This window comes from Pseudomonas sp. PS02303, from assembly GCF_029959925.1.
Lineage (GTDB): Bacteria > Pseudomonadota > Gammaproteobacteria > Pseudomonadales > Pseudomonadaceae > Aquipseudomonas > Aquipseudomonas mandelii.
In genome coordinates this window covers 1-41,832 of the sequence record NZ_JASCOM010000035.1, presented here as the reverse complement: position 1 = coordinate 41,832, position 41,832 = coordinate 1, and the positions used below count along the sequence as shown (strand labels likewise).

At 59.3% G+C, this 41,832-nt stretch carries 32 protein-coding genes; 12 read left to right on the top strand and 20 right to left on the bottom strand.

Going from position 1 to position 41,832, the window contains the following annotated elements:
• Nucleotides 1-90: 90 nt before the first annotated feature.
• The 3 genes from QMX98_RS11635 to QMX98_RS11625 all read right to left on the bottom strand — a co-directional run bounded on the left by QMX98_RS11635 (nucleotide 91) and on the right by QMX98_RS11625 (nucleotide 3,342).
• Nucleotides 91-1,335: a lipoprotein-releasing ABC transporter permease subunit gene (locus QMX98_RS11635; protein WP_010456313.1), complete on the bottom strand. Its 1,245-nt coding sequence runs from the start codon at nucleotides 1,333-1,335 to the stop codon at nucleotides 91-93.
• Between the two features lie 65 nt (nucleotides 1,336-1,400).
• Nucleotides 1,401-2,084: a lipoprotein-releasing ABC transporter ATP-binding protein LolD gene (gene lolD, locus QMX98_RS11630; protein ID WP_167360488.1), complete on the bottom strand. Its 684-nt coding sequence runs from the start codon at nucleotides 2,082-2,084 to the stop codon at nucleotides 1,401-1,403.
• A gap of 7 nt (nucleotides 2,085-2,091) precedes the next feature.
• A complete protein-coding gene (locus tag QMX98_RS11625) occupies nucleotides 2,092-3,342 on the bottom strand; it encodes a lipoprotein-releasing ABC transporter permease subunit (protein ID WP_010456317.1) in 1,251 nt (416 codons plus the stop codon).
• Nucleotides 3,343-3,436: 94 nt separating this feature from the next.
• On the opposite strand from QMX98_RS11625, the gene QMX98_RS11620 reads away from it, so the two are divergent.
• Both QMX98_RS11620 and QMX98_RS11615 read left to right on the top strand, forming a co-directional pair.
• Complete coding sequence (locus QMX98_RS11620) at nucleotides 3,437-4,015, top strand: PilZ domain-containing protein (RefSeq protein WP_010456319.1); 579 nt, start codon at nucleotides 3,437-3,439, stop codon at nucleotides 4,013-4,015.
• Nucleotides 4,016-4,029: 14 nt separating this feature from the next.
• Complete coding sequence (locus QMX98_RS11615) at nucleotides 4,030-4,752, top strand: glycerophosphodiester phosphodiesterase family protein (RefSeq protein WP_010456321.1); 723 nt, start codon at nucleotides 4,030-4,032, stop codon at nucleotides 4,750-4,752.
• Nucleotides 4,753-4,794: 42 nt separating this feature from the next.
• On the opposite strand, the gene sthA is transcribed toward QMX98_RS11615, so the two are convergent.
• Together sthA and QMX98_RS11605 are read right to left on the bottom strand one after the other, a co-directional pair.
• Nucleotides 4,795-6,189 carry a Si-specific NAD(P)(+) transhydrogenase gene (sthA, locus tag QMX98_RS11610; RefSeq protein ID WP_010456323.1) on the bottom strand — a complete coding sequence of 465 codons (1,395 nt, stop codon included), beginning with the start codon at nucleotides 6,187-6,189 and terminating at the stop codon, nucleotides 4,795-4,797.
• Between the two features lie 207 nt (nucleotides 6,190-6,396).
• Entirely contained in the window at nucleotides 6,397-7,383 is a 987-nt protein-coding gene (locus QMX98_RS11605) for an FAD:protein FMN transferase (RefSeq protein WP_010456325.1), read from the bottom strand.
• 203 nt (nucleotides 7,384-7,586) lie between these two features.
• Between QMX98_RS11605 and QMX98_RS11600 the strand changes: the two genes are divergently transcribed.
• Nucleotides 7,587-8,885, top strand: coding sequence for an MFS transporter (locus QMX98_RS11600; protein ID WP_010456327.1), 1,299 nt, complete (start codon nucleotides 7,587-7,589; stop codon nucleotides 8,883-8,885).
• Nucleotides 8,886-9,050: 165 nt separating this feature from the next.
• Here QMX98_RS11600 and QMX98_RS11595 read toward each other — a convergent pair whose 3' ends face one another.
• Nucleotides 9,051-10,514, bottom strand: coding sequence for a glyceraldehyde-3-phosphate dehydrogenase (locus QMX98_RS11595; RefSeq protein ID WP_282410779.1), 1,464 nt, complete (start codon nucleotides 10,512-10,514; stop codon nucleotides 9,051-9,053).
• Between the two features lie 363 nt (nucleotides 10,515-10,877).
• Here QMX98_RS11595 and mfd point away from each other — a divergent pair, with 363 nt between their 5' ends.
• From mfd to QMX98_RS11580, 3 genes are read left to right on the top strand one after another with little or no spacing between them, the layout of a single operon-like run.
• The gene (mfd, locus tag QMX98_RS11590) at nucleotides 10,878-14,327 is read left to right on the top strand and encodes a transcription-repair coupling factor (protein WP_282410778.1); all 3,450 of its coding nucleotides are present in this window, start codon (nucleotides 10,878-10,880) and stop codon (nucleotides 14,325-14,327) included.
• A 10-nt stretch (nucleotides 14,328-14,337) separates the two neighbouring features.
• Nucleotides 14,338-14,904, top strand: a complete 567-nt coding sequence (locus tag QMX98_RS11585; RefSeq protein ID WP_010456333.1) for a CsiV family protein — start codon at nucleotides 14,338-14,340, stop codon at nucleotides 14,902-14,904.
• A gap of 10 nt (nucleotides 14,905-14,914) precedes the next feature.
• Nucleotides 14,915-17,608, top strand: a complete 2,694-nt coding sequence (locus QMX98_RS11580) for a DEAD/DEAH box helicase (protein WP_010456335.1) — start codon at nucleotides 14,915-14,917, stop codon at nucleotides 17,606-17,608.
• A 125-nt stretch (nucleotides 17,609-17,733) separates the two neighbouring features.
• Here the strand turns inward: QMX98_RS11580 and QMX98_RS11575 are convergent, their stop codons facing one another.
• Nucleotides 17,734-20,790, bottom strand: coding sequence for a DEAD/DEAH box helicase (locus QMX98_RS11575; protein WP_282410777.1), 3,057 nt, complete (start codon nucleotides 20,788-20,790; stop codon nucleotides 17,734-17,736).
• A gap of 21 nt (nucleotides 20,791-20,811) precedes the next feature.
• Here QMX98_RS11575 and QMX98_RS11570 point away from each other — a divergent pair, with 21 nt between their 5' ends.
• Nucleotides 20,812-21,048 (top strand): hypothetical protein, encoded by a 237-nt coding sequence (locus QMX98_RS11570; protein WP_282410776.1) that lies wholly within the window; start codon nucleotides 20,812-20,814, stop codon nucleotides 21,046-21,048.
• A 49-nt stretch (nucleotides 21,049-21,097) separates the two neighbouring features.
• On the opposite strand, the gene QMX98_RS11565 is transcribed toward QMX98_RS11570, so the two are convergent.
• From QMX98_RS11565 to QMX98_RS11555, 3 genes are all read right to left on the bottom strand, one after another.
• Entirely contained in the window at nucleotides 21,098-21,835 is a 738-nt protein-coding gene (locus tag QMX98_RS11565; RefSeq protein ID WP_083376188.1) for an S-methyl-5'-thioinosine phosphorylase, read from the bottom strand.
• Between the two features lie 12 nt (nucleotides 21,836-21,847).
• A complete protein-coding gene (nagZ, locus tag QMX98_RS11560; protein WP_169857079.1) occupies nucleotides 21,848-22,846 on the bottom strand; it encodes a beta-N-acetylhexosaminidase in 999 nt (332 codons plus the stop codon).
• Between the two features lie 170 nt (nucleotides 22,847-23,016).
• Nucleotides 23,017-23,724 (bottom strand): TetR/AcrR family transcriptional regulator, encoded by a 708-nt coding sequence (locus tag QMX98_RS11555; RefSeq protein ID WP_010456345.1) that lies wholly within the window; start codon nucleotides 23,722-23,724, stop codon nucleotides 23,017-23,019.
• A 229-nt stretch (nucleotides 23,725-23,953) separates the two neighbouring features.
• On the opposite strand from QMX98_RS11555, the gene lexA reads away from it, so the two are divergent.
• On the top strand, nucleotides 23,954-24,562 hold the full coding sequence (lexA, locus tag QMX98_RS11550; protein WP_007944149.1) for a transcriptional repressor LexA: 609 nt from the start codon (nucleotides 23,954-23,956) through the stop codon (nucleotides 24,560-24,562).
• 10 nt (nucleotides 24,563-24,572) lie between these two features.
• Nucleotides 24,573-25,046, top strand: a complete 474-nt coding sequence (gene sulA, locus QMX98_RS11545; protein ID WP_083376186.1) for an SOS-induced cell division inhibitor SulA — start codon at nucleotides 24,573-24,575, stop codon at nucleotides 25,044-25,046.
• Between the two features lie 93 nt (nucleotides 25,047-25,139).
• On the opposite strand, the gene QMX98_RS11540 is transcribed toward sulA, so the two are convergent.
• From QMX98_RS11540 to QMX98_RS11510, 7 genes are all read right to left on the bottom strand, one after another.
• On the bottom strand, nucleotides 25,140-25,373 hold the full coding sequence (locus QMX98_RS11540) for a hypothetical protein (protein WP_010456352.1): 234 nt from the start codon (nucleotides 25,371-25,373) through the stop codon (nucleotides 25,140-25,142).
• Between the two features lie 106 nt (nucleotides 25,374-25,479).
• On the bottom strand, nucleotides 25,480-26,004 hold the full coding sequence (locus QMX98_RS11535) for a DUF6586 family protein (RefSeq protein WP_010456354.1): 525 nt from the start codon (nucleotides 26,002-26,004) through the stop codon (nucleotides 25,480-25,482).
• Nucleotides 26,005-26,145: 141 nt separating this feature from the next.
• Nucleotides 26,146-28,779, bottom strand: a complete 2,634-nt coding sequence (gene topA, locus QMX98_RS11530; RefSeq protein ID WP_282410775.1) for a type I DNA topoisomerase — start codon at nucleotides 28,777-28,779, stop codon at nucleotides 26,146-26,148.
• Between the two features lie 114 nt (nucleotides 28,780-28,893).
• Nucleotides 28,894-29,130, bottom strand: a complete 237-nt coding sequence (locus tag QMX98_RS11525) for a DUF1653 domain-containing protein (RefSeq protein ID WP_017337558.1) — start codon at nucleotides 29,128-29,130, stop codon at nucleotides 28,894-28,896.
• Between the two features lie 100 nt (nucleotides 29,131-29,230).
• Entirely contained in the window at nucleotides 29,231-30,406 is a 1,176-nt protein-coding gene (gene fadA, locus QMX98_RS11520; RefSeq protein WP_010456360.1) for an acetyl-CoA C-acyltransferase FadA, read from the bottom strand.
• A 32-nt stretch (nucleotides 30,407-30,438) separates the two neighbouring features.
• Complete coding sequence (fadB, locus tag QMX98_RS11515) at nucleotides 30,439-32,586, bottom strand: fatty acid oxidation complex subunit alpha FadB (RefSeq protein WP_083376184.1); 2,148 nt, start codon at nucleotides 32,584-32,586, stop codon at nucleotides 30,439-30,441.
• Between the two features lie 539 nt (nucleotides 32,587-33,125).
• Nucleotides 33,126-33,563 carry a hypothetical protein gene (locus QMX98_RS11510; RefSeq protein ID WP_010456364.1) on the bottom strand — a complete coding sequence of 146 codons (438 nt, stop codon included), beginning with the start codon at nucleotides 33,561-33,563 and terminating at the stop codon, nucleotides 33,126-33,128.
• 104 nt (nucleotides 33,564-33,667) lie between these two features.
• Between QMX98_RS11510 and QMX98_RS11505 the strand changes: the two genes are divergently transcribed.
• Nucleotides 33,668-34,105, top strand: coding sequence for a universal stress protein (locus QMX98_RS11505; protein WP_010456367.1), 438 nt, complete (start codon nucleotides 33,668-33,670; stop codon nucleotides 34,103-34,105).
• A 127-nt stretch (nucleotides 34,106-34,232) separates the two neighbouring features.
• Here the strand turns inward: QMX98_RS11505 and QMX98_RS11500 are convergent, their stop codons facing one another.
• Nucleotides 34,233-36,152 (bottom strand): ATP-binding cassette domain-containing protein, encoded by a 1,920-nt coding sequence (locus QMX98_RS11500; protein WP_109628971.1) that lies wholly within the window; start codon nucleotides 36,150-36,152, stop codon nucleotides 34,233-34,235.
• 213 nt (nucleotides 36,153-36,365) lie between these two features.
• On the opposite strand from QMX98_RS11500, the gene QMX98_RS11495 reads away from it, so the two are divergent.
• Nucleotides 36,366-38,294, top strand: a complete 1,929-nt coding sequence (locus tag QMX98_RS11495) for a transglycosylase SLT domain-containing protein (RefSeq protein WP_282410774.1) — start codon at nucleotides 36,366-36,368, stop codon at nucleotides 38,292-38,294.
• A gap of 74 nt (nucleotides 38,295-38,368) precedes the next feature.
• Here the strand turns inward: QMX98_RS11495 and QMX98_RS11490 are convergent, their stop codons facing one another.
• Entirely contained in the window at nucleotides 38,369-39,403 is a 1,035-nt protein-coding gene (locus QMX98_RS11490) for a Fic family protein (protein WP_282410773.1), read from the bottom strand.
• A 68-nt stretch (nucleotides 39,404-39,471) separates the two neighbouring features.
• Nucleotides 39,472-41,238, bottom strand: coding sequence for an ABC transporter transmembrane domain-containing protein (locus tag QMX98_RS11485; protein WP_282410772.1), 1,767 nt, complete (start codon nucleotides 41,236-41,238; stop codon nucleotides 39,472-39,474).
• Nucleotides 41,239-41,494: 256 nt separating this feature from the next.
• Between QMX98_RS11485 and QMX98_RS11480 the strand changes: the two genes are divergently transcribed.
• Nucleotides 41,495-41,674, top strand: a complete 180-nt coding sequence (locus QMX98_RS11480) for a PA1571 family protein (protein WP_010456379.1) — start codon at nucleotides 41,495-41,497, stop codon at nucleotides 41,672-41,674.
• Nucleotides 41,675-41,832 lie beyond the last annotated feature (158 nt).

Below are 41,832 nucleotides of genomic sequence, written 5' to 3'. Positions count from 1 at the left end.
GGCCCCATCGCGAGCAGGCTCGCTCCCACCGTGACCGAGTTGAATCAGATCCAATGGGAGCGAGCCTGCTCGTGACGGCGGTGTAACGACTTACGAATACCGCAACGCGTGTGCTGGCTCGATCTTCGCCGCACGCCAGGCCGGGTAGACCGTCGCCAGGAAGCTCAGGACGAACCCCGCCGAGCAGATCAACAACACATCCCCACCCTGCAACTCCGACGGCAAGTTACTGACGAAATACACGTCAGAACTGAAGATGTGCTGGCCACTGACCCGCTCCATCCACCCCACCAGCTCGCTGACGTTCAGCGCCGCTATCACGCCCAGAACGCCACCGATCAAGGTGCCGACAACCCCGATCACCGTGCCCTGCACCATGAAGATCGCCATGATCTGCCGCGGTGTGGCGCCAATGGTGCGCAGGATCGCGATGTCCGCGCCCTTGTCGTTCACCACCATGATCAACGTTGCGATGATGTTGAACGCCGCCACGGCGACGATCATCAGCAACAGCAGGCCGATCATGGTTTTTTCCATCTTCATCGCACTGAACAGACTGCCCTGGGTGTGGGTCCAGTCATCAGCCTTGTAAGCGGTGCCCAGCCCGCCAGCGATATCGCTGGAGACCTTCGGCGCCGCGTACAAATCCTTCACCGCCAATCGCACGCTCTGCACCTGGTTCGGTTCCCAGTGCTGCATCTGCGCGGCATCGGCGACGTGGATCAGCGCCATCGAGCCATCCAGCTCGGCACCGACCTTGAACACGCCCACTACGTTCAGCCGCTGCATGCGCGGGGTAATGCCGCCCGGTGCGTTGCTGACTTCCGGCACGATCAGGGTGATCTTGTCGCCGACATTCAAGCGGAAACGCCGCGCGGTGATTTCACCGATCACCACGCCGAACTCGCCCGGTTTCAACGCATCGAGACGGCCCTGAACGATGTGCTGGGCAACGATCGACACCTTGCCTTCCAGTGCGGGATCTACACCGCTGACCTGAATTGGCTGCATCGTGCCTTTATAGGAGAGCATGCCTTCCATCTCGGTGAACGGCACGGCGGCAGTGACTTCCGGGTTTTTCATCGCGGCGGCGGCCACGGGCTGCCAATCGTCGATCGGCTTCACGCCGACGATGGTCGCGTGCGGCACCATACCGAGGATGCGCGAGCTCATTTCGCGCTGGAAGCCGTTCATCACCGACAGCACCACGATCATCGCCAGCACGCCGAGGGCGAGGCCGATCATCGAGGTCATCGAGATGAAGGAAACAAAGCGATTGCGGCGCTTGGCGCGGGTATAGCGCGTGCCGATAAAGATCGATAACGGTCTGAACATTCGCTGGGGCACCGTATAAAAATAAAAGACCCGACGTACTGTTCAGCACGCCGGGTTTCGGCCAATCAGATGGGCGTCAGGCAACCTTCCTGCAAATGCAGGACGCGATCCATCTGGCGAGCCAGGTTCATGTCGTGAGTCACCACCAGGAACGCCGTGCGCATCGAGGTGCTGAGTTCCAGCATCAAATCCTGAATGCCCTGGGCTGTGTGGGAGTCGAGGTTGCCGGTCGGCTCGTCGAGCATCACCAGGCCTGGCTTGTTCACCAAGGCGCGGGCGATGGCAACGCGCTGACGTTCGCCGCCGGACAGTTCAGACGGTTTGTGCTCCAGGCGATGGCCAAGCCCTACCCGCTCCAGCAACGCAGTCGCACGCTGGCGCGCTTCCGGAATCGCAGTCTTGCCGATTAGCAGCGGCATGCAGACGTTTTCCAGCGCGGTGAACTCAGGCAGCAAATGGTGGAACTGGTAGACGAAACCCAGCGACCGGTTGCGCAGCAGGCCGCGATTCTTCTCGCTCAGGGCCGACAGCTCTTCGCCATCGAGCCAGACGCTGCCCTTGGTCGGCGTGTCGAGACCGCCCAACAGGTTGAGCAAGGTACTTTTGCCCGAACCCGAGGTGCCGACAATCGCCACGCGCTCACCCGGATGCAACTCCAGTTGCAGACCGGCCAGCACTTCTACCGACTCCGGGCCTTCCTCATAGGACTTGCCCAGGTTGCGGCAGCTCAAGATTGCTTTATCACTCATACCCAACTCACTCATAACGTAGCGCCTCCGCAGGCTGGGTGCGCGCGGCACGCCAGGCTGGATACAGGGTGGCGAGGAAACTCAGGACCAACGCGGCGGCGCAGACCATCAACACGTCCTGGCTCTGCACTTGCGACGGCAGGTAATCGATGAAATACACGTCGGCGTTCAGGAATTTGTGGCCGATCAACCCTTCGAGGGCCGAGATCGCAGCGCTGACGTTCAACGCGGCGAAGATCCCGACCACGGCGCCGATCAGCGTGCCGATCACGCCAATGACCGTGCCCTGGACCATGAAGATCGCCATGATCTGCCCCGGCGTGGAGCCCAGGGTTCGCAGAATCGCGATGTCACCCTTCTTGTCGTTCACCACCATCACCAGCGTGGAAATGATGTTGAAGGCCGCAACGGCGACGATCAGCAGCAACAGCAGGCCGATCATGGCTTTTTCCATGCGGATCGCCTGATACAGATTGCCGTGGGTACGGGTCCAGTCGCGGGCGTAGAAATGGTCCTCACCGAGTTGCTGGGCGATATTCCACGCCGTGCGCGGGGCCTGGAACAGGTCATCGAACTTCAGGCGGATGCCCTGGACCTGATCCGGCTTCCAGCGATGCATTTTCGCCAGATCCTGCAGGTTGGTGACACCCAGGTACCCGTCGATCTCACCGGCGCCGACATGGAAAATGCCGACCACGGTAAAGCGTTTCATGCGCGGGAACATCCCGGCCGGGGTCACCGTGACTTCCGGTGCCACGAATGTCAGCTTGTCGCCAACCGCGGCGCCAAGCTTGGCGGCCGCCTTGTCACCGATGACAATGCCGAAGCTGCCCGGCGTGAGGTCGTCGAGTTTGCCCTGCTGCATGAAGTTATCAATGATCGAGACCTGGCGTTCCAGCGCAGGGTCGATGGCATTGAGCAGGACTTTGGAGACCTTGCCGTTGTTGGTCAGCAAACCCTGCATCTGGGTGAACGGCGCAACGGCCGTCACCTGCGGGTTCTGCTTGACCTTGGCGGCCAGGCTTTGCCAGTCGCTGATCGGTTCACCGGACTCGATGGTCGCGTGGGGCACCATGCCCAGCACGCGGGTGCGCATCTCATGATCGAAGCCGTTCATGACCGAAAGCACGACGATCATCACGACCACGCCGAGGGCGAGTCCGATCATCGAGGTCAGGGAAATGAATGACACAAAATGATTGCGGCGCTTTGCACGGGTATAACGCGTGCCAATAAATACGAAGAGAGGTCTGAACATGTCGGGGCTTGTTCGGAGGGAAAAGGAACGTCCTTGTGGCGGGGGTCGATAACCAGCTTTACACTCAGACCACCGCCGCTACCATGGGTTCGCCATGTCGACATTAGATGAAGAAGATCGCCGCGAATACTACCGTATCGAGGACACGATCGCACTGGAAATTCGGCCCCTGTCCGCTCCCGAAGCCGCAGGCCAGGAAGTGTTGCAGGATGCTTCCCCACTGTTCAACTTGCTCAGCGAACTGCACCTGAGCGAATTCGAGTCGCAACACCTGCTGCGCCAGATCAGTGAGCGCGACCGCAACCTCGCTGCGTTCCTGAAATCCCAGAACAAACGCATCGATCTGCTGAGCCAGGTGATCGCCATCACCGTACTCGGGCAGATCGGCGAGCCGCAGCCGGTGATCATTTCCGAAGGCGGTATCGACTTCCAGCATCCGACGCCCATCGCCGTGGGCGCGCACCTGTCGGTCAAACTGGTGCTGATGCCACAAGCCCTCGGCCTGTTGCTGCGGGCCAAGGTCACGCATTGCGATCGCAAGGCTGGCGCCTACGACGTTGGCACCGAGTTCGAATACCCGACCGACGCCCAGCGCCAATTGCTGGCCCGCTACATTTTGCAGAAGCAGGCCCAGGAACGACGTCTGGCCCGCGAAAACGAATCAGGCATTTAATTTAAGGAAGAACCGTGACCCTCATCTACGGCCATCGCGGCGCCAAGGGCGAAGCACCGGAAAACACGCTGACCAGTTTCCAGCAATGCCTCAAGCATGGCGTGCGCCGCTGTGAACTGGACCTGCACCTGTCCATGGACAACGAGTTGATGGTCATCCACGACCCGACACTCAAGCGCACCACCGACCGACGCGGCAAGGTCGTCGAGCACACGGCGGCCGAGCTGGTGACCTACGACGCACGCAAGGGCGGGCCGGGCTGGATCAAGCCTTGCCCGATCCCCACGCTGGAAGAGTTGTTCGAGAAATGCGATTTCGAGCATTGGCAGCTGGAAGTCAAAAGCGCATCTCGCACCCGTGCCGCAACGACCGTGCTGGCGATACGCGAAATGGCTCAGCGTTTCGGCCTGCTCGACAAGGTCACGATCACATCGAGTTCACGCGAAGTGCTGAAAGCCGCGCTGGACCTGGTGCCGGACGTGTCTCGTGGATTGGTGGCTGAATATGCATGGCTCGACCCGTTGAAAGTCGCCCAGAGTTACGGCTGTGAGATTCTGGCGCTGAACTGGACCCTGTGTACGCCGGAACGCCTGCAGAAGGCGCAGCGTCAGGGGCTGCATGTGTCGGTATGGACAGTCAACGAGCCCGCGCTGATGCGCAGACTCGCCGACTTCGGCGTTGACAGCCTGATTACAGACTTTCCCGGTTTGGCCAGCGCCACCCTCGAGAATTGCTGAAATCGGTCTCCCCGGCCGGCTCAGGCCACCGGCCGGAGCCACTCAAAAAAGCCGGTTGAGGCCATCGTAAGCCGCTACCCGATAGGCTTCGGCCATGGTCGGGTAGTTGAACGTCGTGTTGACGAAGTACTTCAGGGTGTTCAGTTCGCCCGGCTGGCTCATGATCGCCTGACCGATGTGAACGATCTCCGAGGCCTGATAACCGAAGCAGTGAACGCCCAGCACTTCCAGGGTCTCGCGGTGGAACAGGATTTTCAGCATGCCCTGGGGCTCGCCGGCAATCTGTGCACGCGCCATGCCCTTGAAGAACGCCTTGCCCACTTCGTAGGGCACCTTGGCCTGAGTCAGCTCCTGCTCGTTCTTGCCGATCGAGCTGATCTCCGGAATGGTGTAGATACCGGTCGGCACGTCGTTGACGAAGCGCCAGCTGTTGTTATCGACGATGCTGCCAGCGGCCGAACGACCCTGGTCGTGGGCGGCACTGGCCAGGCTCGGCCAGCCGATCACGTCACCGGCACCGTAAATGTTCGGTACGCAGGTGCGATAGGCTTCGTCGACTTCGATCTGGCCACGGCTGTTGACCTTCACGCCGATGTTTTCCAGACCCAGCTGGTCGGTGTTGCCGGTACGACCGTTGCACCAGAGCAAGGCATCGGCCTTGATCTTCTTGCCGGACTTGAGGTGCAGGATCACGCCGCTGTCCACGCCTTCGACGCGGTCGTAGTCTTCGTTGTGGCGAACCGTGATGTTGTTGTTGCTGAAGTGGTAGCTCAGGGCCTGGGAAATTTCCGAGTCCAGGAAACTCAGCAACTGACCGCGGTTGTCCACCAGTTCAACCAGCACACCCAGGCCACTGAAGATCGACGCGTATTCGCAACCGATCACGCCGGCGCCGTAAACGATGAGTTTGCGCGGGGTGTGGCCGAGGCTGAGGATGGTGTCGCTATCGTAGATGCGCGGGTGATGGAAATCGATGTCCGCCGGGCGATAGGGACGCGAGCCGGTGGCGATGATGATGTGCTTGGCCACCAGTTTTTCGACCACACCGTTGGCGCAGACCACTTCGATGGTTTGCTCGTCGGCGAAGCTGCCGGTGCCGAAGAACACGTCGACGCGATTACGGGCGTAGTAGCCGGTGCGCGAGGCGACTTGTTTGGAAATGACTTTTTCGGCGCTTTTCAGCACGTCCGGAAACGAGAACCAGCGCGGCTCACCAATGGCCCGGAACATCGGGTTGGTGTTGAACTGCATGATCTGCCGGACCGAGTGACGCAGTGCCTTGGACGGGATGGTACCCAGGTGGGTGCAGTTGCCGCCGACCTGGCGACGACTATCGACCATCGCCACCTTGCGCCCTGCTTTGGCGGCGTTCATTGCCGCGCCTTCTCCCGCCGGGCCGGAACCCAGTACCACCACGTCGTAGTTGTAGACAGCCATGCGTACTCCTCAGAACAGGCCGCAGTGCCCTCGGCACCTGCGGCTAAATCACGCCGATCTGTGGCGTGAAGGAACAATTTGGGGCCAATGCAGAACCCGGACACAGTCTATAGAAGCGTCAACGCCGGGCACATTAACCCTTGGTCGCGTCGTAGGCTAGTTTTGCCTGCACTACAACGCCAGTCTTCGATGCGCGAACCGTCGCAATCATTCAGTTTTGCCGCCACTGAGGCGCTCAAAAGCCTGATTGGTTCGTGTGACGAAACCTGTATCGGCACGGATCACAAAAAATGCGCCGATATCGTGTTTTTCTGCGTAGTCCCAACCGCGCTCCGGTCCGAGAATCAGCAACAGCGTCGATAAGCCATCGGCCATTAACGCTGAAGGATTAATCACTGTGACCGACGCCAGGGTGTGTGAGACCGGCGCACCGGTGCGGGCATCGAAGGTGTGGGAATAGCGCCGACCGTCCTGCTCGAAATAGTTACGGTAGTCGCCGGAAGTGGACACTCCGTAGCCGTCGACAACAATCACACGCTCGGCCACTTGCCGATCATCCCGAGGCTCTTCCAGAGCGATGCGCCATGGCGAGCCGTCGTGTTTCTTGCCGGCCGCCTTGAGTTCGCCGGTGACCTCGACCAGGTAGCTGCGGATGCCCATCGCTTCGAGTTTTTCGGCAATGGTATCGACGGCGTAACCGGCGGCGATGCTGTTGAAGTCGACTTCGACGGCGGCGTCCTTGCACAGCTGATCGCGATCGATGCGCAGGTGTTGGTAGCCAACCCTCTGCCTTACTTCGGCGAGCGACTGGGCGGTGGGGACTTTTTCCTCACGGGCTTGCGGGCCGAACCCCCAGAGATTGAGCAGCGGTTCCACAGTCAGGTCGTAGGAACCTTCGCTTTGTTCCGACAGCAGCTGAGCAACGCGGATCAGTTTGAGGATCGGCGTGGGCATTTTCTGACAGCGATTGGCGGGGAGATCGTTGAAGCGCTCGATGTCCGAATCGCTGCGGTAGGTCGAGAATTGTCGATCCACTTCAGCGAGGATATTTTCTACTTCAGCCTGCACCGCTTTCGGCCCAAGCGTGTAGGAGTGCCTCACGTATTGAATGGAATAACGACTGCCCATGGCTGGGCCGTCGAAGCGTTCCAGACTGTCGCCGTTGCCACAACCGGACAAAACACCGACCAGCATCACAATCCCAGTCCACCGTCCAGTTAACAAATCTTCATCTCCCCCCAAAACCGCGCCCGCCATTATGGGCTTCAGAGCGCATGGGAGCCAGACCTGCCTCATCTGCCTGTCAGACGCAAAACCTGTGGGAGCCTCACTTCGCCACACAGGCTCGTGCAGGTGCAGTGCGTTCAAACAAGACTTACCAGAGTGAGTATCTACAAATGTCCTCCAACACGAGCAAAGGCAAGGCGATTTTTCGCGTTGTCAGCGGTAACTTTCTCGAAATGTTCGACTTTATGGTCTACGGCTTTTACGCCACGGCCATCGCGAAAACGTTCTTTCCTGCCGACAGCGCTTTCGCCTCCCTGATGTTGTCGCTGGCCACTTTCGGTGCTGGATTCCTCATGCGCCCGCTGGGCGCGATTTTCCTCGGCGCCTACATCGACCGTCATGGCCGCCGCAAAGGCTTGATCATCACCCTGGCGATGATGGCTGCCGGCACGGTGCTGATTGCCTGCGTGCCGGGTTACGCCACCCTCGGCGTGGCCGCGCCGCTGCTCGTGCTGTTCGGCCGCCTGCTGCAAGGCTTCTCGGCCGGCGTGGAACTGGGCGGCGTGTCGGTGTACCTGGCAGAGATTTCCACGCCGGGTCGCAAGGGCTTCTTTGTCAGTTGGCAATCCGCCAGTCAGCAAGCCGCGGTGGTGTTCGCCGGTCTGCTGGGAGTCGGTTTGAACCATTGGCTCAGCCCCGAAGAAATGGGTGACTGGGGCTGGCGTGTTCCATTCCTGATCGGCTGCATGATTGTGCCGGTGATTTTCGTGATTCGTCGTTCGCTTGAAGAAACTCCGGAATTCCAGGCGCGCAAACACCGCCCAACCCTGCGGGACGTCGTCCGCTCGATCAGTCAGAACTTTGGCATCGTCATCGCCGGCATGGCATTGGTGGTGATGACCACCGTGTCGTTCTACCTGATCACCGCCTACACCCCGACCTTCGGCAAAGCCGAATTGCATCTGTCGGATCTGGATGCTTTGCTGGTGACGGTCTGTATCGGTCTGTCGAATTTTTTCTGGCTGCCGGTCATGGGTGCCGTGTCCGACAAGATCGGGCGCAAACCCCTACTCCTGGCGGCGACCATTCTGGCGATCCTTACGGCCTACCCTGCCCTGTCATGGCTGGTGGCGAACCCGAGCTTCAGCCATTTGCTGATCGTCGAGTTGTGGCTGTCGTTCCTGTACGGCTCGTACAACGGCGCCATGGTGGTGGCGCTGACCGAGATCATGCCGGTGGAAGTTCGTACCACCGGCTTCTCCCTGGCCTACAGCCTGGCGACTGCAACGTTCGGCGGGTTTACACCCGCGGCGTGTACGTACTTGATCCATGTGCTGGACAACAAGGCAGCGCCGGGGATCTGGCTCACTGGCGCGGCGGTGCTGGGGTTGATTGCGACGCTGGTGTTGTTCAAAGGCAATCGGCATGAACTGCGGACTGCGCAAGCCGCGGTGGTCGGCGGCGCCTGACAAATCGCTTTCGCGGGCAAGCCTCGCTCCTACAGGTCATTTGCCAGTTTTGAGCGGGCGCATGCCCGCGTAAAGGCCGGCACAAACCACACCTCTGAAAACTGACAAATTGCACAAACAAAAACGCCCCGACCAAAGTCGGGGCGTTTCATGTGCAGCTAAGGCTTAGCGCGGGAATGCTGGCGGGTTTACACAGGCCATGTCTTCCATCACGCGAACCACCTGGCAGCTGTAACCGAACTCGTTGTCGTACCAGACGTACAGAACAACGCGGTTGTCTTGGGTGATGGTCGCTTCAGCGTCCACAACGCCTGCGTGGCGCGAGCCAACGAAGTCGGTGGAAACCACTTCCTGCGAATTGACGTAGTCGATTTGCTTATGCAGATCGGAGTGCATGGCCATCTGGCGCAGGTACTCGTTGATCTCTTCACGAGTGGTGGCTTTCTCAAGGTTCAGGTTGAGAATGGCCATCGACACGTTTGGCGTCGGAACGCGGATCGCGTTACCGGTCAGCTTGCCAGCCAGCTCAGGCAGTGCCTTGGCAGCAGCAGTGGCAGCACCGGTCTCGGTGATCACCATGTTCAGCGCGGCACTACGGCCACGGCGATCACCTTTGTGGAAGTTGTCGATCAGGTTCTGGTCGTTGGTGTACGAGTGAACGGTTTCAACGTGACCATTTACGATGCCGAACTTGTCGTTCACAGCTTTGAGCACCGGCACGATGGCGTTGGTGGTGCAGGAAGCGGCGGAAACGATCTTGTCGTCAGCAGTGATATCACCGTGGTTGATGCCGTGAACGATGTTCTTCAGCTTGCCTTTACCCGGCGCGGTCAGAACAACGCGGTCGATACCTGGGCAAGCCAGGTGTTGACCCAGGCCCTCGGCGTCACGCCAAACACCGGTGTTGTCCACCAGCAGCGCGTCTTTGATGCCGTACTGGGTGTAATCCACTTCAGTCGGGTTCTTCGCGTAGATCACCTGGATCAGGTTGCCGTTGGCGGTGATGGTGTTGTTGGCTTCATCAATAGTGATGGTGCCATCGAACGGACCATGAACCGAGTCACGACGCAGCAGGCTTGCACGCTTGACCAGATCGTTCTCGGCGCCCTTGCGGACAACGATGGCGCGCAGACGCAGGCCGTCGCCACCACCGGTTTTCTCGATCAGGATGCGCGCCAGCAGACGGCCGATACGACCGAAGCCGTACAGGACAACGTCGGTGCCTTTGCGAGCGGAAACGTTCTGCTGACCAACGACGTCAGCCAGTTCTTCGCGGACGAACTGCTCGGCAGTGCGGCCATTGCCTTCGGCTTTGAACTTGACCGCAAGCTTGCCCAGGTCAACCGAAGCGGCGCCGAGCTTGAGCTCGCTCATCGCCTTGAGCAGCGGGAATGTTTCGTGGACGGACAATTCGCTGTCATCGGACTGACGATGACGAGCAAAGCGGTGAGCTTTGAGAATCGCAATGACTGAACGATTGATCAGGCTGCGGCCATAGATCGAGCTCACCACGTTGTTATTGCGGTAGAGCTGACCGATAAGCGGAATCATCGCTTCTGCGAGTGCTTCACGGTCGATCCATTCACCAAGACACTGGTCGGGCTTCTGAGTCACGGGAACCTTCCACATGTAGGGGCAGAAAAAAGGGGCTACATTATGCCGCCGAGTGCCTCCCGTAGCAATGCGCGCCTGTCGTGCGATCCGTAACAAAATCAGGTTCAAAAAAATCACGCAGCGATGCAGCCCAGTAAAACCGGGGCTTTCAGCGCAGTCAATTTTTTGGAGATACCGCTGTCTTATCCGTAACCCTCCGTAACACTCGGTCGTTTTGCCACTACATAATCATCAATTTCCGGTAAAAAACCGGCGAATTTTGTCTTTACCACTACATTTCGCCAAACCTGCGTAATAGACACAGTCTGCAACTGACAGGCGGCACCCGGGGCCGCTACAATTACCGACTTTGTCGCAACGCTTGGAGCTCAACCTTCCGTGCCCGTTCTGCGTCTACCGCTTCTCCCTGCCGCGGCAGGTAAACAGCACTGGGGCAACCTGCCCGGTGCCGCCCTTAGCCTGGCCATCGCCGAGGCTGCCAGCGCTGCCAAGCGCTTTACCCTGCTGCTGACCGCCGACAGCCAAAGTGCCGAACGGCTGGAACAGGAGCTGAGTTTCTTCGCCCCGGATTTGCCTGTGCTGCATTTCCCGGACTGGGAAACCCTGCCTTACGATCTGTTTTCACCCCACCAGGACATCATTTCCCAGCGCATCGCGGCCTTATATAGGTTGCCGGAGCTGAGCCATGGCGTATTGGTCGTGCCGATCACCACCGCGCTGCACCGCCTCGCGCCGACCAAATTCCTGCTCGGCAGCAGCCTGGTGCTGGACGTTGGCCAGAAGCTCGACGTCGAGCAAATGCGCACCCGACTTGAAGCCAGTGGCTATCGCTACGTCGACACGGTGTACGAGCACGGCGAGTTCACGGTGCGCGGCTCGCTGATCGACCTGTTCCCGATGGGCAGCAAACTGCCCTTCCGTATCGACTTGTTCGACGACGAAATCGAAACGCTGCGTACCTTCGACCCGGAAAACCAGCGCTCCATCGATAAAGTCGACACCGTTCGCCTGCTGCCCGCGCGGGAATTCCCGCTGCAGAAAGATGCGGTCACCCGCTTCAAGGCACGCTTTCGCGAGCGTTTCGATGTCGACTTCCGTCGCTGCCCGATCTTTCAAGACCTGAGCAGCGGGATTACACCGGCCGGTATCGAGTACTACCTGCCGCTGTTCTTCGACGAAACCTCGACGCTGTTCGATTACCTGCCCCAGGACACACAAGTGTTTTCCCTGCCGGGCATCGAGCAGGCGGCGGAAAACTTCTGGAACGACGTGCGCAATCGCTACGAAGAACGCCGCGTCGATCCGTCCCGTCCGTTATTACCTCCGGCCGAACTGTTCCTGCCGGTGGAAGACTGCTTTGCGCGCCTGAAGAACTGGCCGCGGGTAGTGGCCAGTCAACAGGACGTGGAAACCGGCGTCGGTCGCGAGCGCTTCCCGGCGCGCGAACTGCCGAACCTGGCCATCGAAGCCAAGGCCACCCAGCCGTTGGCGGCGCTGGCCGGCTTCCTCGACGAGTTTCCCGGGCGCGTGCTGTTTACCGCCGAGTCCGCGGGTCGTCGTGAAGTGCTGCTGGAATTGCTCGAACGCCTGAAGCTGCGACCGAAAACCGTCGACAGCTGGCCGGACTTTGTCGCAAGCAAGGAGCGGCTGGCGATCACCATCGCGCCGCTCGACGAAGGCCTGGTACTCGACGACCCGGCCCTGGCGCTGGTGGCCGAAAGCCCGTTGTTCGGTCAGCGGGTGATGCAACGTCGTCGCCGCGAAAAACGCGCCGATGCCAACAACGATGCAGTCATCAAGAACCTTACCGAGTTGCGCGAAGGCGCGCCGGTGGTGCATATCGATCACGGCGTCGGTCGCTACCTGGGTCTGGCGACCCTGGAAATCGACGATCAGGCTGCCGAGTTCTTGACCCTGCAATACGCAGAGGGCGCCAAGCTCTATGTGCCAGTGGCCAACCTGCACCTGATTGCTCGCTACACCGGTAGCGACGATGCCCTGGCCCCGCTGCACCGCCTCGGCTCGGAAACCTGGCAGAAAGCCAAACGCAAAGCCGCCGAGCAAGTGCGCGACGTCGCGGCCGAGCTGCTAGACATCTATGCCCGTCGCGCCGCTCGCGAGGGTTATGCCTTCGAAGACCCGAAAGCCGACTACGCAACCTTCAGTGCCGGTTTCCCGTTCGAAGAAACCCCGGATCAGCAAACCACCATCGACGCCGTCCGCGCCGACATGCTGGCACCGAAGCCGATGGACCGCCTGGTCTGCGGCGACGTGGGCTTCGGCAAGACCGAAGTGGCGATGCGCGCGGCGTTCATTGCGGTGCATGGCGGTCGCCAGGTGGCGATCCTGGTGCCGACTACCCTGCTCGCCCAGCAGCATTACAACAGCTTCCGCGACCGCTTCGCCGACTGGCCGGTGAGCGTGGAAGTGATGAGCCGCTTCAAGTCGACCAAGGAAGTCAACGCTGCAGTGGCGGACCTCGCCGAAGGCAAGATCGACATCGTCATCGGCACGCACAAGTTGCTGCAGGACGACGTGAAAATCAAAAACCTCGGGTTGGTCATCATCGACGAAGAGCATCGTTTTGGTGTCCGTCAAAAAGAGCAGCTCAAGGCCCTGCGCAGTGAAGTCGACATTCTTACCCTGACCGCCACGCCGATTCCGCGCACGCTGAACATGGCGGTGTCGGGCATGCGCGACCTGTCGATCATTGCCACGCCGCCAGCCCGTCGCCTGTCGGTGCGGACTTTCGTCATGGAGCAGAACAAGAACACGGTCAAAGAGGCCCTGCTACGTGAGTTGCTGCGCGGCGGTCAGGTCTATTACCTGCACAACGACGTCAAGACCATCGAGAAGTGTGCCGCCGACCTCGCCGAACTGGTGCCGGAAGCGCGGATCGGCATCGGCCATGGGCAGATGCGCGAACGCGATCTCGAACAGGTGATGAGCGACTTTTATCACAAGCGCTTCAACGTGCTGATTGCCTCGACCATCATCGAGACCGGCATCGACGTGCCGAGCGCCAACACCATCATCATCGAGCGTGCCGACAAATTTGGCCTGGCGCAGCTGCACCAATTGCGCGGCCGCGTCGGTCGCAGTCACCACCAGGCTTACGCTTATTTGCTGACCCCGCCACGCCAGCAGATCACTCCCGACGCCGAAAAACGTCTGGAAGCGATCGCCAACACCCAGGACCTCGGCGCAGGCTTCGTGCTCGCCACCAACGACCTGGAGATCCGTGGCGCCGGCGAACTGCTGGGCGACGGTCAGAGCGGTCAGATCCAGGCGGTCGGTTTCACCCTGTACATGGAAATGCTCGAACGCGCGGTGAAGTCGATCCGCAAGGGCGAACAACCGAACCTTGATCAACCGCTGGGCGGTGGTCCGGAAGTCAATCTGCGCGTCCCGGCGTTGATTCCCGAAGCCTACTTGCCGGACGTGCATGCCCGACTGATTCTCTACAAACGCATTGCCTCGGCCACCGATGAGGAAGGCCTCAAAGACCTGCAAGTGGAGATGATCGACCGTTTCGGCCTGCTGCCGGAACCGACGAAGAACCTGATGCGCATCACGGCATTGAAGCTGCAAGCCGAACTGCTGGGCATCAAGAAAGTCGACGGTGGCCCGCAAGGCGGCCGGATCGAGTTCGCCGCGCAGACGCCGGTCGACCCGCTGACCCTGATCAAACTGATCCAGGGCCAGCCCAAACGCTACAAATTCGAAGGTGCCACGATGTTTAAATTCATGGTCCCGATGGAGCGCCCGGAAGAGCGCTTTAATACTGTAGAGGCGCTGCTTGAGTGCCTCATTCCGAAAACTGCTTGAAGGACGCCGCATGCGCCTGTTTTGTTTACTGACCTTGCTGACCACCCTGGTCGCTCCTACGGCGTTTGCCGATGACCTGTACCAGGTTGAAATGATCCTGGTGCGGCAAAACGCCGTGCCAGCCATTGTCAGCAAAGCCGCACCGGAAGACTGGGCTGCCGGTGCAAAAAGTATCAGCAAGGACAACCTGCGCACGCCGAGCCTGAATAACGAAGTGCAAAAACTCAGCGCCAGCAGCGATTACACGGTGTTACTGCACAAGGCCTGGCAACAGAACCTGGGCGAAGATGCCCGCAAGATCGCCATCAGTGAGGGCAAGGAACAGTTCGGCCAGTTCCCGATCGAGGGCACGTTGAGCTTGAAACTGGGACGTTTTACCGACGTCGACGCGGATTTCTGGGTCAACCAGATCGACGCCAATGGTTTGGTCACCGCCAGCGAACGCCTGAAGCAGGAAAGCCACACCAAGAACGGCCAGCTGAACTTCCTCGACAACGGCCACCTCGGCCTGCTGATCAAGATCACCTCGCTCACCGCCCCTGCGCCTCGGCCAGTCCCCGATGAAATTCCGGACTGATTGAGTCCCTATGTCAGCGACCCTGAGCAAACCCCTGGCACCTTCCTGGGTCAGCCGATTCAAGGAACAGAGCCTGGAGCGTGGCCGTCGCTACGCGCTGGAGAACCGCGTCAGGATCGTCGAGGCTGGCGATGCCACGATCGTCGCCGCTTGCGAAGGCTCTGGCGGTAACGTGTACCGCCAGACCATTCGCCTGCGGGAGTCGGCCAAAGCGACCTTGCTGATGGTCGACGCCACGTGCACATGCCCGGTTCACGTCAACTGCAAACATTGCGCGGCGGTGCTGCTGAAGGTGCAGGAAACCCTCGCCTACCCCGCCGCCGCACAAGACGCCGAACTGCTGGAAAAACTTCAGGCGGTATTGGAAAACCGCAGCCCAAAGGCGCCACCCCAAGTCCTTGTGGACAACGTGCAACCGATACCGCGCCTGTGGCTGGCGAGCATCGAGTTCAGCGCCTTCGAACCACGCAACGGCAAGATGCAGCGCTACATCCAGCATCGGGCGGCGCTGTCGTTCAGCTATCTGGATGAGTACGTTTCCGGGCAGAAGAACGCCGATGTACTGATTCGCCAGGAAACCCAGACGCTACGGATAAAACGCCACCCGGAAGTCGAACAGGCCTACCGGGAGCAGCTGCGAATTCTCGGTTTCAAGATCGCCACCCGACAAAGCAAGGCCTTGCCGGAAAGCGCTGGCGAACTCTATGAAATGGTCAACGACAGCGCCTGGCTGACCTTCACCCTCAATGAATTGCCGAAACTGCGCACTCAAGGTTGGGAGCTGCAGATCGACGAAGATTTCGGCTTCGACCTGACCGCCGTGGACGATTGGTACGCCACCGTCGAGCAGGCACCGGAGCGCGACTGGTTTGATCTGGAGCTGGGGATCATCGTCAACGGCGAGCGCTTGAGCTTGCTGCCGATCCTGCTGAACCTGATGCGCTCCCACACCGAAATCCTCAATCCGGAACGCCTCGCCCGCCGACGCGACGACGAACTGATTCTGGTGAACATTCCCAACCGCCCGAATTCCCAGCACGGCCCCTTGCAGGTCGCCCTGCCCTTCGGCCGCTTGAAACCGGTGCTGGCGACGCTTGGCGAGTTCTACCTGCAAGAGCCCGGCGAAACCACGCTACGCCTGAGCAAGGCCGACGCCACGCGCCTGAATCCGCTGGAAGGCATGCCGCTGCTTTGGGAAGGTGGCGAGCAGATCCGCACGTTTGCCCAGCGCCTTCGGGACATCAAGGATTACACCGCAACAGCCCCCGAAGGCTTGAACGCGACCTTGCGCCCATATCAGCTGGAAGGCTTGAGCTGGATGCAGTCGCTGCGGCAACTGGAAGTCGGCGGAATTCTCGCGGACGACATGGGCCTGGGTAAAACCCTACAGACGCTGGCGCATATTCTTAGTGAGAAGAACGCCGGACGCCTCGACCGGCCGTGCATGGTGGTGATGCCCACCAGCCTGATCCCGAACTGGCTCGATGAAGCCGCGCACTTCACGCCACAGCTCAAAGTGCTGGCGCTGTACGGCGCCAGTCGCAAAAAACACTTTGATCACCTGGTCGATTACGACCTGATCCTCACCACCTATGCACTGCTGCCAAAGGACGTCGAACGCCTGGCCGCGCAGCCGCTGCACGTGCTGGTACTGGACGAAGCGCAATACATCAAGAACCCCAACAGCAAGGCCGCCCACGCCGCCCGCGAGCTGAATGCGCGCCAGCGCCTGTGCCTGAGTGGCACGCCGCTGGAAAACCACCTCGGCGAGCTGTGGTCGCTGTTCCACTTCCTCTTGCCTGGCTGGCTTGGCGACGTGAAAAGCTTCAACCGCGATTACCGCGTACCGATTGAAAAACGCGCCAGTGAAGTCAGACTTCAGCACCTCAACGGTCGGATCAAACCGTTCCTGCTGCGCAGGACCAAGGAGCAGGTCGCGACGGAATTGCCGCCGAAGACCGAGATCATCCATTGGGTCGAGCTCAACGAAGCCCAGCGCGATGTGTATGAAACCATGCGCCTGGCGATGGACAAGAAAGTCCGCGACGAGATCACTCGCAAAGGCGTGGCGCGCAGCCAAATCATCATTCTTGAAGCGCTGCTGAAACTGCGCCAGGTGTGCTGCGACTTGCGCCTGGTCAACGATGCCGTGCCGCCGACTCGCGGCAGTACCTCGGGCAAGCTCGACAGCCTGATGGAAATGCTGGATGAGCTGTTTGAGGAAGGTCGGCGAATTTTGCTGTTCTCGCAATTCACCTCGATGCTGGCGTTGATCGAGGTCGAACTGAAGAAACGCGGTGTTGAATACGCGTTGCTGACGGGACAGACCCGTGACCGCCGCGCCCCCGTGAAGGACTTTCAGAGCGGCAAGCGTCAGATCTTTCTGATCAGCTTGAAGGCAGGCGGTGTCGGTTTGAACCTGACGGAAGCGGATACGGTGATCCACTACGATCCTTGGTGGAACCCGGCGACGGAAAATCAGGCGACAGATCGGGCGTATCGCATCGGCCAGGAGAAGCCGGTGTTCGTCTACAAGATGATTGCCCGAGGCACGGTGGAAGAGAAGATTCAGCACCTGCAAAAGGAAAAATCCGACCTGGCGGCCGGTGTGCTGGATGGGCGCAAGACTGGCGACTGGAAGTTGCAGAGCGATGATATTGAAGCGTTGTTTGCGCCGTTGCCGGATAAGCTCGAGAAGCGCTGAGGTCTGCGGCGCCCGGCAGATCGATTTCGCGGGCAAGCCACGCGCCCACAGGTTCAGCGATCATCCTGTGGAAGCGTGTCTTGCCCGCGATAGGGTCAATTCGTTTTCAGTCAAGAGATCGGAAATCAGGACTTGAGATTTGGCAACGGCGCAAACAGCGCTTCAATGTCACTCTGCTCAAGCTTCCAGCCACCCGTCGCTCCACCTTCAAGCACCGCCCCGGCCAGCGCGGCCTTCTCCAACTGCAATGCCTGAATTTTTTCTTCTACGGTGCCACGGGCTATCAGCTTGTAGACGAACACAGGTTTGTTTTGCCCGATCCTGTAGGCCCGATCAGTCGCCTGGTTTTCGACCGCAGGGTTCCACCAGGGATCAAAATGGATGACTGTATCCGCAGCTGTCAGGTTCAGACCTGTGCCGCCAGCCTTCAAACTGATCAGAAACAGCGGCACTTTACCGCTCTGAAAGTCCTTGACCGGTGTGCGCCGATCCGTTGTCTCACCCGTCAACAACGAGTAACCCTGACCACGTTGCTGCAACTCGTCCTCAATCAAGGCGAGCATCGAAGTGAACTGTGAAAACAGCAGCACCTTGCGGCCTTCGCTGAGCAACTCTTCCAGCATCTCCATCAGGCTGACCAGTTTCCCGCTGCCAGAACGAAGGGCTTTGGCGGTGAGCGGCGTTTTGATCAACCGCAGATCGCAACACACCTGACGCAGCTTGAGCAATGCATCGAGGATGATGATTTGACTGCGCCCGACACCACTGCGGGCAATTTCGTCACGCACCTTCTTATCCATTGCTACGCGCACGGTTTCATACACATCCCGCTGCCCATCGCTGAGATCAACCCAATGCACAATCTCGGTTTTCGGTGGTAATTCGGTTGCCACCTGATCTTTCTTGCGACGTAGCAAAAAGGGCTTTATCCGGGCCGTCAGATGTTGCATCCGTTCGTTATTGCCATGCTTCTCGATCGGCGTGCGGTAGTCGCGATTGAAGGTTTTGCTGTCGCCAAGCCAGCCAGGCAGCAAAAAGTGAAATTGCGACCACAACTCGCCGAGATGATTTTCCAGCGGGGTGCCGGACAGACACAATCGCTGGCGGGCCTGTAGGTCTCGGGCTGCTTGAGCCGCTTTGCTGACCGGATTCTTGATGTTCTGCGCCTCATCGAGAATCAGCACACTCCAGACCTGAGGCTGTAAAACCTCCAGATCGCGCGGCAACAGCGCGTAGGTGGTCAATACCAAGTCGTATTCGGCAAGACTGGCAAAGTCTTTTTGCCGCGCCGCACCATGCAGTGCCAAGACCTTCAACTGCGGGGTAAAGCGCTGCGATTCGTCGAGCCAGTTGGGGATCAGACTGGTGGGCATCACAGCCAGTGCCGGACGATCAAGCCGTCCGGCCTGTTTTTCTGTCAGCAGATGAGCCAGGGTTTGCAGGGTTTTTCCCAGGCCCATGTCGTCGCCGAGAATACCGCCGACCTCCAGTTCTCGAAGGGTTTGCATCCAGTTCAGCCCTTCCAGCTGATAAGGTCGTAGCGTCGCGTTCAGGCCCTCGGGCGCCGGGACGTGAGCATGGATCGACTCCCGTAAACGCTTTGCAAAACTGCGCAGTCGTTCACCGCCCTGCCAGACCAGCGGAATGCCTTCCAGCGCACTCAGCCGCGCCGCATCCGGAGCACTCAAACGCAACGAGTCGCCCAGATGTTTACCCAGGTACAACTCGCCAAGGGTCGCCATCAGCGGTTTTATCCGACCAAAAGGGAGTGCGACTTTGCCATGGGATTTACCACCGAAACGCCCATCGCCAAGTTCAATCAGTAGCTGTTCGTCATCATTGCGCTGGGCCAAGCTCGCAGGTTCCATCAACTGTGGCTGGCTACGTAGCAAATGCAGCAGGATGGGCAACAGGCTATGACGCTCGCCGTTGACGACGATGCCCAGCTGCAAATCGAACCACTGGCGCCCCGACTCCTCCTCGACTTCTGCATACCACTGTTCGACGGGGTGCACGCTGAAGTCAAAGTTATCGCTGATATCGATCAGCCAGTTTTTCTCCCGCAGCGCCGGGATGCCATGGTGCACAAAAGCAAGCCAGGCCACGTCATCCGGCAGGGCGAACATTTCGCCTGGACGATCCAGGTTGCTTTTGCGTGTGGCCTTTTTAAAACCATGTTTTTGCAGGGCTTGGCGCAAGGCTTTTTCGGCGACAGGGTTGCGCTGGATGCGCAGGGTTTCGGTACCCGAAAGGATCAGCACCTCCGGGTTTCGGTCCGACGTCGGATGGCCGTTGTAGGTAAACGCCAATGCAGCCCGGTGCTCTGGCTCGTACTGCCAGCGGACGTAACGCTTGCCGCTGGCGAGCGTCAGGTGAGCCTGAGGAAAAATGCCTTCGACGACCCGTTCCGTCAGGGCGTACGGAGGTGGTGCTGCCCGGGTCGCAGCGGTCATCCGCTGGCTGAACTGCATCGCCTGACCTGCAGGAATATCGGGAGCCAATGACAAGTGACGGGCCAGCTTTTCGTCCAGCTCGCTGAACAGCGGTCCGACTTGCAGCCGCTCGCGATCCAGATAATACAAGGGTTCCAGGGCCAGGATCGTTTCCACTGGCGCTTCGTCGCTGCTCCATTGAGGGCGAAAACTGCCATTGGATTGTTCGGCCCAGGAAAATTGACCTGTTCTTCTCATTCCCGGCGTCAGGGGTTGTGGCTGATCGAGGTCAAGGAAAAAGCGCGAGGTTCGCAACAGCATTTCGATAAGTTCCACCCCACTGCTGCCTTCCAAGGGGTAGCCAGCGTAATGGGCGTGGTGGGAGTGAACGGCGACCAACAATCTGGCGATCCGCAGATCCAGTTCGGTCAGGTAACCGGGTTGCCGAATCAGCGTATCCGACAGCGAGTACACCGGCTTGATGTCTTGCAGGCGGCCGTCCTTGAGCTGATGGGCCTTGAAAATTTCCAGCGTCCATTTCCCGGCAGAGGATGTTGCCCTGAGTTTGTAAAACAGGCGCGTGCCTGCTCCCTGCGCCGACTCGTCAGGGGGATTGCTTGCAGAAGGAATACCGTCGATCCAGCGCTCCAGTTCACGATTCAAGTGAACCTGGACGGCACTTTGAGGCGCGTTAACGGGATGTTCTTGCAGGTGATAGATGACTGCGGCGCAGTGCTTGCAATTGAACATGACAGGACAGGAGCAAACGCATTGAAGCTGCGCTTGCCCACGCCGATCTTCAGTGAGCTCAATGACCTGCTCGTATGCCTGCGCCTGGGAGCCGATGCACGTAGCGATAACCATATGGTCATCAATCTGACGGATCGTTATCCGATCCTCATCCGCGTACCTGCGAGCTTTTTCCAGAGCACGATGGCTGAACACCTCTGCCCACGGCAGCGCATGAAGTTGCTCAGTTATTGTGGTCACGACATCAACACCGCTTGAAACTCATTGAATCGTAAAGCAGCCAGGCACCTAATCCGACCGCTGATACTCAACCCGCCAACACCCGCGCCAACGTGGACTTGACCTTGCCCATCCCGTCCTGCAACGCCTGCTCGATCTCGGCCATGGTGATCACCGCCGTGGACTTGCCCGCTGCCGGGTTCACCACCAGCGCCAGACACGCATAATCCAGTTCCAGCTCACGGGCTAACGCCGCTTCCGGCATGCCGGTCATGCCGACGATGTCGCAGCCGTCGCGTTCCAGTTTTGCGATTTCAGCGACGGTCTCCAGACGTGGGCCCTGGGTGCAGGCGTAGATGCCCTGACTGCTGTAATCGACGCCTTCAGCCGCCAATGCCGCGATCAATTGCTGGCGCAGTGGCTCGCTGTAGGGATAGCTGAAATCGATGTGGGTGACGTGATCCAGGTCGCCAGCGAAATAGGTGTGCTCGCGACCGCTGGTGTAGTCGATCAACTGATGAGGCACACAAAAGTGTCCAGTACCCATTGCAGCATGAATTCCGCCCACGGCGTTGACCGCGAGGATCGCCTCGGCACCCGCCTGTTTCAGCGCCCAAAGGTTGGCGCGGTAATTCACCTGATGCGGCGGAAAACGGTGCGGGTGACCGTGGCGGGCGAGGAACAGCACTTCCTTGCCGGCGTATTCACCAATCTGCACGTCGGCCGAAGGCGCGCCATAGGGCGTGTCCACCGCCAGCGACTGACGAATGTTCAGGCCTTCGAGTTGGGTCAGGCCGGTGCCACCGATAATCGCGTAAACCGTCATAACGAAAAGTCCTTATTCAATCAGTTGAGCTTCTTTAAGCGCGCCTATGGCAGTCAGCCAGCGCGGGTTCTGACGGTATTCAGTGTTGGCATACGACTGGCCACGCATCCGCGCAATGCGCTCGGATGGCTTGACCTTCAAGCGCTGGGCAGCGCTCAAGGCCAGCTCCGCTGCAGCGCGGTCGTTACACACCAGGCCCATGTCGCAGCCAGCGGTCAGCGCGGCCTCGATACGGCTGGCGGCATCGCCTACCACGTGGGCACCGGCCATGGACAGATCGTCACTGAAGATCACACCATCGAATTGCAGCTCACCGCGCAAAATGTCCTGCAACCAGCGGCGGGAAAACCCGGCTGGCTGGGAATCGACTTGCGGGTAAATAACGTGGGCTGGCATGACGGCGGCCAGTTGTTTGCTCAATCTGGCGAACGGCACCAGGTCGTTGGCGCGGATTTCATCGAGGCTGCGTTCGTCGTTCGGGATCGCGACGTGGGAATCCGCCTCGGCCCAGCCGTGACCGGGAAAATGCTTGCCGGTGGCAGCCATGCCGGCGCTGTTCATGCCGCGAATGAATGCACCCGCCAGCAGCGCTGCGCGCTCCGGGTCACCTTCAAACGAACGGGTGCCGACGACGGCGCTGCGCTGGTAATCCAGGTCCAGCACCGGGGCGAAACTCAGATCGAGGCCAACGGCCAGCACTTCGGTGGCCATGATCCAGCCGCACTGCTCGGCCAGGTATTCGGCGTTCGGATTGTCGGCGATGGCGCGCATGGCCGGCAGCCGCACGAAGCCTTGGCGCAGACGCTGAACGCGACCGCCTTCTTGATCCACCGCCAGCAGCAGGTCGGGACGAATGGCGCGGATCGCAGCGCTCAACTCGCGCACCTGACGCGGATTTTCGATGTTACGGGCGAAAATGATCAGGCCACCCACTTCGGGCTGACGCAACAATTGGCGATCTTCGGCCGTCAGCCAGGTACCGGCGACGTCCACCATCAACGAGCCTTGCAGGCCAGCAGTCATAGAGATTCCTTGATAACGAAAAACCCGGCGCGCACGCGCTCGCCGCCTTGGGCTGTGCCCGGCAGGTCGGCGACATCAATGGGAAGCGGGTTCAGAACGAGAGTCGGCATGGGCGGCTAGCTTAGCGGATGTCAGTCGCCGCGCCCACCCGTGCGCGGCTAAACCTTGGCGGCAGCCGGGGCCGACTTGCTGCGCGGACGCAGTTGTGCGGTGGCCATGGCCACATCGGTGACGCCGGTTTCGGCACGCATGCCTGCGGCCAGGAACGGCACCATCAGACGCATCACTTGCTCAATGGAGGTGTTAACGCCGAAATCGGTCTCGGCAATGGCGCGCAACGCCTTGATACCGGACATGCTGAACGCCGCAGCGCCGAGCATGAAGTGCACGCGCCAGAACAGTTCGATCGGCGGAATACGCGGCGCGGCTTCGTTGACCAGCATCATGTAGCGGCGGAACACCTTGCCGTACATGTCTTCCAGATAACGACGCAGGTGGCCCTGGCTTTGACTGAACGCCAACCCCAGCAAGCGCATGAAGATAGACAGATCGTTGCCGCTGCGCGGCTGCACGACGAGGGCTTGCTCAACGAGAATCTCGAGCAACTCTTCGAGTGTCGGCTTGTTTTCAGGCTTGGACTGACGCCGCTCCAGCTCTTTATCAAGGCTCAGGCAAAACGGCCCGAGAAAGCGCGAGAAGACAGCCTGGATCAGCGCCTTCTTCGAACCGAAGTGATAATTCACCGCCGCCAGATTGACACCGGCTTTGCTGGTGATCAGACGCAACGAGGTTTCGGCGAAACCTTTTTCCGCGAACAACTGCTCGGCAGCATCAAGAATGCGTTCAACGGTTTCCGACTGGGCCATGGCTACTCCGCCTGACAAACACTTGTTTGAAACATACGTTTCAGCCTGTGCATTGTCAAGCCTGCCGGTTCGTTTTGGGAATGGTCGGTCAGCTATTTAACCATACAACGGCGAGGCTTTAATCAGCGGGCTGATCGACCGTCCAGCGGCCGGCGAAAAAAGGGGCATTGCCAAGACCGTTCCACTGTATATAATCCCAGTCACTGTATAAAAAGACAGAGCGATCAATATGCTAAAGCTGACGCCACGCCAAGCAGAGATTCTGGCCTTCATCAAACGCTGCCTCGAAGACAACGGCTACCCGCCGACCCGTGCGGAAATCGCTCAGGAACTGGGTTTCAAGTCGCCTAACGCGGCGGAAGAACACCTCAAGGCGCTGGCCCGCAAGGGTGCAATCGAGATGACCCCGGGCGCTTCCCGTGGCATCCGCATTCCGGGCTTCGAAGCCAAGGCCGACGAGTCTACTCTGCCGATCATTGGCCGGGTGGCTGCCGGTGCGCCGATTCTGGCCCAGCAGCACATCGAGGAGTCCTGCAACATCAACCCTGCCTTCTTCCATCCGCGTGCTGACTATCTGCTGCGCGTTCATGGCATGAGCATGAAGGACGTCGGCATTTTCGACGGCGACCTGTTGGCCGTCCACACCACCCGGGAAGCCCGCAATGGCCAGATCGTCGTGGCGCGGATCGGTGACGAAGTGACCGTCAAGCGCTTCAAGCGAGATGGCAGCAAGGTCTGGTTAATTGCCGAAAACCCTGAATTCGCCCCTATCGAAGTCAACCTGAAAGATCAGGAACTGGTGATTGAAGGCTTGAGTGTCGGCGTCATTCGCCGCTAAAGGAGGCTTTATGCAGTTCCCACACACATCGCAGCAAGCACAACTGCCGTTGTTCGAGGCATTCATGGTGCAGCCGTTGGCCCCGATCCTGAAAGACGTGGTCGAGTCGCCCTGGAGCGCCGAACCCGAAGTCTTCAGCGAGCTTTCACTACGTGGTGCGGCCGGGAATTGCTTGAACCTTTTGGCGCCGATTCTTCGTGAATTGAGTCAGGATCAAGACGCGCGGTGGCTGACACTGATCGCCCCGCCCGCCAGCCTGACTCAGACGTGGTTGCGGGACGCCGGTCTTAACCGCGAACGCATCCTGCTGCTGCAACCTCGCGGCACTCAGAGCGCTCAGCAGTTGACCTGCGAAGCCTTGCGCCTGGGCCGCAGCCATACGGTTGTCAGTTGGCTCAACCCATTGAACGCAAACTCACGGCAACAGTTGATCAGCGCAGCCCGTACCGGAGATGCGCAGAGCCTGAATATTCGCTTGGGTTAATGCATCAATAATGCGCGCAACGCAAAGCGCGGGGCTTCTCAAAGGATAGAGAAGCCAGTTCGTAACCGTATTAGCAGAAAGCGACGAATGGGATCAGTGGAGGACCCGCGAACTCTCATCCGTATTAAATTCGCCTTCAACCAGGCGTCCTGCCATCTGAACACCCACGCTCAACATCGCCTTGGCGACTTCCACGTGCTGGCCCTGCAGGAAAGCCTTGGCATCCTCGGAGAAATCCAAAGTAACCAGAGAACCCTCGTCCTCGGCCCTGCGCAGCTCAATCCGGCCGTCTGGTAACTCGACAATTTCTAGAAAGGACGTTGGCATAAAGGTCTGTTCTCCACGAAAGGCGGGGATTATATAGGCATCGGCCAGGCTTCGCTCGGTAACTTGACCAGCAGCGCTTTTAATCGCGCCGCCGGCTCTCAGTCGATCAGCACTCGTTCAAACCTTCGCGAAACCGGATCGCCAGCCCTTTGAGGTTCTGACGCCAGCTCTCCAGCTCTTCGCGACTCAATTCCTCAGGCGCGTCTTCCTCATCCAGGTTAACGGCCAGGATGAGCGGCTGAGTCACGTCGCCCTTGGGCTTATGCGGAGCGCGAGGCGGTTGAAACATCGCCGCGTGAGCCGCCAGCAGCTTCGCCAGCCAGGTTTCCGGATTCTGGGCCAGCTCGAACATCTCAGCCATCTCGGGAATGGCGATGGCTTCCAGCACTTCGCGTGTCAGCAACATTTCTGCCCGAGGTGCATTGGCCTGAGGCAAGCGGTAGAAGCCGGCGATTTCATGGCACAGCCCCAGCAACGCACCGTACAGGTGAAACAACGTCGACTCGCGCCCAGCCTGAATCAGCGCCAGGGAGTTCATCGCCCGCCCCTCTTCGGCCTTGGCTAGCGCTTCCAGCGACAGGCCGGCGAAATAAATCTTCTGGTTGGTACGGGTATAGAGTTCGTGGGCCATGACGGCAGCCTCCACAACGAAATAATTGCTTCACGCAGGTCAGACAGTGTCGTGGATCCGCCGATCCCACCGCAAGCACAAAACAAAAAGGCCGCATGAAAACCAGTAGGTTGTCATGCGGCCTTTTCAGTACAGCACCTGTTAAGCCTTAGCGACCTTCGCTGGACGCTTGTCTTCGACCGTCCATTTGCCGCCATCGTAGTACGCCTTCCAGCCAGTCGGCTTACCGTCGACTTCAGTCTGCACGTACTGCTCTTTGGTCTTGCGGCTGTAGCGAATCACCGCAGGCAGGCCGTCCGGATCTTTCTTCGGCGCTTCGCAGAGGAAGTGGTACTTCGGATCGATCTCATCCTTGTGCGGCACAATTTCCATGACCAGCGGAGCACGTGTCTCGCGGTTTTTCGGGAATTGACTGGCCGCAAGGAACAGGCCGGAAGCACCGTCGCGCAGGATATAAGTGTCGTTGACCTTTTCGCATTTCAGCTCAGGCATCTTCACCGGATCCATCTTCGGCGGCGCCGCATCACCGCTTTTCAGCAGTTTGCGGGTGTTCTTGCACGTCGCGTTGGTGCAACCGAAGAACTTGCCGAAACGGCCGGTCTTGAGCTGCATCTCGCTGCCGCACTTGTCGCATTCCAGGCTCGGACCTTCGTAGCCCTTGATGCGATAGGTGCCCTCTTCGATTTCATAACCAGCGCAATCCGGGTTGTTACCGCAGATGTGCAGCTTGCGCTTCTCATCCAGCAGGTAGGCGTCCATCGCCGTGCTGCAGATCGGGCAACGGTGCTTGCCGCGCAGTACCAAGGATTCCGATTCACCCTCGTCGTCCGCCGCGATTTCATCGCCCGGTACCAGGTTGACGGTGGCCTTGCAGCGTTCTTTCGGCGGCAGGCTGTAACCCGAGCAACCCAGGAACACGCCGGTCGATGCGGTACGAATCTGCATCGGACGCCCGCACAACACGCACGGGATATCAGTCATCACCGGCTGGTTGGCGCGCATGCCGCCTTCGGCGCTTTCGGCTACTTCGAGTTTCTTCTTGAAGTCGCCGTAGAACTCGTCGAGCACGTTTTTCCAGTCGCGCTCGCCCTGAGCCACGTCATCGAGATTCTCTTCCATGCCGGCGGTGAAGCCGTAGTCCATGAGATTGGAGAAGCTCTCGGCCAGACGCTCGGTCACGATGTCGCCCATCTTTTCCGAGTAGAAACGACGGTTGTGCAGCGCAACGTAGCCACGGTCCTGGATGGTGGAAATGATCGCGGCGTAGGTCGAAGGACGACCGATGCCGCGTTTTTCCATCTCCTTGACCAGGCTCGCTTCCGAGTAACGCGCCGGCGGCTTGGTGAAGTGCTGGGTCGGATCAAGCTTGATCAGCTTCATCGCGTCGCTCTGGGCCATGTCCGGCAGCACGTCGTCATCGCCAGGCTTGGCGATTTGCGGCATGACCCGGGTGTAGCCGTCGAACTTCAGGATGCGACCCTTGGCGCGCAGCTCGAAATCGCCGGCACCGACGGTGACCGTGGTTGACAGGTATTGGGCTGGCAGCATCTGGCACGCGAGGAACTGGCGCCAGATCAGCTCGTAGAGCCGCTCTGCATCACGCTCCATGCCCGACAGCTTGCTTGGCTCGGTATTGGCGTCAGACGGACGAATCGCTTCGTGAGCCTCTTGTGCGCCTTCCTTGCTGCTGTAGACATTCGGGTTTTCCGGCAGGTACTTCTTGCCGAACTCGCCTTCAATATAGGTGCGCGCCATCGTCACGGCATCGGCCGAGAGGTTGGTGGAGTCGGTACGCATATACGTGATGTAGCCGGCTTCATACAGACGCTGGGCCATCATCATGGTTTTCTTCACGCCGAAGCCCAGGCGGTTACTCGCAGCCTGTTGCAGGGTGGACGTGATAAACGGCGCCGACGGCTTGCTGCTGGTCGGCTTGTCTTCGCGCTTGACGATGCTGTAGCTGGAAGCCTTGAGCTTCTCCAGCGCGGCCATGGCCTGGGCTTCGTTGAGCGGCTTGAAGGCTTCGCCTTTCTCGCGAGCCACGTCGAAGCGCACGGTGGCGCCCTTGGCGGTGCCGAGGTCGGCGTGGACTTCCCAGTATTCTTCGGGGTTGAACGCGCGGATTTCACGCTCACGCTCGACCACCAGCTTCACGGCAACCGATTGCACGCGACCGGCGGACAGACCACGAGCGACTTTGGCCCACAGCAGTGGCGAAACCATGTAACCCACCACGCGGTCGAGGAAACGACGCGCCTGTTGTGCGTTGACACGGTCAATGTCCAGCTCGCCCGGTTTGGAGAAGGCTTCCTGAATCGCTTTCTTGGTGATTTCGTTGAACACCACGCGCTTGTAGCGGCTGTCGTCACCACCGATGGCTTCGCGCAGGTGCCAGGCAATGGCTTCCCCCTCGCGATCCAAGTCGGTTGCGAGATAGATGGTGTCAGCATCTTTGGCGAGCCGGCGCAGCTCTTCGATGACCTTTTCCTTGCCCGGGAGGATCTCGTACTTGGCTTTCCAGCCATGATCGGGATCGACACCCATGCGCGAGACCAGCTGCTTGCGCGCCTTCTCTTTCGGCGTGAGCACCGGACCTTCACCCGCGGCGGCCTTGCCGCGCTTGGCGGCAGGCTCTTTGCTGGCGCTAGCCGAACCGCTGGTGGGCAGGTCTCGGATATGGCCGATACTCGACTTCACCACGTATTGGTTACCCAGATACTTGTTGATGGTCTTGGCCTTAGCCGGGGATTCCACAATGACCAGCGATTTGCCCATGGATCAGAAAATTCCTGAATTCTAGAAGTGAAAGGCGGTTGGCGCCTGACGCGGCACCGCTATATATAGTGGCTACAAGGTGAGGTCAAGCGCAGGGTCCTGCGCGCACTCAGCTTATGCCTTCGAAAAAAGGCTCGGTTCGGCTTGCACCAAAGCAAAGCGTGGCACCTGTTCGCCGTCAACCTCGACCGACTCCAGGAACATGCTCAAGGGACGCACCCAAAAGCCGTAATCGCCATACAGGGCTTGGTAGAAGACCACTTCTTCCTCGGTTTCCGAATGCCGCGCGATGCTGAATACGCGGTACTGCGGACCTTTGTAATGCTGGTAGAGCCCAGGTTGTATCGGCATGGTTTGGCCCTCACTCAAATCTTTTAAAAATAAAAACAAAAAATAAATTCAGAAAAACAAAAACCGGGGCACTTGGCCCCGGCTTCCGTCAACGAAACGTTTAAACGCGTTCGAAGACGGTGGAGATGCCTTGGCCGAGACCAATGCACATGGTGGCAACCCCGAAGGTGCCGCCATTCTGCTTCATCACGTTCAGCAGGGTGCCGGAAATACGGGCACCGGAGCAACCGAACGGGTGACCCAGGGCGATCGCGCCGCCGTGCAGGTTAACCTTCTCGTTCATCTTGTCGAGCACTTTCAGATCTTTCAGCACTGGCAGGGCCTGTGCAGCGAAAGCTTCGTTGAGCTCGAAGAAGTCGATATCGTTAATGCCAAGGCCCGCACGTTTCAGTGCTTTCTGAGTGGCCGGTACTGGACCATAGCCCATGATCGCCGGATCCACACCTGCCACCGCCATCGAGCGGATAACCGCCAGCGGCTGGATGCCCAGGTCCTGTGCACGCTGTGCCGACATCACGATCATGCACGAAGCACCATCGGTGATCTGCGACGAAGTACCGGCTGTCACGGTGCCGCCCTTGGGGTTAAACGCTGGCTTCAGAGCCGCCAGGCTTTCCAGGGTAGTTTCCGGACGAATGGTTTCGTCGTAGTCGAACAGTTTCAGGAAACCGTTCTCGTCGTAGCCTTGCATCGGGATGATTTCGTCTTTGAACTTGCCTTCCAGGGTCGCCTTGTGAGCGAGCTGGTGGGAGCGCACGCCGAAAGCGTCCTGTTGTTCGCGAGTGATGCCGTGCATTTTACCCAGCATTTCAGCGGTCAGGCCCATCATGCCCGAGGCTTTTGCCGCGTACAGCGACATGTGCGGGTTCGGATCGACACCGTGCATCATGCTCACGTGGCCCATGTGCTCGACGCCGCCGACGACGAACACGTCACCGTTGCCGGTCATGATCGCTTGTGCGGCAGTGTGCAGCGCGCTCATCGAAGAACCACACAGACGGCTGACGGTCTGGCCGGCAGCAGTGTGCGGGATCTGCGTCATCAGGGACGCCATGCGAGCGATGTTCCAGCCCTGCTCCAGGGTCTGGTTTACGCAGCCCCAGATCACGTCTTCGACTTCGTTCGGATCAACCTTGACGTTGCGTTCCAGCAATTTGCTGATCAGGTGCGCCGACATGTCTTCGGCGCGGGTGTTGCGGTGCATGCCGCCCTTGGAGCGGCCCATCGGAGTACGACCGAAGTCGACAATCACGACGTCTCTTGGATTCAAGCTCATAAAATTTCACTCTCGCTCAAGTGTTGGGACGCTTAACCGAAGAACCGTTGGCCGGTTTTGGCCATTTCACGCAGTTTTGCGGTCGGGTGGTACAGCGCGCCCAAATCAGCGTACTGGTCAGCCAGGGCAACGAACTCGGCAACACCGATCGAATCGATGTAGCGCAGCGCACCGCCACGGAATGGAGGGAAACCAATACCGTAGACCAGGCCCATGTCGGCTTCGGCGGCGGTTTCGACAATGCCGTCTTCCAGGCAACGCACGGTTTCCAGGCACAGCGGGATCATCATCCAGTTGATGATGTCTTCGTCAGTGACTTCGCGCTGCTCGTAAACGATCGGCTTGAGCACTTCCAGCACCGACGGATCGGCCACTTTCTTTTGCTTGCCTTTCTTGTCGGTCTCGTAAGCGTAGAAACCCTTGCCATTCTTCTGGCCCAGGCGCTTGGCTTCGTAGAGCACATCGACAGCCGAGCGACGGTCGTCTTTCATGCGGTCCGGGAAACCTTCAGCCATCACGTCACGACCGTGGTGGCCGGTGTCGATGCCGACCACGTCCATCAGGTACGCCGGGCCCATTGGCCAGCCGAATTTTTCCATGATCTTGTCGATACGGACGAAGTCCACACCGGCGCTGACCAGCTTGGCGAAACCACCGAAATACGGGAACAGGACGCGGTTGACCAGGAAGCCCGGGCAGTCATTGACGACGATCGGGTTCTTGCCCATTTTCTTGGCGTAGGCAACGGTGGTGGCCACAGCCAGCTCGCTGGACTTCTCGCCACGAATCACTTCAACCAGCGGCATCATGTGCACCGGGTTGAAGAAGTGCATGCCGACGAAGTTTTCCGGACGCTTGAGGGCTTTGGCCAGCAAGGTGATGGAAATGGTCGAGGTGTTGGACGCGAGGATGGTGTCCTCTTTGACCTTGTCTTCGACTTCGGCCAGAACGGCTTGCTTGACCTTCGGGTTTTCGACGACTGCCTCGACGACCAGGTCAACGTGACCGAAATCACCGTAGGACAGGGTCGGACGGATGCCGTTGAGCACTTCAGCCATTTTCGCCGGGGTCATGCGACCTTTATCAACGCGGCCGACCAGCAGCTTGGCGGCTTCAGCCAGGCCTTGCTCGATACCGTGCTCGTTGATGTCCTTCATCAGGATCGGCGTACCTTTGGAGGCCGACTGATAAGCGATACCGCCACCCATGATGCCGGCGCCCAATACGGCGGCCTGCTTCACATCCTTGGCGATTTCATCGTAGGCCTTGGCCTTTTTCTTCAGCTCCTGATCATTCAGGAACAGACCGATCAAGCTCTGCGCAGCAGAGGTCTTGGCCAGTTTGACGAAACCGGCGGCTTCGATTTCCAGCGCCTTGTCACGACCGAAGTTCGCGGCTTTCTGGATGGTCTTGATCGCTTCGACCGGTGCCGGGTAGTTCGGACCGGCTTGACCGGCCACGAAACCCTTGGCGGTTTCGAAGGCCATCATTTGTTCGATGGCGTTCAACTTCAGCTTTTCCAGCTTCGGCTGACGCTTGGCCTTGTAGTCAAACTCGCCAGAGATGGCGCGCTTGATCAGCTCCAGGGCCGCTTCCTGCAATTTCTCAGGAGCAACCACGGCATCGACGGCGCCTACTTTCAGCGCGTCTTCAGGACGGTTTTCCTTGCCGGCGGCAATCCACTCGATAGCGTTGTCGGCACCGATCAGGCGCGGCAGACGCACGGTACCGCCGAAGCCCGGGTAGATGCCCAGCTTGACTTCCGGCAGACCGATCTTGGCCTTGGTGGACATGACGCGGTAGTCCGCCGCCAGGCACATTTCCAGACCGCCACCCAGAGCGATGCCGTTGATCGCGGCGACAGTCGGGACGTTGAGGTCTTCGAAATCGCTGAAAATCTTGTTGGCTTCCAGGTTGCCAGCAACAAGCTCTGCATCAGGCAGCTTGAAGTTCTCGACAAATTCGGTGATGTCGGCGCCGACGATGAAGACGTCCTTGCCACTGCTGACGATCACACCCTTGATCGAAGCATCTGCCTTGATGGTGTCTACGGCCTGACGCAGTTCGTTCAGGGTTAGACGGTTGAACTTGTTGACGGACTCACCCTTGAGGTCGAATTTCAATTCGACGATGCCACTTTCAAGAGCCTTAACCGTGATGGCTTTACCTTCGTAAATCATCAACTGATCTCCACGATATGGAAGCTGAACAGTACACGTCGGACGCAGGCAAATGGCTTGGCAGGGACGCTTAACGTCAATGCTACGCCCATCTGCCCGGCACACCCGCCAACGCGATAGTCGGGATTCTGTAGGAGCGATGTTAAATACAAACGCTCAATTCATACGCCCGTTTGATTTGGGTACGCCACCTTCACGGAATTTCCGACAATTGTCAATCGCCCAAAATGCGGGTTCAAACGCGACTTTGCGGTCACTTCCGTACTACGAAGATCTTCAACACGCCCCTGCATGTGAAGCCATTCATAGAATCAATAGTTAGAAAAGTCGCCCTAATTCGCTGCAGCCTTTGTTTAACAGACTACGCTGGCGGGACCTTGAGAAAAAAATTGAACACTTTTGGCGAACGCCAAGCGTAAGATCGGCGGCACAAAGAATTACCGGCCTGCCTGGCCAACCCCAGCCCGATGATGATGTCGGGCTTTTTATTGCCTGTCTGTCGGAGGTTTCGCGCCATTGCAGCGCGAAATGTCCGTGAGTCACGCCAGTGCTTTCAGCACCGCATCGATGTCTTGCAAAACCGTCGCTTCGCCCTTCTCGCCCCAATACAGAGTGATCATCTGTTTGTCCGCTTCAACCTTGTAGACGTTGGCTGGCAATTTTTCGAAATGATTGAGCAGCGCTCGATCTTCGCAAATCTCCTGCCACTGGTTCACCCACACACCCGGCGACTTTTGCCAGTAACTCCAGCACGCCGGTTGATTGCCACGACGTGGCCGATGGTACTGGGCGCAAGGGCTCGGCGGCTCCTGGCTCAGCCAGTGCGGCCACTCCTGGGGCGCAAGCTGCATGGCGAGGCCGATACGCCGCGCTTCCATGCGCAGAGCCATGCGCCCGCTCTGTCCACGGGACGGTCGCAACCATGCCAGCGGACTCAGCACCACCAGCAGGATTGACACCACTATCCAGACCGTCATATCTGTACTCCCGATTCTTGATGAGCGCTTTGAGTCACTTTGGAACCATTGCGCTTGAAACCAGCCATACTTACCAATATTGCAATCCTCAGGAGGAGCACCTCATGCCCTACCACCATATTCTGGTCGCTGTAGATCTAACCGAAGAGTGCGACCCTGTAATCCACCGTGCTCGCGAGCTTTCAGTGAGCAATGGCGCGAAACTGTCCCTGGTCCATATCGTCGAACCGATGGCCATGGCCTTTGGCGGCGACGTCCCCATGGACCTGTCACAACTGCAACAGCAGCAGTTCGATCAGGCCAAGGAACGCCTGGACCGACTGATCGTGAAGTATCCGGAACTCTCCAAAGAATACAGCCACCTGACCTACGGCCAGCCACGCCAGGAGATTCACCACCTGGCCAAGGAACAGACCTGCGACCTGATCGTGGTGGGCAGCCATGGCCGACACGGCCTGGCATTGCTGCTGGGCTCGACGGCCAATGACGTGCTGCACGGCGCTCCGTGTGATGTGCTCGCGGTGCGCCTGATCAAAAGCTGAAAACCCGTACCCTGTGGGAGCGACCCTGCTCGCTCCTACAGGGATCTATAGCAACGTGTAGATCGCATTCCATACGAAAAGCCCGGCGCTCATCACTGAACGCCGGGCTTTTTTGTTACAGGATCAATCAGGCATCCAGCTCAGCCCAACGCTCGACCATCACGTCGAGTTCAGCCTGCAACTGCTCAAGCTGAGCGATCACGGCAGCGGTCTCGGCCGCAGGACGCTGATAGAAACCGGCATCGGCCATCTGGGCCTCGACGGCAGCGATCTGCTGTTCCATGGCTTCGATCTGGGCCGGCAACATTTCCAGCTCACGCTGCAATTTGTAGCTGAGCTTCTTCTTCGCCACCGGCGCTTCGACTGCCGCAGCAACCGGTGCCGCTTCCGCCGTCACGACCGCAGAGGTCAGGTCGGCCTTGCCGGATTTACTCTCGGTCACGCCCAGCAGGCGCGGCGAGCCGCCCTGACGTAGCCAGTCCTGATAACCGCCGACGTACTCGCGCACCTTGCCTTCACCTTCGAAGACCAGGGTGCTGGTGACCACGTTGTCGAGGAATGCCCGGTCGTGGCTGACCATCAGCACGGTGCCGTTGAAGGTCAGCAAGACCTCTTCCAGCAGCTCGAGGGTTTCGACGTCGAGGTCGTTGGTCGGTTCGTCGAGAACCAGCAGGTTCGCTGGTTTGCTGAACAGTTTCGCCAGCAACAGACGCGCACGTTCACCACCCGACAGCGCCTTGACTGGCGTGCGGGCACGCTGAGGGCTGAACAGGAAGTCGCCGAGGTAACTCAGCACGTGACGGCTCTGGCCATCGATATCGATGAAGTCGCGACCTTCGGCCACGTTGTCGATCACGGTCTTTTCCAGGTCCAGCTGATGGCGCAACTGGTCGAAGTAGGCCACGTCGATGCGCGTCCCCTCTTCCACTGTGCCGCTGGTTGGTTGCAGACCGCTGAGCATCAGCTTCAGCAGCGTGGTTTTGCCGGTACCGTTGGCGCCGAGCAGACCGATACGGTCGCCCCGCGTCAGGACCATCGAGAAATCCTTGATCAGGAACGGACCGCCCGGGTGAGCAAAGCTCACGTTCTCGAGGACCATCACCTGTTTGCCGGACTTGTCAGCGGTGTCCAACTGAATGTTGGCCTTGCCGGTGCGCTCACGACGCTCACTACGCTCGACACGCAGGGCTTTCAATGCGCGGACGCGGCCTTCGTTACGGGTACGACGGGCCTTGATGCCCTGGCGGATCCAGACTTCTTCCTGGGCCAGCTTCTTGTCGAACAGCGCGTTAGCGGTTTCTTCAGCGGCCAGGGAGGCTTCTTTGTGCACCAGGAAACTGGCGTAGTCGCCGTTCCAGTCGATCAGGCCGCCGCGATCCAGTTCCAGAATGCGGGTCGCGAGGTTTTGCAGGAATGAACGGTCGTGCGTGATGAACAGCACGGCGCCCTGGAAATCCTTCAGCGCTTCTTCGAGCCAGGCGATTGCACCGATGTCCAGGTGGTTGGTCGGTTCGTCGAGCAGCAGCAGGTCCGGTTCGGAAACCAGGGCCTGGGCCAGCAGGACGCGACGACGCCAGCCGCCGGACAATTCGGCGAGAGTCTTGTCGGCCGGCAACTGCAGACGGCTCAAGGTGCTGTCGACCAGTTGCTGCAAACGCCAGCCATCGCGGGCTTCGAGGTCGTGCTGGACGTGCATCAGCTTGTCCAGGTCGGCGTCGGTGACGATGTTCTGGCTCAGGTGGTGATACTGCGCGAGCAGCTCGCCGACACCGTCCAGGCCTTCAGCCACTACGTCGAACACGGTCCGCTCGTCGGCTACCGGCAGTTCTTGCGGCAATTCGCCAATCTTGAGGCCGGGCGCGCGCCAAACGGAGCCTTCGTCGGGCTTCTGGTCGCCCTTGACGAGCTTCATCATGCTGGACTTGCCAGTGCCGTTGCGGCCGATGATGCACACCCGCTCACCACGGGCGATCTGCCAGGACACCTTGTCCAACAACGGCATAGCGCCGAAAGCAAGGGACACATCGCTGAATTTGAGCAGGGTCATGAGCTTCTCCAAAAACCGGGCGCGCATTCTACCTGACTTGAGGCTTCAGAAGGCCGGCAATTTCAATGTCGAAGCACTCTGCATGACAATTGTTGCGAACTTGTGCCGAGAGGCCCGCAAAGCTTTCGCCCGTTGCTGGCAAAAGGCTAAGCTACAGATAATTCGGTGCAGGTTAAGTCTGCACTTGTCGTGATTTCTATGCCCGGACGTCTCATGCGCAGCCGCCTCTTCAGTTTTTTATCTTGCTTGCTTCTTTCTGCCGCTGCCGCTCAAACCGCCCAGGCGGTGGACCTGTCCACCCAGCGCCAATATTACGATGAGGCCAAGCGAGCCTTGGCCAAGGGCGATACCGGCCCATATTTTCGCTACAGCCAGGCCCTTCGTGATTATCCACTGGAGCCGTACCTGGCCTATGACGAACTGACCGCTCGGCTGAAAACGGCCAGCAATGCCGAAATCGAAAAATTCCTCGCCGAACACGGTGACCTGCCCCAGGCCAACTGGATGAAATTGCGCTGGTTGCGCTGGCTGGCCGAACGCGGCGACTGGGCGACCTTCGTCAAATACTACGACTCCAAGCTCAATTTCACCGAACTGGACTGCCTGAACGCGCAGTACCAGATCGGTCACAACCAGAAAGCCGAAGGCTACGCCAACGCCAATAAACTCTGGCTGACCGGTAAATCCCAACCCGCCGCCTGCGACGCGCTGTTCGGGCAATGGGCCGCCGAAGGTCAACTGACCGAACAGAAACGCTGGGAGCGCACGAAGCTTGCCGCCCAGGCGCGCAACTATCCGCTGGCCAATAGCCTGGTCAATGGCCTGACCACCCTCGCCCCTCGCGGTCGTTTGCTGGTGGATGTGGCGCAAAAACCTGAACTGCTGAACCAACCGTCGCGCTTCACCCCGGCCGACGAACCGATGTCCGACGTGGTCAGTCTCGGTCTGCGCCGCCTGGCCCGCCAGGACCCGGACAAAGCCATGAACCTGCTCGACGGCTATGCCAGCAGCATGCACTTCTCCCGCGACGAAAAAGTGGCGATCGCCCGTGAAATCGGGTTGACCCTCGCCAAACGTTTCGACCCTCGCGCGCTTGAGATGATGACCAGGTACGACCCGGAACTGCGCGACAACACCGTGTCCGAATGGCGCATGCGCCTGCTGTTGCGTCTGGCCCGCTGGGACGATGCCTATCAGCTGACTCGGCGCTTGCCGCAGGACCTGGCGACCACCAACCGCTGGCGCTACTGGCAGGCCCGCAGCCTGGAACTGGCGCAGCCGCAGAACCCGGAAGTACAAAACCTGTACAAGAACCTGGCCCGTGAGCGCGACTTCTACGGTTTCCTTGCCGCTGACCGTTCACAATCGCCCTACTCGCTAAACAACAAACCGCTGGTACTGAGCCAGGCGCTGATCAACAAGGTGCGCAACACGCCAGGCATTCGTCGCGCCCTCGAGTTCCACGCCCGCGGGCAGATCGTCGACGGTCGTCGCGAGTGGTACCACGTCAGCCGTCACTTCAACCGTGACGAGATGGTCGCCCAGGCAAAACTGGCCTACGACCTGAAATGGTATTTCCCGGCGATTCGCACCATCAGTCAGGCGCAATACTGGGACGATCTGGACATCCGCTTCCCGATGGCCCACCGCGAATCCCTGGTGCGTGAAGCCAAGGTCCGTGGCTTGCACTCGAGCTGGGTGTTCGCCATTACCCGCCAGGAAAGCGCCTTCATGGCCGACGCCCGTTCCGGCGTCGGCGCCAGCGGCCTGATGCAGCTGATGCCCGGCACCGCCAAGGAAACCGCACGCAAGTTCAGCATTCCGCTGGCCTCGCCGCAGCAAGTGCTCGACCCGGACAAGAACATCCAGCTCGGCGCCGCGTACCTGAGCCAGGTCCACAGCCAGTTCAACGGCAACCGCGTCCTCGCCTCCGCCGCCTACAACGCCGGCCCCGGCCGTGTACGCCAGTGGCTGCGCGGTGCGGATCACCTGAGCTTCGACGTGTGGGTGGAAAGCATCCCGTTCGACGAAACCCGCCAGTATGTGCAAAACGTATTGTCGTACTCGGTGATCTACGGCCAGAAACTCAACTCGCCACAGCCGCTGGTGGATTGGCATGAGCGGTACTTTGACGATCAGTGATCCTGATGTTGAAGTCCGAATAAAAATGCCCGCATCGATTGATGCGGGCATTTTTTTTGGCGTATCCAGAAGGCCTATGCAGACTTGAATCGTGCGGCAGTCTGTTTGCCATGCCGGGTCAGACGATATTTTTGAGCCGGACTGCTTGGTGTCTCGGGGCTGGTCATTTCAATCAAATCGGCAGCCAATGCGGGCCTGAGGTAGTTAGCCCGAAAGGTCGCCTTGTGAGCCAAACCGACCTCAGCCATCAAGTCGCTGATTTTAAGCGGACCATTAACCTGGAGTGCTGAAAGCAATCTCCCTACTGGGTCGGTTACTGGGTCGGTTACTGGGTCGATTATTGATTCGGTATTGCCTGCCTCTTCAAGCGCAATACTCAACGCTTGCAGCATGAACTCGACAAAAGGCGTCGACTCAGCCAACTGGTCCGCAGCCGACAACGCCGCGCAATAAGCGTCTTGCTGCTCTCGAATCACCGCTTCGACTGGCAGATAAGCCAACACCGGCCGCCACTGACTGAGTATCAAGGTTTGCCAGAGTCGCCCCATCCGCCCATTTCCGTCGGCGAAAGGATGAATAAACTCGAACTCGTAGTGGAAGACGCAGCTGACGATCAATGGGTGCCAATCCGATTGACTGAGCCACGCCAGCAAATCGTCCATCAAATGCCCAACACGACTCGGCGGCGGTGCCATGTGGACTAATTTTTCACCACGATAAATACCGACACCGGCTTGGCGAAACCGCCCACAGTCGTCAATCAATCCGCCCATCAGCAACTCATGCGCCCGCAGCAGGTCGGCCCGGTTGCTCGACCGCCACTCAGGCATGGCTTCATACGCCGCAAAAGCGTTACGCACTTCCTGGATTTCTCGCGGCAGGCCAAGTACTCCTCGCCCAGCCAGGACTGCGATCACCTGCTCGATGCTGAGCGTGTTGTTCTCGATCGCCAAGGAAGCCTGAATCGTGCGAATTCGATTACTACGACGCAGTTGAGGCGTCTGCAGGCGTTCGTCCACAGCCGTCAGCTGACCGATTTGTTCGCTGATCCCGGCGATCAACGCCAGCATTCTGGTGGTCAGGGTCAACGGTGGTTGATAACGGCTCATATCCTCATCCAGGCTCGCAACTGAGGCCGACATAATGCCCGAACCTCGCAGTGTTCAGCAGCTCTCATTCATGCCGCGTCGTGCCCGTCACTGAATTGCAACGCCGCCAACCGCGCATACAGCGCATTGCTCGCAATCAATTCCTGATGCGTCCCTATTGCCACCAGTTTCCCATGATCCATCACCGCGATCCGGTCGGCATTTTTTACCGTGGCCAAGCGGTGGGCGATGACCAGGGTGGTGCGGTTTTTCATCAAGCTCGGCAGGGCTTGCTGGATCAGGTGTTCGCTTTGGGCGTCGAGGGCGCTGGTAGCTTCGTCCAGCAACAGGATCGGCGCGTCCACCAGCAGCGCCCGTGCGATGGCCAGGCGTTGGCGCTGACCGCCGGACAACCCGAGGCCACCGTCGCCAAGGTGGGTCTGATAGCCGTTAGGCATCTGCTCGATAAAGTCGTGGGCGTAGGCGATTTTCGCTGCTTCCTGAACCTGGGCCAGGGTCGCCGACGGGTTGCCGTAGCGGATGTTCTCTTCGATGCTGCCGAAGAACAGGGCCGGGTTTTGCGAGACCAGGGCGAAGCAGCGACGCAGGTCGAGCGGATCGAGTTGGGTCAGTGGCACGCCATCCAGCAGGATCTGCCCCGAGGCAGGATCGTAAAAACGCAGCAGCAGGTCATACACGGTGGATTTCCCGGCACCGGACGGGCCGACCAGGGCGAGGGTTTCGCCTGCATTGATGGTCAGATTCAAGCCATCGACGGCGTAACTTTCTGGACGTGAAGGGTAGGAAAAGCGCACGTCTTGCAGCGCCAGATTGCCCTTCACCCGATCAGGCAAGGTCACCAGCCCTGTGGTGGGCGGCTGGATGATGTTCTCGGAGCGCAGCAATTCGGCAATCCGCTCGGCCGCACCCGCCGCTCGCTGCAATTCGCCGATCACCTCACTCAAGGTGCCAAAGGCGCTGCCGACGATCAGGCTGTAGAAGACGAAGGCTGCCAGTTCGCCCGCCGAGATCCGTCCGGCGATCACGTCCATGCCGCCGACCCACAGCATCACGCCCACCGCGCCCAGCACGAGCACGATCACCAGCGTAATCAGCCAGGCGCGCTGGAAAATGCGTTTGCGCGCCGTGTCGAACGCCTCCTCCACGGTCACGGCGAAGCGTTGCTCGTCCTGGACCTGATGGTTGTAGGCCTGCACGGTTTTGATCTGGCCGAGGGTTTCAGAGACGTAGCTGCCGATGTCGGCAATCCGGTCCTGACTCAGGCGCGACAGACTGCGTACCCGACGGCCGAAAATAAGGATCGGCGCGATCACCAGCGGCAACGCCACGACCACGATGCTGGTGAGTTTGGGGTTGGTGATAAACAGCAAGACGATCCCGCCGATGACCATCAGCAAATTGCGCAAGAACAGCGACAACGAAGAGCCGATCACTGATTGCAGCAACGTGGTGTCGGCGGTCAGCCGTGACTGGATCTCGGAGCTGCGATTGTCTTCATAGAAACCCGGATGCAGATAAACCAGGTGGTTGAATACTTGCTTGCGGATGTCCGCGACCACACGTTCGCCGATCCACGACACCAGATAGAAGCGCGCAAAGGTGCCGATCGCCAGCCCGACCACCAGCACCATGAACAAGCCGATGGTCTGGTTGAGCAAATGCGCCGATTGGGTCATGAACCCTTGATCCACCAGCAAGCGAATGCCCTGCCCCATCGACAAGGTGATGCCGGCGGTGATGATCAGCGCGAGCAATGCGCCAAGGGCCGGCCAGCGATAAGGTGCAAGAAAACGGCTGGTCAGGCGAATCGCGCGGCGGTGACGGGCAGAGAGCATCGGGTTATCCAGTACGCAAATGATGGGACCAGCTATACCGCTTAAATGGGGTGGAACTCTGTAAATCACAATGAGTCAGGTTAATTATGACCACAAAGACTAGCCGCTAGACGCTATTGGTCTAATGTCCGGGTGGCAACACTGCGGTATTTCTGGTGGACTGATGTTGCCGCCTTGGAGAGATCGCAGGGAGTTGTCACAGCCTGGTCACCTGGCGGTTTTAAAGTAGGCACACAACCTGATGAGGAGACAGGCCATGTCCTTGCAAAACAGCAGCGAAGACAAGATTCAAGTGATCCGCACACAACCAGACCAGTCTCTGGGTTGCTCAATTATTGATAAGGATGGGCGCGAAGTACCGATCACTGAAGACATGATCCAGCAAGCCTGCAGCGAACTGGAAAAGCGATTGGTCAAGCCTGCCGAACAAGAGTGATATAGCCACCGTCTTCTTGACCCGGCCCTGATGGCCGGGTTTTTTGTGGGTGCTTATCCGGGAAATGCGGTGCAGCCATTCGCGGGCAAGCCTCGCTCCTACAGATTTTGCGTCGTCAACCTACTTAGCGAACACCCAAATCCTGTAGTAGCGAGGCT

Bases quoted from the DNA above. Each gene is read 5' to 3' on its own strand.
- QMX98_RS11635 (WP_010456313.1), bottom strand. From the start codon at position 1,335: ATGTTCAGACCGTTATCGATCTTTATCGGCACGCGCTATACCCGCGCC.
- lolD (WP_167360488.1), bottom strand. From the start codon at position 2,084: ATGAGTGATAAAGCAATCTTGAGCTGCCGCAACCTGGGCAAGTCCTAT.
- QMX98_RS11625 (WP_010456317.1), bottom strand. From the start codon at position 3,342: ATGTTCAGACCTCTCTTCGTATTTATTGGCACGCGTTATACCCGTGCA.
- QMX98_RS11620 (WP_010456319.1), top strand. From the start codon at position 3,437: ATGTCGACATTAGATGAAGAAGATCGCCGCGAATACTACCGTATCGAG.
- sthA (WP_010456323.1), bottom strand. From the start codon at position 6,189: ATGGCTGTCTACAACTACGACGTGGTGGTACTGGGTTCCGGCCCGGCG.
- QMX98_RS11605 (WP_010456325.1), bottom strand. From the start codon at position 7,383: ATGCTGGTCGGTGTTTTGTCCGGTTGTGGCAACGGCGACAGTCTGGAA.
- QMX98_RS11600 (WP_010456327.1), top strand. From the start codon at position 7,587: ATGTCCTCCAACACGAGCAAAGGCAAGGCGATTTTTCGCGTTGTCAGC.
- QMX98_RS11595 (WP_282410779.1), bottom strand. From the start codon at position 10,514: ATGTGGAAGGTTCCCGTGACTCAGAAGCCCGACCAGTGTCTTGGTGAA.
- QMX98_RS11585 (WP_010456333.1), top strand. From the start codon at position 14,338: ATGCGCCTGTTTTGTTTACTGACCTTGCTGACCACCCTGGTCGCTCCT.
- QMX98_RS11580 (WP_010456335.1), top strand. From the start codon at position 14,915: ATGTCAGCGACCCTGAGCAAACCCCTGGCACCTTCCTGGGTCAGCCGA.
- QMX98_RS11575 (WP_282410777.1), bottom strand. From the start codon at position 20,790: ATGTTCAATTGCAAGCACTGCGCCGCAGTCATCTATCACCTGCAAGAA.
- QMX98_RS11565 (WP_083376188.1), bottom strand. From the start codon at position 21,835: ATGACGGTTTACGCGATTATCGGTGGCACCGGCCTGACCCAACTCGAA.
- QMX98_RS11555 (WP_010456345.1), bottom strand. From the start codon at position 23,724: ATGGCCCAGTCGGAAACCGTTGAACGCATTCTTGATGCTGCCGAGCAG.
- lexA (WP_007944149.1), top strand. From the start codon at position 23,954: ATGCTAAAGCTGACGCCACGCCAAGCAGAGATTCTGGCCTTCATCAAA.
- sulA (WP_083376186.1), top strand. From the start codon at position 24,573: ATGCAGTTCCCACACACATCGCAGCAAGCACAACTGCCGTTGTTCGAG.
- QMX98_RS11540 (WP_010456352.1), bottom strand. From the start codon at position 25,373: ATGCCAACGTCCTTTCTAGAAATTGTCGAGTTACCAGACGGCCGGATT.
- QMX98_RS11535 (WP_010456354.1), bottom strand. From the start codon at position 26,004: ATGGCCCACGAACTCTATACCCGTACCAACCAGAAGATTTATTTCGCC.
- topA (WP_282410775.1), bottom strand. From the start codon at position 28,779: ATGGGCAAATCGCTGGTCATTGTGGAATCCCCGGCTAAGGCCAAGACC.
- QMX98_RS11525 (WP_017337558.1), bottom strand. From the start codon at position 29,130: ATGCCGATACAACCTGGGCTCTACCAGCATTACAAAGGTCCGCAGTAC.
- fadA (WP_010456360.1), bottom strand. From the start codon at position 30,406: ATGAGCTTGAATCCAAGAGACGTCGTGATTGTCGACTTCGGTCGTACT.
- fadB (WP_083376184.1), bottom strand. From the start codon at position 32,586: ATGATTTACGAAGGTAAAGCCATCACGGTTAAGGCTCTTGAAAGTGGC.
- QMX98_RS11510 (WP_010456364.1), bottom strand. From the start codon at position 33,563: ATGACGGTCTGGATAGTGGTGTCAATCCTGCTGGTGGTGCTGAGTCCG.
- QMX98_RS11505 (WP_010456367.1), top strand. From the start codon at position 33,668: ATGCCCTACCACCATATTCTGGTCGCTGTAGATCTAACCGAAGAGTGC.
- QMX98_RS11500 (WP_109628971.1), bottom strand. From the start codon at position 36,152: ATGACCCTGCTCAAATTCAGCGATGTGTCCCTTGCTTTCGGCGCTATG.
- QMX98_RS11495 (WP_282410774.1), top strand. From the start codon at position 36,366: ATGCGCAGCCGCCTCTTCAGTTTTTTATCTTGCTTGCTTCTTTCTGCC.
- QMX98_RS11490 (WP_282410773.1), bottom strand. From the start codon at position 39,403: ATGAGCCGTTATCAACCACCGTTGACCCTGACCACCAGAATGCTGGCG.
- QMX98_RS11485 (WP_282410772.1), bottom strand. From the start codon at position 41,238: ATGCTCTCTGCCCGTCACCGCCGCGCGATTCGCCTGACCAGCCGTTTT.
- QMX98_RS11480 (WP_010456379.1), top strand. From the start codon at position 41,495: ATGTCCTTGCAAAACAGCAGCGAAGACAAGATTCAAGTGATCCGCACA.